Raw genomic sequence first — 57,671 nt, 5'->3', positions numbered from 1 at the left:
CAGGCGCATCTGCGACGGGCTCAGGAACAGGTCTTCGCTACCGTCGTCGGGAATGAGGAAGCCGAAGCCGTCGCGGTGGCCGGAGACGCGGCCGCAGATGAGGTCCAGCTTGTCCACCGGGGCATAGGTGCCGCGCCGGGTATAGATAAGCTGGCCGTCGCGCTCCATGGCCCTGAGGCGGCGGCGCAGTGCTTCGATCTGGTCTTCTTCGTGCAGACCGAACTCTGCCGCCAGCTCCTCGCGCGCGGCCGGTTCGCCACGGTCGGCAAGGCGCTGCAGGATCAGCTCACGGCTGGGAATGGGGTTGTCGTATTTTTCCGCTTCGCGAGCGGCCTCGGGATCGAGGGATTGCCAATCGGCCATCAGAAGGGGTTCACCTTGGGGTATATAGATAGGAATTCTGGCATAGGCGTATTGAAACCGGAAATGTCAGCCTTGGACAGCCCCCTGAGGAGCGCCCGGCGAGCGGCAATAGGCCCATGAAATCAACAAGTTGAATTTTTTGAGATTTTTTTTGATCGAGGGCTTTACAGCCCCCGAGGGCATCCGTATAGTGCGCACCACGACGACGGACAACCCCGAAGTTGTAGTAGAGATGAGCGGCGCTGTAAAGCATCTTTTATCTCGAATGTGTGCCCAGGTGGCGGAATTGGTAGACGCGCTGGTTTCAGGTATCAGTGGCTTAACGGCCGTGGAAGTTCGAGTCTTCTCCTGGGCACCAAAATTTTCAAGTAATAGATGACCAAGGATCTGTTACTACTGTGTGAAGCGAACAATAGTCGCCTTCATCAGATGATGTAAAGCTTTGCCCAGGTGGCGGAATTGGTAGACGCGCTGGTTTCAGGTATCAGTGACTTAACGGTCGTGGAAGTTCGAGTCTTCTCCTGGGCACCATACAAAAACCCACTAGCTTGCTAGTGGGTTTTTTCTTGCCTGAAATTTAGCATCATGGCCCCGCCCTTCCGTGTTTTCGGCGTTGTGCAAGATGGCGCACAAAACCCAACGCCTCGCCCTTTCCGACGCGTGCATAGCCCCAAGCACCCCGCTCAATGAATTTATCGTCACCTCGCCACATGAGAAACGATTTCGTTTACCATTGTTTCCAAATATGTAGCCGTAAGCGAGGAAGTACCCGCATGACGATCCGCCCGCAACCGCTGATGCGCACCCTGGCCGCCGCCGTGTTGAGCCTGGTCATCGGCGCTCCGGCCGCCATGGCAGATGCGCCGGTCACCTTGACCATGTACAACGGTCAGCACAAGGAAATCGGCGAGGCCATCGCCAAGGCTTATGAAGCCAAGACCGGCATCCATATCAATATCCGCAAGGGCAGCAGCAACCAGCTGGCCAGCCAGATCATCGAAGAAGGCGAGCGCTCGCCGGCCGACATCATCTATACCGAAGAGTCGCCACCCCTGAATAACCTGGGTGAGCTGGGCCTGCTGGCAAAGATCGATGATGCCACGCTCAACATGCTGCCCAAGGAATATGTCGCCGCCAACGGTACCTGGATGGGCGTGACCGCGCGGACCCGGGTGGTGGTGTACAACCCCAAGAAAATCGACGAGAAGGACCTGCCGACCACGGTCATGGACTTCGCCAACCCTGAATGGGACGGGCGCGTTGGCTTCGTACCCACCAGCGGGGCCTTCCAGGAGCAGGCGGTAGCCATCCTGAAGATGCATGGCCGCGAAGCAACGGAAGAATGGCTGACCGGCCTGAAGGCATTCGGCAAGACCTACACCAACAACATGGTCGCCCTCAAGGCCGTGGAGAAAGGTGAAGTGGGCGCGGTGCTGGTCAACAACTACTACTGGTACGCCCTGGAGCGCGAGCGCGGCAAGCTTGACTCCAAGCTGTACTACCTGGCCGATGGCGACGCCGGCAACCTGGTGACCATTTCGGGTGCCGCGGCCGTGAAGGCCAGCAAGCACCCCAAGGAAGCCCAGGCATTGCTCAACTGGATGGCCAGCGAAGAAGGCCAGCGCGTGATCACCCAGACCACGGCCGAATACCCACTGCACAAGGGCATGGTTTCCGATCGCGGCCTGAAGCCGTTCGACGAGTTGCGCCCGCCCAAGATCACGCCGGCCGACCTCGGCAATGCCGAAGAAGCCCTTGAGCTTGAGCGTGAGGTCGGTCTGCTCTGATGACTGCCGCCCTGACCCAGCCGGTGCCGGTACGTTTCGTACCGCGCCGCAAGCGCCCCTCGATCTGGGTGGTGCTGCCCGTGCTTTTCCTGGTGGCGATGAGCGTACTGCCATTGCTCTACGTGGCCATCAAAGCCTGGGAAGCCGGCTGGCGAGAGGCGCTGTACCTGTTGTGGCGCCCCTACGTATGGGGGCTGATGCGCAACACCCTGCTGCTGATGGTCGGGGTTACGCTGACCTGTATGGTCGTAGGCCTGGCGCTGGCATGGCTGCTGGAACGCAGCGACCTGCCCGGGCGTAGGTTGTGGGGGGTGGTGCTGTGCCTGCCCTTTGCCGTGCCGTCGTTCGTCAGCAGCTTTACCTGGGTTTCGCTAAGCTCGGACTTCGAAGGCTTGGGCGGCGCCATTCTGGTAATGGCCCTGTCCAAGTACCCGCTGATCTTCCTCCCGGTGGCGGCCACTTTACGCAACCTGGACACCTCCCTTGAGGAGTCGGCGCGCACATTGGGTTGCAGCCGCTGGAGCGTGTACCGGAAAGTCACCCTGCCCTTGCTGTGGCCGTCGATGCTGGGTGGCGCCCTGCTGATCGCCCTGCACATGCTCGTGGAGTTCGGCGCACTGTCGATTCTGGGCTTGCAGACATTCACCACCGCCATCTACCAGCAGTTCGAGCTGGAATTCAGCAACGCCAACGCGGCCATGTTGTCCGCCGTGCTGTTGGCCATGTGCTTGATCATGCTGTGGCTGGAACTGCGGGTACGTGGCAAGGCACGGCATGTACGCATTGGCCAGGGCGTGGCACGCCGCGCTCAACCTGTAAAGCTGCGTGGCTGGGCGATACCTGCTCAAGTGTTCTGCCTGGGCCTGGCCGTATTGGGCAGCGGTATTCCATTGGCCATGCTCGGTTACTGGCTCAGTGTGGGTTCATCCGCAGCGTTCCCCATTGCGGATATTTCCAGGGCACTGTTCACATCGCTGTCCGTGTCGCTAGGCGGCGCCGGTTTCTGCGTCGTGCTGGCTCTGCCGATCAGCTTCCTGGTGGTGCGCTACAAGGGGCGCCTGGCCATCTGGGCAGAACGCCTGCCCTACCTGTTGCATGCCCTGCCCGGGCTTGTCATTGCCCTGACGCTGGTGTTCTTTGCCCTGCACTACGTGCCGGCGCTGTACCAGACCACGGCGTTACTGCTTCTGGCCTATGCACTGCTGTTCCTGCCTTTGGCCCAGTCGCCCGTGCGCACGGCCTTGAACAAGGCATCCCCTACGCTGGAAGAGGCGGCACGCACCCTGGGTGCAAGCAGCTTTGCCGCGTTCTGCAAAGTGACCCTGCCGATCATCTTCCCGGCGATGGCAGCGGCCTTCGCCCTGGTGTTTCTGGACGCCATGAAGGAATTGACGGCAACGTTGCTGCTCAGTCCTACCGGCATGACGACCCTTGCCACCGAAGTCTGGGCACACACGGCCAATGTCGAGTTCGCAGCGGCGGCACCCTATGCGGCGCTGCTGATCGTGGTTTCAGGGTTGCCGGTGTATTTGCTGACAACGCGGATGTACCTGAACCGCGCGTGATGGCCCAAAGCGCATCACGCCCGGAACTGGCCCAGACTTGCCCGAAGCTGGGCCGCCAGATCGTCCAGCACCTTGCTGCTTGCCGTGGTCTGCATCACCACTTCGGCTGAACGTTCGGCCTGGGTATGAATGTTCTGCACCCGCCCCCGCACGGCCTGCGCCCCGCTCGCCTGCTGCTCAGCTGCGCGAGTGGCCAAGCCTATGGCCGCATGCACCTGCTCCACCGCAGCCTGTACCGACTGCTGGCGACGCTCGTTGTCACGCAGCACCAGCAGCCCTTCGCTGGCCTTTGTACCCGCCTGACTGATCGTGGCCACCGCCTCCTTCGCCCCTGCCTGCAGTGCGGCAATATGCGCCTGGATGTCACCGGTGGAGCGTTGCGTCTTGCTCGCCAACGCCCTGACTTCATCCGCCACTACGGCAAAGCCTCGCCCCGTCTCGCCGGCACGGGCGGCTTCGATGGCGGCGTTGAGGGCCAGCAGGTTGGTTTGCTCGGCAATGCCGTGGATGACCGTCAGCACCACCTCGATCTGCTCGCTTTGCTTGGCCAGGCGCTCGATGACCTGCGAGCCTGCATCCACCTGCCCGGCCAGGTTTTCGATGAGCCCGGCCAGCTGCGTCGAGGTGCGACTGTTTTCGTCAGTGGCCTGGCGAATGTCCACCACCTGCTGCAAGGCGGCCTGCATGGCATGGCTCTCGGCCTGGGCTTCTTCAGCCATGCTCGACAGGTCGCTCAGGCTGGCCGCCACCTCATCACGCTGCAACGCGGCGGCGGCATCGGCGCCTGCGTTGCGCTGGGTCATGGCGCCGATCTCCACACCGGTGCGCTCGGCCACGTCACCGGCTTCGCGCACGATAGGTTGCAGCTTGTCGACGAAGCGATTGACCGCTGAGGCCATGTCGCCAATCTCGTCGCGGCTGTCCAGGGGTACCCGCTTGGTCAGGTCGCCTTCGCCCGCTGCCAGGTCATCGAGCGCCGCGATCAACAGACGCAACTTGCTCACCACACGCCGGCCCAGCACTATGGCCACCACCAACAGCACGCCCAGCCCCACCAGCACCAGGCCCAGGCCGATGCGCCAACGCAATTCTGCCGCCGCATCGCGCACGGTTTGAGCTGTATTGTTCTGCATGGCCGCGGCGCTGCCTTGCGCAGCCTCCAGGCGTTCACGCAGTGTCTTGCCACTGTCGGCAGCCGCCCCCACCAGGCTGTCGCCAACCAACTGTTCGCTGCTGGTGATCAAGGCCGCGAAACGTTGGTCCAGAGCGGCCAGCTGCTGATCGATGCCGGCGGTTGAAACACCCATCAGCACCTTGCCGATTTCTGCCCCATTCGGGTTAATCGACGCTTCGACCATGTACACAGCAGGGTCGCGGCGTGCGGCCTCGATTACTTTGTCCAGCGCCCGCTCCCCTTGCCCCTTCTCGAGCAATGCCTGGTTGATTGGGTTCTGTCGGTTCAGGTAGCGGGTCAGGTGCTGGCCTTCTGCATCGTCATAAATCACGAACAGAACGTTGGGATTGCGCTGCGCCCGTCGGGCGAAATCCGATAACACCGGCACATCCTTGTCCCAGATGGCGCGCGGCGCCACCGAGGCCAGCAACTCTGCCATGTCGTTGGCGGACTCCTTCAAGGTGCCTTCGAGGGTCTCGCGCAGTTGCTGCTGCTCGGCCTGCAGGCGTGTCGAGAGCCCTGCACTCAAGCGTTGGCGAGTGCTGGCAGACAAGCCATCGAGGCCTGCGCGCACCTCCTGGCCGGCTTGTTCCAGATCAGTCGTGAGTTGTTGGCTGTCATGCCCAAGGCGTTGGGCCAGTTCGCGCTCAAGGGCCGAAACCGTGCTTCGTGTCAGGGCAACGGCCACCAGCACCTGCACCAAAAGGGCGATACCCAAGGCCACAAAAACAGGCCGCAATAGGCGGCTTCGTAACAGCGAAAGGATGGCAGACACGGTAAAACCCTCGTGTTTTCTGGCGCCATTACTTTGATGGCATCGACAGACAATTCTTACAGCAAGGGTTATGCCGGTAGCAGCGGGGATACACGCCAAGCTCAAGCAATACGAGCTTCGTACCCACAATGAAAAACGCCGCGACCCCTGTTCAGGGCCACGGCGTCAGATCAGCCTGGAGGGCAGATCAGGCGAACGGATGACGCAGCACGATGGTTTCGTTGCGGTCCGGGCCGGTGGAGATGATGTCGATCGGTGCGCCGATCAGTTCCTCGATGCGGGTGATGTAGGCACGCGCATTGGCAGGCAGCGCTTCCAGGGTCTTGGCACCCAGGGTCGACTCGCTCCAGCCCGGCAGTGTTTCGTACACCGGTTGCAGGCCGATGTAGCTGTCGGCATCGGTCGGGGCTTCGATCACTTCACCATTGGCATCCTTGTAACCTACGCAGATGTTGATGGTCTCCAGGCCGTCGAGCACGTCGAGCTTGGTCAGGCAGATACCCGAGATGCTGTTGACGTCGATGGCGCGGCGCAGGATGACGGCATCGAACCAGCCGCAACGACGGGCACGCCCGGTCGTGGAACCGAACTCATGGCCACGCTTGGCCAAGGTGGCGCCCGTGTCATCGAACAGTTCGGTTGGGAACGGACCCGAGCCTACGCGGGTGGTGTAGGCCTTGGTGATGCCCAGGATGTAGTCCAGGTACATCGGGCCCACGCCGGAACCGGTCGAGATACCGCCAGCGGTGGTGTTGGAGCTGGTGACGTACGGGTAGGTACCGTGGTCGATGTCCAGCAGCGAGCCCTGTGCGCCTTCGAACATGATGTCCTTGCCGGCACGACGCAGGTTGTGCAGCTCGGCAGTGACGTCGAGCATCATCGGCTTGAGCTGTTCGGCGTAGGCCATGCACTCGTCCAGCGTCTGCTGGAAGTCGATGGCAGGCTCTTTGTAGTAATTCACCAGCTGGAAGTTGTGGTAGTCCAGCAGCTCGCCCAGCTTGGCGGCAAAACGCTCGCGGTGGAACAGATCGCCCACGCGCAGGCCACGGCGGGCAACCTTGTCTTCGTACGCTGGGCCAATACCACGGCCGGTGGTGCCGATCTTGGCTTCGCCACGGGCTTTTTCACGGGCCTGGTCCAGCGCGACGTGGTACGACAGGATCAGCGGCGCAGCCGGGGAAATGCGCAGGCGCTCACGCACCGGTACGCCCTTCTCTTCCAACTTGGTGATCTCGCGCATCAGTGCATCGGGTGCAACGACCACACCGTTGCCGATCAGGCATTGCACGCCTTCACGCAGGATGCCGGATGGAATCAGGTGCAGAACGGTCTTTTCACCGTTGATCACCAGGGTGTGGCCCGCATTGTGGCCACCCTGGTAGCGCACGACGGCGGCAGCATGTTCGGTCAGCAGATCGACGATCTTGCCTTTGCCCTCATCACCCCACTGGGTGCCCAGGACGACGACATTCTTACCCATTACATTGGTCCTCATTCACGCAAACTTGGTTGCCGGCCTGTTGCCGACGCAGAAACTCACTGGGCCAGCGGCAGAACCTGCCAGCGCCCGTCTTGCTGAATCAATTGACGATCACAATCCGCTTCAAGGGCAGCACTCAGCGGCTGACCAGGCAGGGCCTGGACCACACGCTGGCCCTCGTTGCGCAACTGGCAGACATGCTGCCATAGGGCCGCATCGCCACTGTCCGGCATCCAGATGCCGCCCGTGGGCAGTACGACCTCCGCTCGCCCCAGTGTGACCAGGGTCTTCAAATCCGTGGAGAAACCGGTAGCCGGGCGCGCCCGGCCAAAGTCGGCGCCGATGTCGTCATAACGGCCGCCTTGGGCAATCGACTGCCCTTCACCTGGTACGAACACCGCAAACACCACGCCCGTGTGGTAGTTGTAACCGCGCAGCTCACCCAGGTCGAAGTACAACGGCAACTGCGGGTAACGGGCGGCCAGCCGATCGGCGATGGCCAGCAAATCGTCCAGGGCCGCCAGCACGCTGGCAGGTGCACGACCCAGGCGTACGCGGGCCTCGGCCAGGACTTCCCTGCCGCCGCATAGCTCGACCAGGGCTCGCAACATGTTGCCCACATCGTTTGGCACGTCGGCCGTCAGCGCCTGCACTTCGTCGACCGCCTTACGTTGCAGGGCGTCGAACAACTGCTGCTCGACCGCGCCCGACAGACCGGCGGCCCGAGCCAACCCACGGTAGATACCCACATGGCCCAGGTCCATGTGGACATCAGGCACATCGGCCAACTGCAACGTGGCGAGCATCAGGCTGATGACTTCCACATCGCTGGTGGGGCTGGCATCGCCATACAGTTCGGCACCCAGCTGGATAGGGCTGCGCGAGGTGGACAAGGCACGCGGCTGGGCATGCAGCACACTGCCGGCGTAGCACAACCGGCTTGGGCCTTCACGGCGCAGGGTATGGGCGTCGATGCGCGCAACCTGCGGCGTGAAGTCGGCACGAAAGCCCATCAGGCGGCCGGACTGCGGGTCTACTACCTTGAAGGTACGCTGATCCAGGTCCTGGCCGGCGCCGGTGAGCAGCGACTCCAGGTACTCGATATGCGGGGTGACGACCAGTTCGTAACCCCAACTCTGGAACAGGTCCAACACCTGGCGACGCGCGATCTCGATACGCGCAGCCTCAGGTGGCAGTACTTCCTCGATGCCATCTGGCAGCAGCCAGCGGTCTACCGTTGCCATTACGCCTTTTCCCCTCTGGTCCGGGCGGCCGCCAGCAGGCCGGCCGTCAGTAAAGCAGGTATCGCGCACAGCAACGGGCAGCACTGATCCCAGCGCAGCCACCGTACCCGATACCCTCGAATTGCCTTGCGAACGTGTCAAAAGCGGACCGACACCGGGCCGATCAACCTTGCAGACGCAAAAAAGCCGGGAAATTTCCCGGCTGACTCATCATACACCCCTTTTGATTCGGGATGCACCCTGCCTGGCGTTTTAGCTGCCAGGCGGGGCGCCTGCCCGAATTCGACTCAGGGCCTGCTCTTGTCCATGAAGCGGAAGAACTCGTTCTTCGGATCCAGGACCAGCACGTCGCTCTTGCTGGAGAAGCTCTCGCGGTAGGCTTGCAGGCTACGGTAGAACGCATAGAAATCAGCGTCCTGCGTGTAGGCCTTGGCGTAGATGGAAGCCGCCTGGGCATCACCGTCACCGCGGGTCTCTTCAGCTTCGCGATAGGCCTCGGCCAGCAGCACACGGCGCTGACGATCGGCGTCTGCACGAATACCTTCAGCCAGCTCGTTACCCTTGGCCCGGTGCTCGCGCGCCTCGCGCTCACGCTCGGTGCTCATGCGGTCGAACACGCTGCGGTTGACTTCCTTGGGCAGGTCGATGGCCTTGACGCGGACGTCGACGACCTCGATACCCAGCTCCTTGTTGGCCATGCGGTTCAGCGAAGCGGTGATGTCGGCCATCAACGCGTCACGCTCACCCGACACCACCTCGTGCAAGGTGCGCTTGCCGAACTGGTCACGCAGGCCGCTTTCCAGACGACGGGACAGACGCTCGTCAGCAATCTGCTTCATGCCGGAGGTGGCCGTGTAGAAGCGCTCGGCATCCTTGACGCGCCATTTGGCATAGGCGTCGACCATCACCGCTTTCTTCTCCAGGGTCAGGAACCGCTGGGTAGGCGCGTCGAGGGTCATCAGGCGGGCGTCGAACTTGCGTACCTGGTTCACGTACGGCACTTTCACGTGCAGCCCTGGCTGGACATCGGCCTGGACGACCTTACCGAAGCGCAGCAGAACTGCACGTTCGGTCTGGGACACGATGTAGAAGCTGTTCCAGGCCACGATGGCCAGAACCACGGCGGCGATCAGGGCGATCAGCGATCGGTTGCTCATCAGCGGCTCTCCCTAGTGCGCAGCGGCTGCTGTTGCTGTTGCGTGTCCTGCGCCGAGCGCGCGGCCGCAGCGTCGTTGGCCGACGATACGCCGCTTGCAGGCGCGGACGGGTTGCGGCTGCCTTCGACCATCTTGTCCAGCGGCAGGTAGAGCAGGTTGTTCTGCCCGTCCTTGGTCGCCACCATGACCTTGCTCGAATTGCTATACACCGCCTGCATGGTTTCCAGGTACAGGCGCTGACGGGTCACGTCAGGTGCCTTGCGGTACTCGGTGACCAGCTTGGTGAAGCGGTCGGCCTCACCTTTGGCTCGGGCAATGACTTCATCGCGGTAGCCGTTGGCGTCTTCGATGATGCGCTGAGCCTGACCACGGGCTTCGGGCACCACGCCATTGGCGTAGGACTCGGCCTGGTTGCGGGCACGCTGCTCGTCTTCGCGGGCCCGGATCACGTCATCGAAGGCTTCCTGCACTTCACGCGGGGCTGCCGCGCTCTGCACGTTGACCTGGGTAACGGTGATACCGGTGCGGTAGTTGTCGAGGAAACGCTGCAGACGTTCGCGGATGTCCACGGCCATCTGTTCACGACCTTCGGTCAACACCTGGTCCATGGACGTAGAGCCCACCACGTGACGCAGGGCGCTGTCGGTCGCATGCTGCAGGCTGACCTCGGGCTGGTCGACGTTGAGCACGAAGTCCTGCAGGTTGCTGATCTTGTACTGGACGGTCAGCGGCACCTCGACGATGTTCTCGTCTTCGGTCAGCATCTGGCCCTGCTTGGTGTAGGCCCGCTCGCGCGTGACGTTTTCCATGTACTTGCGATCGATCGGCGGGAAGTAGATGTTCAGGCCGGGACCGACCGTCTCATAATACTTGCCGAAGCGCAGCACAACGGCTTGCTCCTGCTCGTCGACGACATACACGGCGCTGTACAGCCAGATGGCCGCCAGCACTGCCAGGCCGATGGCCAGCAGCCCCAGGCCGCCGCCCTTGCCGACATTGCGGTCACCGCCACCCCGTTTCTTGCCACCACCGAACATGCCGTTGAGGCTGTCCTGCAGTTTGCGGAAGGCCTCGTCCAGATCCGGCGGACCTTTTTTGTCGCCGCCACCACCGCCACCGCGGCGGCCGCCCCAGGGATCCTGATTGTTCGAGTTGCCACCCGGCTCGTTCCAAGCCATAGCGCTCTCCATCTGATAAAGCAAAGACGCGCCCACGGCGCGCCGTCCAATGCTACAGAATGCCTGTCACTGCTGCCCGACGACCTCGTGGGGCATTTATTGCAAAGTGTGTTGCTCGACAAACACTTGCGGCTCCATGCCTTCACGGCTGACCAGGCGATTGAGTTCGACCCTGGGCAGACGCACGCTCAGCAGGCTGCGCCCTTCTTCATCATGCGCTTCACTCTGCACCGCGCCCAAGTCAAAGAATTGCGCGCGCAGGCGAGCAAAACGTTGTTCCAGGCACAAGGTGCCGACAAACAGATCATCACCCAGCAACTCGGCAATCGCCTGGCCAACCAGCTCCAGGCCACGCCCGTCACGTGCCGAAACCCAGACCCGCTCCGGCTTGCCGTCGGCGTTGCGCTGGATCTGCGGCTCGACCTCTTCGAGCAGGTCGAGTTTGTTATACACCTCGAGGATCGGCAAGCCTTCAGCGCCAATCTCGCCCAATACTGCCAGCACCTGCTCGATCTGCTCCATGCGCTCGGGCTCATGGGCATCGATCACGTGCAGCAGCAGGTCGGAGTTGCTCGACTCCTCGAGCGTAGCTCGAAACGCCTCGACCAGCTTGTGCGGCAGGTGCCGGATGAAGCCCACGGTATCGGCCAGCACGATAGGCCCCAGGTCGTTGAGCTCAAGCCGACGCAGCGTCGGGTCGAGGGTAGCGAACAACTGGTCGGCCGCGTACACCTGCGACTGGGTCAGGGCGTTGAACAACGTGGACTTGCCGGCGTTGGTGTAGCCCACCAGCGAGACCGACGGGATGTCCGCACGCTTACGCCCGCGACGCGCCTGTTCACGCTGGCTGCGCACTTTCTCGAGGCGGGACTTGATCTGCCGGATGCGCACGCGCAGCAGGCGACGGTCGGTTTCGAGCTGAGTTTCACCCGGCCCCCGCAGGCCAATACCCCCTTTTTGTCGCTCAAGGTGGGTCCAGCCGCGTACCAGCCGCGTACTCATGTGCTCAAGCTGGGCCAGTTCGACCTGCAGCTTGCCTTCGTGGGTACGTGCGCGCTGAGCGAAGATATCCAGAATCAGCCCGGTCCTGTCGAGCACACGGCACTCGAACACGCGTTCGAGGTTGCGCTCCTGGCTGGGCGTGAGGGTGTGATTGAAAATCACCAGGTCTACCTGCTCGGCATGGACACGGTCGTGCAACTCCTCGACCTTGCCACTGCCAATCAGGTACTTGGCCGAGGGCTGATGCCTCGTGACCGTTACCAGCGAGACGATGTCGGCACCGGCCGACAACGCGAGTTCCTGAAACTCCTGCGGGTCTTCGCGCGCCTCAGGGTTCTGACCTTCCAAGTGAACGAGCAGCGCGCGTTCACCACCACCGTGGCGCTCAAAGAACAATGCAGGCTCCTATCAGGCGTTGCCTGGCTCGCTGTCGCCGTGATCGGAATCGGACGGGCTTGGCAGACGAACCGGGCGGGCAGGTACAACAGTGGAAATGGCGTGCTTGTAGACCATCTGGCTGACGGTGTTCTTCAGCAGTACCACGAACTGGTCGAACGACTCGATCGAGCCTTGCAGCTTGATGCCGTTGACCAGGTAGATCGAAACCGGAACCTTTTCTTTTCTCAAGGTATTCAGGTAAGGGTCTTGTAGCGAATGCCCTTTTGACATATGCCGCACTCCTGTAAGGATAAATAATTGGAAAATCTGAAAAAACGATAAGTAAGGCCGGCTTTCACAAGGATAGACGGCAATCAGCAGGGACTCAGCTCAATATGGAGACGGCCCCAAGGTATTTCAAGGTGCGGGACAGATTGTCGCAGGCCAGGCTGTCGAGCCAATGCACGCCTGGCCAGCCACGCAGCCAGGTGAATTGCCGCTTGGCCAGCTGCCTGGTCGCGATGATACCCCGTTCACGCATCTCATTCTCAGTCAGCTGGCCGTCCAGGTAATCCCAGACCTGCCGATAGCCCACTGCCCGTATAGACGGCAGCCCGGCGTGCAAGTCACTTCTGGCTCGCAGCAATCGGACCTCGTCGACAAAGCCCTGTTCCAACATCTGTGAAAATCGTAACGCAATTCGCTGATGCAGAATGTGACGATCTGTAGGCGCAATCGCAAGACTGGCGACAGTATAGGGCAAATGACCGCAGGCGCTTGCGTCTACACCGCTACTTTCAGCCAATTGACGCTGGCGATGGGCCGTCATGCTATGCCCGCTGACCCGGTATACCTCCAGCGCCCGGATCAACCGCTGCGGATCGTTGGGATGAATGCGCGCGGCCGACTCCGGATCGACCTCAGCCAACTGCCGATGCAGCGCTGCCAGGCCCTCGGCCTCGGCCAGGGCCTCGAGCTCGGCCCTGACCTGGGCATCGGCCGCCGGCATGTCGGCCAGCCCCTCGGTCAACGCCTTGTAATAGAGCATGGTCCCGCCCACCAGCAAGGGGATGTTGCCGCGTGCGGTGATCTCGGCCATCACGCGCAAGGCGTCGGCACGAAACTGCGCTGCCGAGTAGGCTTCGGCCGGGTCGCGGATGTCGATCAGGTGGTGCGGGTGGGCAGCCAGGACGGCCTTCGAGGGCTTTGCCGAACCAATGTCCATGCCCCGATAGACCAGGGCAGAATCAACGCTCACCAGTTCGCAGGGCAAGACTTTGCTCAGCTCGATGGCCAGGTCGGTCTTGCCCGACGCGGTCGGGCCCATCAGGAATATTGCAGGGGGCTTGCCACTCATGTCATCGACCGCGCAGGAATAGTTTGTCCAGATCATCCAGGCCCATCTGGGTCCATGTGGGACGGCCATGGTTGCACTGGCCGCTGCGCTCGGTATTTTCCATGTCGCGCAGCAAGGCGTTCATTTCAGGAATCGCCAGGCGCCGATTGGCACGCACGGCACCGTGGCAGGCCATGGTGCCGAGCAGTTCGTTCAGGTGTGCCTGAATACGGTCGCTGGTGCCGTACTCCATGAGGTCCGCCAGCACATCCTGCACCAGGCGGTTGGCTTCGGCCTGCTTGAGCAGTGCTGGAATCTGGCGAATCGCCAGCGTTTCCGGGCCCAGGCGCTGCAGTTCGAAGCCCAGGCGCTGGAACCAGGCGGCGTGTTCTTCGGCGCAATCGGCCTCGCGCTGGCTCAGGGCGAGCGTTTCGGGCACCAGCAGCGGCTGACCGCTAAGACCCTCGCTGGCCATGGCCACCTTCAGCCGCTCGTACATGATCCGTTCATGGGCGGCATGCATGTCGACGAGGACCAGGCCCGCGGCGTTCTCGGCCAAAATGTAGATGCCCTTGAGCTGGGCCAATGCGAAGCCAAGCGGGGGGATGTCGCCCTGGCTTTCCGGCAGCGCGGCAGCGCCTTCGCTCAAGGGCTTGTAGAACTCGCGATAGACCGCCTGGGCCTCGGCAGCCGGCAATGGCTGCGACGGCCTGGGCGTGTATGAGTACTGGTAACCCGCGCCACTGCCACTGCCGGCAATGGGAGACGGCGCAGCACGTGGTTGCTCGAGCACGGCCGCAGCCAGGCGCATTTCGCCCTGAGGCCCGAACTCGCCTGCTTGCTGCCCCGTCGGCCGGGTCGCCTCAGGCAGGGCAGCCGGGGCAGCCAACTGGTCTTCGGGACGCACATCGGCCAGGGCACGGTGCAAGGTGCCGTACAGGAAATCGTGGACGCTGCGGCCTTCACGGAAGCGCACTTCGTGCTTGGTTGGGTGAACGTTGACGTCCACGCCGTTGGGCTCAAGCTCAAGGAACAGTACGAAGGTCGGGTGACGACCGTTGAACAGCACGTCCCGGTAAGCCTGGCGTACGGCATGGGCCACCAGCTTGTCACGCACCGCGCGCCCGTTCACGAAGAAGTACTGCAAGTCTGCCTGGCTGCGCGAGTATGTCGGCAACCCGACCCACCCCCACAGGCGCAGACCGTTGCGCTCCACGTCGATGGGCAGGGCCTGCTCCATGAAACCGGGACCACAGATGGCGCCCACCCGCCGGGCCCGGTCGGCTTCTTCGCGGGCCTCGTGCAAGCTCAGAATGCTCTTGCCGTTGTGCCGCAGATGGAAGGCCACGTCGAACCGGGCCAGTGCCAGGCGCCTGATCACTTCCTGCAGGTGGTCGAATTCGGTTTTCTCGGCCTTGAGAAACTTGCGCCGCGCCGGCGTGTTGAAAAACAGGTCCCGCACTTCCACGGACGTGCCGACAGGGTGCGCAGCAGGCTGCACCCGCGCGGTCATCTCGCGCCCTTCGGTTTCCACCTGCCAGGCTTCGCTGGCGTTGGCCGTGCGCGAGGTCAGGGTCAGCCGTGCGACCGAGCTGATCGACGCCAGGGCTTCACCGCGAAATCCCAAGCTCAGGACGCCTTCGAGGTCTTCCAGCTCGCGGATCTTGCTGGTGGCATGGCGCTCCAGCGCCAGCGGCAGGTCGTCGGCAGAGATGCCGCTGCCATCGTCGCGCACCTTCAGCAGCTTGATGCCACCTTGCTCGACGTCCACGTCGATCCGGCGAGCACCGGAGTCGAGACTGTTTTCCAACAGCTCCTTGGCAACCGATGCGGGCCGTTCCACCACCTCGCCAGCCGCAATCTGGTTGGCCAGCCGCGGGCTGAGCAGCTGGATGCGTGAGCCGCCGCTCATTGCGAGGCCAACGTGGTGGCAGGAATGTCCAGGCGCTGGCCGACCTTCAGTTCATCGGTCTTGAGGCTGTTGGTACTGCGCAGGCTGGTGACGCTGACTTGATAGCGAACCGCGAGCATGGCCAGGGTCTCACCAGGCCGCACCGTATGTTCACGCGGGCCCTGGGCGATCTTGCCGCTGTCGCGTAGCCACGCCACGTAGGTGCCTGGCGGTGGGTTCTGCTGGAAGTACTGGCGAACCCCGGTGTGAATGGAGCGGGCCAATGCCTGCTGGTGGCTGCGCGTAGCCAGCTTGGCGGCTTCTGCATTGTTCGAGATGAAACCGGTCTCGACCAGGATCGACGGAATGTCCGGGGACTTGAGCACCATGAAGCCGGCCTGCTCCACGCGCTGCTTGTGCAGCGAGGTGATACGCCCCATGTTGCCCAGCACCTTCTGACCGACGTTGAGGCTGGAACTGAGCGTGGCCGTCATCGACAGGTCGAGCAGCACCCCGGCCAGCATGCGGTCCTTGTCGTCGAGGCTGACATTGCCGGCACCGCCGATCAAGTCGGAGCGGTTTTCCGTATCGGCCAGCCAGCGTGCGGTCTCGGAGGTCGCACCGCGGTCGGACAAGGCGAACACCGAGGCGCCGAAGGCAGCGCGCGACGGGGCAGCATCGGCGTGGATGGAGATGAAGAGGTCGGCGCCTTTCTTGCGAGCGATCTCGGTGCGCTTGCGCAATGGGATGAAGTAGTCGCCCGTGCGCGTCAGCTCGGCGCGAAAGCCCTTCTCGCTGTTGATCTGGCGCTGCAGTTCGCGGGCGATCTGCAGGACGATGTCTTTTTCATGCTGCCCGCTGGAGCCCGAAGCGCCAGGATCCTCGCCACCGTGGCCAGCATCGATGGCCACCACGATGTCGCGCTTGCCACTGGGCACCGGTGGCAGCTTGATGGCTGGCTGGGTCGGCGTGACGGGCACCGCTGGCGTGGTGGCCGGCGCCTGCACCGGTGGCGGCGCAGGCGTTGGGGCACTGGCGGCAATGGCGTCCGCCTCCTGGTCGTACAGGTCGACCACCAGACGATTGCCGTATTGCGCGTTGGGCGCCAAGGTAAAGCTCTTGGGCGTGACCGACTTCTTCAGGTCCACGACCACCCGCAGGTCGGTCGGTGTGCGCTGGGCCGAGCGCACGCTGCTGATCGGCGTATTGGACGTTGCCACCTTCAAGGGTGCGCCCAGGGTTGCGCCGTTGATGTCGATGACCAGCCGATCGGGTGCGCTCAATGTGAAGACACTGTGCTGCACAGGCCCGGACAGGTCGAAGACCAACCGGGTGTTGTCCGGCGCACGCCACAGGCGCACGCTCTTGACTTGAGTGACGGCCAGAGCCTCAACGGTCACCGTTGTCAGCAAAAGCCCAACGATGGCGACCAGTGCGCGTATGCGCATACCTACCCCGCTTGCTGTTTATAGTATTCGGCCAGTGCCACGCACCAGGCGTCGCCGCGAGCCCCCTGCGGCGAAAGTACAAGCGAGCGTCCGCTCGCCTGGGGGCTTATGGTAATGGTCAGGTCAGGCTTTGGCAAAACGCCCGCACCCTTTTGTGGCCACTCGAACAGGCACAGTGGATCATCCTCGAAATAGTCACGAATGCCCATGAACTCAAGCTCCTCCGGATCGACCAGCCGATAGAGGTCGAAGTGAAAAGCTCGGACATCACCAATCTCGTAGGGTTCTACCACGGTAAATGTAGGGCTTTTCACCGCACCCGTATGGCCCAACCCACGAATAAGGCCGCGAGACAGGGTTGTCTTGCCAGCGCCAAGGTCGCCTTCCAGGAAGATGATCCCGCGCCCACCGGTTACCCGGGCGAGTTGGCCGCCGAAGGCGACCATGGCCGCTTCGTCGGCCAGAAACAGGTTTAAGCCAGACACGCTGAATGCTCCTCCAACAACTCACGAATCACAGGTATCAGGTCACTGGCGGCCAACCCACGGCCGCCGCTACCCAGGCGCTCGCCAGCACAGGCATGCAGCCAGACGCCCAGGCCTGCGGCGTCCCAGGCGCCAAGCCCCTGGGCCAGCAGCGCGCCGCACACGCCACTGAGCACATCCCCAAGGCCTGCGCCCGCCATGGCCGGATGGCCACGGTCGCAGCGCGCCAGCCGCCCTTCGGGGTCGGCGACCAGGGTACCTGCGCCCTTGAGCACACACACGCTGTTGTGGCGGCGTGCCAGCTTGCGCGCTGCACCCGGGCGATCCGCCTGCACCGCTTCGGTGGAAATACCCAGCAGCCGCGCAGCTTCGCCTGGATGCGGGGTCAGGATACTGCCACTGGGCAGCGCAAGGGGCGTGGCTGCCAGCAGGTTCAGGGCATCGGCATCCCAGACCTGCGCGCCATCGGCGTTGGCCACGGCGGACAGCAGGCTGCGCCCCCATGCCGCCTGCCCCAGGCCAGGCCCCACGACCGCCACCGAAGCGCGGGCCAGCACGGTCATCAACTGGTTGGCCGACTGCACGCCCAGGCACATGGTTTCGGGCATCCGGGTCAGCCCGGCGCCCACGTGCTCCGGCCGCGTGGCTACGCTCACCAGCCCAGCGCCGCAGCGCAAGGCGGCCTCGGCACTGAGCAGGACGGAGCCGCCGGTGCCAAGGTCGCCGCCGACCACCAGCACATGGCCGAAGTCACCTTTATGGGCCTGAGCAGGGCGTGGCGGCAGGTGGGCAACGGTCAGGCTGCTCAGCACTGTGGGGGTGTGTAGGGGGTTACTGGTCTGTTGCATGGGGTCAAAAGCTCCAATGTCTGGCAGAATTATACGCACCTCTGCCCGTGTTGCTTGCCCATCCATGTCCGCCTCCACACCTGACCTCGACGCATTGGCCCACAACATCAAGCTGTGGGGCCAGGAACTGGGCTTTGCCCACGTCGGCATCGCCGGTATCGACCTGGGCGAACACGAGCACCACCTGCAGCGCTGGCTGGACGCCGGTTATCAGGGGGAGATGGAATACCTGGGGGCGCACGGCAGCAAGCGCGCCCACCCCGAGCAACTGATCCCAGGCACCGTGCGCGTCGTCTCGCTGCGCATGGACTATCTGCCCGGCGACACGCAGATGGCGCAGCGCCTGGCCCAGCCGGAGAAGGCCTACGTGTCCCGCTATGCCTTGGGCAGGGACTACCACAAGCTGGTGCGCAAGCGTGTGCAGTCGCTGGCCGACCGCATCCAGCAGGGCATTGGCCCCTTTGGCTACCGAGCCTTCGTCGACAGCGCGCCAGTTCTGGAAAAGGCCCTGGCCGAACAAGCCGGGCTTGGCTGGATCGGCAAGAACACCCTGTTGCTCAACCGCAAGGCCGGCAGCTATTTCTTTCTGGCCGAACTGTTCGTCGACCTGCCTCTGCCAGTGGACCAGGCCACCACCAGCGAACACTGCGGCCGCTGCACGGCTTGCCTGGACATCTGCCCCACCCAGGCCTTCGTCGGCCCGTACGTGCTGGATGCCCGCCGCTGCATCTCCTACCTGACCATCGAACTCAAAGGGCCGATTCCCGTGGAGTTGCGCTCGATGATGGGCAACCGGGTATTCGGCTGCGACGACTGTCAGATCGTCTGCCCCTGGAACCGCTTCGCCAAGCCCAGCCGCGAGCAGGACTTCCAGCCCCGCCACGGCCTGGAGAACGCGGAGCTGGCGCAGATGTTTCTGTGGGATGAGCCTACTTTCCTGCGCAAGACCGAAGGCGGGCCTCTGCGACGTGCCGGTTACGAGCGCTGGCTGCGCAACCTGGCCGTCGGCCTGGGCAACGCCCCTTCCACGATCCCGGTCATCGAAGCCCTCAAGGCGAGGCGCGACGATGCCTCGCCGCTGGTGAGGGAGCACGTGGAGTGGGCGCTTGCCCGGCACGGGGTGGCATGAACCTGCTGGGAGGCTACGCCGCCTCTGCAGCCTTGCGGTGAAGCACAAAGCCTGAGCCTGCTAGCCGGGTGCGGGCGCCCACCTTCACTGTTGGTCATTGTAATGAAACTTGGGCATCTCCCAGTGAAAGCGAATAGCCAGCAACCGCACCAGAAACCCACCGAACAACGTCAGCAGCATGGCTTGCTCCGCGGGCACCTTGAAGTAGTCGCAGCCCAGGTAGAACCAGGCCGCGGCGAACGACACGCTTGCGTATAACTCCCGGCGGAACACAAGCGGAATGTCATTGCAGAAGATATCCCGCAGAATTCCGCCGAAGACCCCCGTGATCACACCGCTGATGGACGCCACCAGCATCCCCTGCCCCATCTCCAGCGCGGTCATGCAGCCAATGAGGGTAAAGGCCACCAGCCCCAAGGCGTCGAGCACCAGAAACAGGGAGCGCAGGCGGCGCATCATCGGCGCGATGAAAATGGTCAACAGCGCCGCGCAGCTGGTCAGCACCAAGTATTCCGGGTGCTTGACCCACGTCAGCGGGTAGTGCCCCAATAGCATGTCACGCACCGAACCACCGCCCAATGCGGTCACGCACGCGATCAGCACCACGCCGAACCAGTCCATGCCGCGACGGCCGGCAGACAGCGCACCGGTCATCGCTTCGGCGGTGATGGCGATCAGATAAAGCATCAGCAACATGAGCAAGACCCACACCGATCACACACGCGAGCGGCCGTCAGCGCATGGAACCGGGCATCAGTGCCCGGCCCGTCATTGGCCGGCCGCATGCAGCGTGTGAGCTACGTTTTTTTAGAATTTGATGAAGTGTTCGCGGTAGTGGCGCAGCTCGGCGATGGATTCGCGGATGTCGTCCAGCGCCAGGTGCGTGTTGCCCTTGCTGAAGCTGTCTCGCACCTCGGGGGCCCAGCGCGCTGCCAGCTCCTTGAGGGTGGAGACGTCGAGGTTGCGGTAATGGAAGTAATTTTCCAGCTGACGCATGTGCCGGTACAGGAACCGACGGTCCTGGCAGATGCTGTTCCCGCAGATCGGCGACTTGCCCTTGGGTACCCACTGCTCGAGGAAGGCGATGGTCTGGGCCTCGGCCTGGGCCATGCTCACCTGGCTCTCACGCACCCGCTGGGTCAGGCCGGAGGCGCCGTGGGTGCGGGTGTTCCAGTCGTCCATGCGCGCCAGCACTTCATCACTGTGGTGGATGGCGATGACCGGTCCCTCGGCCAGCGTATTGAGGTCGCTGTCGGTGACGATGGTGGCCATCTCGATGATGACATCGCTGTCCGGATCCAGCCCGGTCATCTCCAGGTCGATCCAGATCAGGTTCTGTGGGTTTTGCATGCAGGCACTCCTCCGATGGAGGCTTATATTAGCGCAGTGCACCCCCATGAACCAAAGTGAAGCGGACAGCGTTCAGGCCCGGCATGCTAGACTGCCAGTCGTTTTCTACGCCCCGCTCGGGGCCTTCTACGGAGCGTTCATGGCCAAACGCCAGCTCAACCGTCGCCAGAACTGGCGTATCGAAAAAATCCAGAACGAGCGCGCTGCACGTGCAGCAAAGCGCGAGCAGCATGCCTTGCAGGAACTGGAAGGCGGCGACCTTGGGCCCGAACAGCTGGGGCTGGTGATCGCACACTTCGGCGTGCAAGTCGAAGTCGAAGCCCAAGATGGCGACACCGCAGGCCAGGTATTTCGCTGCCACCTGCGCGCCAATCTCCCGGCATTGGTCACCGGCGACCGCGTGGTCTGGCGTGCCGGCAACCAGGGGATCGGCGTCATCGTTGCGCAGATGCCCCGTGCAACCGAACTGTGCCGCCCCAACAACCATGGCCAGCTCAAGCCAGTGGCCGCCAACGTCGACCTCATCGTCATCGTTTTCGCACCGGCGCCGGAACCGCACCCCAACCTCATCGACCGCTACCTGGTGGCCGCCGAACATGCCGGCCTGCGGCCCCTGTTGCTGCTGAACAAGGCCGACCTGGTCAATGACGAGAACGGGCCAGGCCTGCAGGCGCTCCTGGACGTCTACCGTGAACTGGGCTACCCGCTGCTGGAAGTGTCGGCGCACCAAGGGGATGGCATGCAGCGCCTGCAGCAGGCGCTGGATGGACACATCAGCGTCTTCGTCGGTCAGTCGGGGGTGGGCAAGTCGTCACTGGTCAACAGCCTGCTGCCACAGGCCGGCACCCGGGTCGGTGACCTGTCGGAATGGTCGGGCCAGGGCACCCATACCACCACCACCGCCCGCCTCTATCACTTCCCCAACGGGGGCGACCTGATCGACTCGCCGGGCATCCGTGAGTTCGGCCTGGGGCACGTCAGCCGCACCGATGTAGAAGAAGGCTTCATCGAGTTCCGCGACCTGTTCGGCACCTGTCGTTTCCGCGACTGCAAGCATGATCGCGAGCCCGGGTGCGCTCTGCTCAAGGCTCTGGAAGACGGGCGAATCAAGCCTCAGCGAATGAACAGCTACCGCTCGATCATCGCCAGCCTGCCGGAAGAAACCTACTGATCAACCCCTGCGAGCACGATGCAGGCATGGCGCCTCGTCCGATCCGGCAGTGACCGGCAGCCCCGCGGGGCTGCCAAGCCCTCACTGCTCCTTGGTCTCATCCATCTTCAACGTGCCGTCCTCGAAGATGTTGAGCTTCTGGCGCAACTCACGTGGCTGCATGGGCGTCTGGTCATCGACCGCCGAAGGTGCCGGTGCGGATGGTGACGGTGCCTGCGCCCCGGCAGGCGCTTCAGCCGGCGGGGGCGCGGCGCCCTGCTCGCCTTCGATATCACGCTGGGCCTTCTTGGTCAGCACGATGATGTCGATCCGGCGGTTTACCGGGTTGAGCGGGTCCTTGCGATCGAACAGCGACGAAGACGCATACCCCACCACCCGTGCCACCTGACCCTCTGGATAGCCCCCTGCTACCAGTGCCCGCCGTGCAGCATTGGCGCGGTTGGCTGACAGTTCCCAGTTGCCGAACTCGCCAGCACCTGCGTACGGCTTGGCATCGGTATGGCCACTGACGCTGATCTTGTTGGGCACGGTCTTGATGGTATCGGCCATGGCCAGCAGGATGTCCTCGAAATACGGCTGCAAGCGTGCGCTGCCGATGTCGAACATGGGCCGGTTCTCGGCGTCCATGATCTGGATGCGCAGGCCGTCCTGAGTGATCTCGAACAGGATCTGGTCCTTGAACTTCTGCAGCTGCGGGTTCTCTTCCACCTTGTTCTGCAACTCCTGCAGCAGCAGCTCGAGGCGCTCGCGCTCGACCTGCTCGGCCATGGTTTCCACCTGGTCCTTGTTCAGTTCGATGCTGGTGTCGGGGGTCGGCTCCGATTTCACCTCGGGGTTGATGGTCTTTTCCGGCGCCAGCTCGGGCGAGCCGCCCAGGTCGATGACGTAAGGTGTACCGCTTTCGGAGAAGCCGATCGGGTCCTTGAAGTACCCGGCGATGGCGATCTTCTGCTCAGGTGTTGCCGTCGACAGCAACCACAGCACCAGAAAGAACGCCATCATGGCCGTGGCGAAGTCGGCAAAGGCGATCTTCCAGGCGCCACCGTGGTGGCCGCCGCCAAAGCGCTTTACGCGCTTGACGATGATGGGCTGATTGTTCTCCATGACTCAGCGACCGCGTACCGCTTGCTCGAGCTCGGAGAAGCTGGGGCGATGCTTGGGGTACAGCACCTTGCGCCCGAACTCCACGGCCAGCGACGGCGGCATGCCCGAGGCCGAAGCGACCAGCGAGGCCTTGATCGACTCGTACAGGTTGAGTTCTTCCTTGGCATCGTGCTCAAGGCACTTGGCCAGCGGGCCGAAGAAGCCATAGGCGGCGAGAATACCGAAGAAGGTACCCACTAGGGCGGCGCCCACGTGCATACCGATGGCTGCCTGGTCACCATCGCCCAGCGACGCCATGGTGACGACGATGCCCAATACGGCTGCAACGATACCAAAGCCTGGCATGCCATCTGCGACCCCAGTGACCGCGTGGGATGGATGCTCCAGCTCCTCCTTCATGCTCAGCAGCTCCATGTCGAACAGGCCTTCGAGTTCGTGGGGGGCCATGTTGCCGGTGGACATGATGCGCAGGTAGTCGCAGACGAACGCAGTCATGCGCTCATCGGCCAGTACGGTCGGGTACTTGGCAAAGATCGGGCTGGCCGAGGCGTCTTCGATGTCGGCCTCGATGGCCATCATGCCTTCGCGGCGGCTCTTGTTGAGAATCTCATAGACCAGCCCCAGCACTTCCAGGTAATAGCCATGGGTGAAGCGCGAGCCGAACATCTTCATCGACTTCTTCAGAACGTGCATCGTCATGTAGCCAGGGTTGGCTTGCAGGAACGCACCAAAGGCCGCGCCGCCGATGATCAGCACTTCGAACGGCTGGATCAGCGCCGCAATCTTGCCGTGGGAGAGGACGTAGCCGCCGAGCACGCTCGCGAATACGACGATGATGCCGATAATTTTAGCCATAGATTCAAAGCACTTGCTGTCGTGGTCAGGGAAAGAGGCGGGAGCGTCAAAACTCTTCTTCTCCTTATCGGCAGAACTGCGCCAGACTATAGCCACTAAAAGCGAAAAGCCAGTTTGGACTGATGTCAAAATGCCAATCGAAACCGAGGTATCCGGCCAGGCCCCGCGTACGCTAGAGGCTTGGGTGAAGTTGCTGGAGAGTGTGCGCATTCCTGTGCCCAAGCACAGCTACGACCGGGTCATGGCGGCCATCAACGATAACCGGCGTTCATTGCGCGACATCGCCGAGCTGATGCAGGACAGCCCGGCCCTGGTGCTTTCGGTGATGCGCGAAGCCAACCACCCGACCAACGCCAGCCAGGCCGAACCGGCCGAAAGCCTGGAGATCGCCCTCAATCGCCTGGGGCTTGAGCGTAGCGCTCTCCTGCTCAGGCGCCTGCCAGCCCTGCCGATCGAAGACATCCCGCCGGTGCTGCGCCAGTTCCAGTTGATCAGCCAGCATGCCTCGCAGCAGGCCAGCGGCCTGTTCGCCAGCCGTCTGGCGCGGCTGTGGCAGGAAATTCACTGGGGTAGCCTGCTGTTCCTGTCCCCGTTATGGCCGCTGGCATTGGCCCACCCGAAGCTGCTCGACACCTGGGAGCTGCGGGTCATCCATAAAGGTGAAGACGCCGCCATTGTCGAGCAGGAGCTGTTCGGTGTTCGCATCATGGCGCTGTGCCAGGCCGTGGCCCAGCAGTGGCGCCTGCCGCAATGGGTGACCCAGGGCTATCGCCTGCTGCTCGAGGAGCGCGACCAGCTTGCCCAGGTGTTGAACATCGCTCGGGACGAAGACCTGCTCAATCAACAACACCGGCTCGATGCCGAGCCCGGCCTGCGGCGCTGGTTCAACCAACCGGCCAACACCGTGCTGCTGGCCAACAATCTGGCACTGGCAGCGCAGGTGGGCTGGGACAATCCCCACCTGCTGCGCTGGCAACTGCTGACCGCACTCTACCTGCAGACCTCGCTCGAAGATGTTCAACAGCAGGTTCACCAACAAGCTGCGGCCAGTGCCAGGCGTCATGCGCGCCTAGCACTGTTCCACCCTGCCGAGGCCTTGATCTGGCCCTGGCATCAACGCCGCCCCCACCCGGACATGCTGGCGCCCCCGCCCCCCACCGCCGAAGAACTGGCACGCTGGCGGTCGCTCTGCCAGGACTTGCTGGCCCAGCCCAGTCCTTTCACCAATACCGTGCACCTGGCGGCCCAGGCCCGTGAAGCGGTACTGGCGTGCGGCATGCAACGCCTGCTGCTGCTGGGCCTGGACCGTGCCAATGACTGCCTGCGCGTGCAGCAGGCAGCCGGGCTAGCGAAAGAGGCGAGCAGCCTGATATTGCCGGTGGCGGCGAATAAGCTGCTGCAAAAGCTGATGTCCAAGGCCGGGCAACTGCGCATTACACCCGAAAACCACACCCAGTTCGCCTCGTTGTTGCCGCCGCCCTTGCGTGCCCTGTTCCGAGGCGAGCATGTGCTGCTGCGCTCGCTGGCGGTCAATGACCAGGTGCTGATGCTCTTGGTGGCCGACCAAGGGTGCCGCCCCCTGGCCGACATCAGCGTGCAGGCTTTTGGCAAAACCTCGCAATGCATCGAACGGGCGCTATCGGTGTTTGCCAACCGCAAGGGCTGAGCCTTGCGCTACAATCGCCTCTTTGCACACTGGAGACCGTGGATGACCGACTTTTCCGGCCTGCCGCTGGTGATCGAAGCCGCCGACCTGTTGCCACGCCTGGGCTCGCCCGACTTGATCCTGGTCGACCTCAGCAGCGCCAATCGTTACGTCAGCGGGCATATCCCGGGCGCGCATTTCGTCGAGGGCAAGCGGACTCAGCTCGGTCAGCCGCCTGCACCGGGGCTGCTACCGCCGTTGAGCGACCTGGAAAAGCTGTTCGGCGAACTGGGCCACCGCAGCGATGCCGTCTATGTGGTGTATGACGATGATGGCGGTGGCTGGGCTGGCCGCTTCATCTGGCTGCTCGATGTGATCGGTCACACCCGGTACCACTACCTCAACGGTGGCATCCAGACCTGGCCTGCCGACCGGCTCAGTACCGATGTGCCTGCCAAGGGTACCCAGCCGGTGAGTTTGCATCTGCATCCGGAACCCACCGCCACCCGCGAATACCTGCAAAGCCGCCTGGGCGCCGATGACCTGGCAATCTGGGATGCTCGCGCCCCACAGGAATTCACCGGCGAAAAAATGCTCGCGGCCAAAGGCGGGCACATACCCGGTGCGGTCAATTTCGAATGGACCGCCGGCATGGACCTCAATGACCATCTGCGCATCCGCCCGGACATCGCCGAAGTGCTGCAGTCCCTTGGTATCACGCCTGACAAGGAAGTGATCACCCACTGCCAGACGCATCGCCGCTCCGGCTTCACTTATCTGGTGGCAAAGGCCCTCGGCTACCCGCGAGTCAAAGCGTACGCTGGCTCCTGGAGCGAATGGGGCAATCACCCGGACACGCCTGTCGAAGTTTAAGGAACCTGAATGAAATCCCGTCTGTTCATCATCAGCCAGTACCTGCTGCCGCATCACCTGCTGTCGCGCCTGGCCGGCTGCGTTGCCGAGTGCCGCGCCCGCTGGTTCAAGAACGCCTTCACCGCCTGGTTTGCCAAGCGCTACCAGGTCGACATGCGTGAGGCGCTGGTCGAAGACTTGACCGCCTACGAGCACTTCAACGCGTTCTTCACCCGTGCCCTGAAACCCGGCGCACGCCCCCTTGACCAGACCCCCGGCGCCATCCTGTGCCCGGCCGACGGTGCAGTGAGCCAGGTGGGACCGATCGAGCACGGCCGCATCTTCCAGGCCAAGGGCCACAGCTACAGCGCACAGGAACTGCTGGGCGGCGACCCGGCCATGGCGGCCCCCTTCATGGGCGGCGAGTTTGCCACTGTCTACCTGTCACCCAAGGACTACCACCGCGTGCACATGCCGCTGGCAGGCACGTTACGCGAGATGGTCTACGTGCCGGGGCGGCTGTTCTCGGTCAACCAGACCACCGCAGAAAACGTGCCCGAACTGTTCGCTCGCAATGAGCGGGTGGTCTGCCTGTTCGACACCGAGCGCGGCCCGATGGCGGTCGTGTTGGTCGGTGCCATGATCGTGGCATCCATCGAGACCGTCTGGGCAGGGCTGATCACGCCGCCCAAGCGCGAGCTCAAGACCTTCCGCTACGACGACGCCAGCCGTGCGCCGATTCACCTGGAAAAAGGCGCCGAGCTGGGTCGGTTCAAGTTGGGCTCGACGGCGATCGTGCTGTTCGGCCCCGATCAGGTCAAATGGGCCGAACACGTGGGCGCCGCCTCGGCCGTGCGCATGGGCCAGCTGTTGGCCACGCCGTTGCAGGCGTAATGGCCTGAGACGTGGCCCCAGGGTTCGGGCGTTAGCGCCAGAGCCTTGGGGCCGCTTTGCGCAAGCGCAGGCTATATCAGCCGCGTGTGTCGCGATCGCGCAGGCCCAGCAGGTACAGCACGCCATCAAGGCCCAGCGTGGAAATTGCCTGCTTGGCCGACTGCCGCACCAGCGGCTTGGCGCGGAAGGCTACGCCCAGCCCCGCCAACGCCAGCATCGGCAAGTCGTTCGCGCCATCGCCCACGGCGATGGTCTGTTCCAGTTGCAGGCCTTCTTCGCTGGCCAATTGCTGAAGCAGCTCGGCCTTGCGCTGGGCATCGACGATAGGCTCCACCGCCACGCCAGTCACCTTGCCATCGACCACTTCCAGCTCATTGGCAAAGACGTAGTCGATGCCCAGGCGCGCCTGTACCTGGCGGGCGAAGTAGGTGAAGCCACCCGACAAAATGGCGGTCTTGTAACCCAGGCGCTTGAGCTCGGCAAAGAGGTTTTCCGCACCTTCGGTCAAACGCAGCGATGCGCCGATTTCATCCAGCACGCCGACATCCAGGCCCTTGAGCAGCGCCATGCGCTCCTTGAAGCTGGCCCGGAAGTCCAACTCGCCACGCATGGCCCGCTCGGTGATCGCCGCGACCTGCTCGCCCACGCCAGCGGCCTTGGCCAGCTCGTCGATCACTTCAGCCTCGATCAGGGTCGAATCCATGTCGAACACGGCCAGGCGGCGGTTGCGGCGGAACAGGTCGTCCCGCTGGAAGGCGATGTCGATGCTCAGGGCCTCGGACAAGGCAAAGAACTCGGCGCGCAACGCCTGGCCATCGTCAGGCTCGCCGCGAACCGAAATCTCCACCGCAGCCTTGCCCTTGCTGGTGTCCGCGTCCAGCGCCACCCGGGCCGACAGGCGCTCGATGCGCTCGATGGTCAGCCCGTGCTGGCTGATGATGGCGCTGACACGCTGCAACTGGTCTGGTGAGATCTTGCGGCTGAGCAGGGTGACCACGTGCCGTGCTTCACCATGGCCATCGGCCCAGTGCTGGTAGTCCGCTTCGGAAATCGGTGTGTAGCGCGCCTGCAGGTTCAGCTCGTGCGCCTTGGCCTGGACGCTCTGCAGTAGCTTGGTCGCCACTTCGTTATCCGGAATATCCACCAGGATGCCGAACGACAATGTGCCGTGCATCACCGCCAGGCCGATGTCGAGAATGCTCACACCGTCCTGCAGCAGGACGCCAGTGATGGCAGCAGTAAGACCGGGGCGGTCCTCACCGGTGATGTTGATCAGGACGATTTCGCGCACAACCAGGCTCCGACTTCGATGAAAAATGCGCATTCTACCGATTTTCCGTGACCATCGGGCGCTAACGCTACTTTGCCGACAAAACCCGGGTCGCTATACTCCCCCCCACTTCATGCCATTAAGAGCCGAGCTCAGTGAACCGGCCCACCTCAGTCAAAACAGACAATTTCTTCCTGATGATCTATCGCGCCCTGAGTCAACGTCGCGTGCCATTGGCATTGCGCATCGCCTGCACCAACATCTTCCTGGTGGCCCTGGCGCTGGTGATCTATGCCTGCGTCATGGGGTTGCAGTTCAAACAGGCCATGCACGATCAGGCCGATGCCGTGGGCCAGAGCCTGACGACCCAGACGGCGACGTCGGCGACCGAGTTGCTGGTGGCCAACGATATCCTCAGCCTCAACGTGCTGCTGGGCAACCTGGTGAAGAACCCGCTGGTGGCACACGCCGCCATCTACAGCGTCGACAACCGCATCCTCGCCGAGGCAGGCCAGCGGCCGCGCAACAGCCTGCTGGGTGAGGCCGAGGGCGTCTATCAGACCAAAATCACCTTCCAGGACGTGGCTGCCGGGCAACTGCGCATGAGCCTGGACATGAGCCAGTTCCAGCAGCCCATGTTGATCAGCATGCAGAGCATGGCCATCCTGGCGGCCATTCTGCTGGTGCTTGCTCTGACCCTGAGCCTGCGCCAAGGCCGATTCATCACCTTGCCGCTGCTGCAACTGCGGGTCTGGTTGCGCGATCCGCAGTATTACACGCCCGCCACCGACCGCCAGGACGAGATCGGCGACATCGCCCGGCAACTGCATGCCCGCTTGGCCCCACCGCCTCCGCCAGAGCCGGAGCCGGAGCCCGAGGACGACGAGCATTTCGATGACGCGCCCGCCCCCGTTTCCAAGCCTGCTCAGCGCACTACCGTCACGAGCGCGGACGATGACGACGAGGCGTTCGCCGGCCTGCTGGACGACGACGCACCGGCACACGCGGTCGAAGTGGAGTCCGATGAGCCTCAGTTCAGCGCGGTGCTTGCCGTGCAACTGGGTTCCCAGGAGCAGCTGCGGCGCTTGCCGCGCACCCGCCTGACCGAGCTGACCGAGCGCTATCAGGAGTGCCTGGAGCATGCTGCCTCGCTGTACGAGGGCGAAACCCACACCCTCAACGACGGCAGTACGTTGGTCCTGTTCCACAGCCGCCAGTGCGGCGAGGACTATCTCACCAATGCCATCTGTTGCGGCGAGTTGCTACGCGCCTTGGGCCATGCCTTGCAGATCGACGTCGCTGACAGCGGCATCACCTTGCAACTGCAACTGGGCCTTGCCATGAGCAATGACCTCGATGGCCTGGAACTGGTCGACCTGCTGATGGCTGAAAAGGTGCAGGACGCGCTGGCACTGTCTCAACACAGCCGCAACCTGCTGCTGGTCGAGCGTAAGGTCAATGACGACGGTTTGATCCGCCAGCGAGCTCGCATTCGCCCAATCGCAAGCCCGGAAGGGGCATGCTGCGTGGAGCGCTTGATGGAGCCGTACCCCTCGATGCTGGAACGCCAACTGGCCCGCATGCACGAACGCCGCGCCTGAGCCATTACAGGGTCGCTGCGCGGCCCTGTACAGCGCCCACGAAAAAGCCCGCCTTGATGCTAATGCTGTTCACTTAAGCGTGTTGGGGCCGTTTCACGGCCCATCGCGGCACAAAGGCCGCTCCCACGATGCCCAGTGAGCCCGCTAACTCAAGCGTCACGCAGTCACTGTGGGAGCGGCCTTGTGCCGCGATGGGTCGCGGAGCGGCCCTAAATGAACAGCATTACGCCTTGATGCGGGCTTCTTCATGCCTGGCCTTCGGTTAGAACCGATACACTTCCATGTCGGTACGAATCGGCGAGGCCATCGGGATTTTGGATTTCTCGGGCTGCTTCTTGACCTGCACAGGCGCTGCAGGCTTCTTGGGTGCGGCTTCGGCAATGGCCGGCTGGTTTGCCAACGGCTTCACCGCAGTGCTCAGTTGCTCGGCCAGCTTCTGCAGCAATTGACCTTGCGCCTGTACCTGCGAGGCCTCGCTACCTTCATGCTTCTGCTCCAAATGCACGATGCGGTTGTCACGGACCTGGCCACGGCGGTCGAGCACACGCCATTGTGCATCCAGAACCGCGGGTTGGTTCTTGCCAGAGTCCAGCCGCGTGATCGACAGCAGCACTTGCACGTCCGGGCTGAAACCTGCCGTCGCCGGCGCCAGCACCACGCGCTGGCTATCCAGACGCCAGGCCAGCTGCCGCACCAGCAATTGATCGATGTCCGAGGACAGGCTGCCCGCCCAGCGCCCGTCGGTGGCGGCGCTGAGGCTGCCGTCGGCCTGGCGTTGCAGGAACGTCTCACGTTGCAGGTAGTCGGCCACCGAAACCGGGCCGAGCACGACGGCCATGCCCGCGTGTTGCGACGGCTGGCCAGGATCACCGCTGTCGAGCTGGTACAAGGCAACCGGCTGGTGCATTGTGCACCCGCCAAGGCCCAATAGACCCGTCATCAACAGCGCAAAGGGAAGGCGCAGAAATTTCATCATCCCATCCAGGCGGCTGCCTTCAGGCATGCCGCAGTGATACGTATGGATTCAAACGGGCACACGGCTACGCCGGCACCGCAGGGGGCATATCATCCGCGAAATGAGTGCTCGACTCCAGCATTTCTGCCCGCAACGGCGGTGAAATCGCCATTGCGGGCCTGTCTGACGGTCAGGCGGGCAATTCGACCTGCAGCCCATCGACCCGCTGGAAGCCACGTGGCAGCTTGCTGCCGCGCCTGCCGCGTTCGCCCTTGTAGTGCTCCAGGTCATCGCCCTTGAGTGACAGGGTCCGCTTGCCGGCTTGCAGCACCAGCGTAGCCCCTTCGGCTACCACGGCCAGGTCGGTGACATACTCTTCCCGGCTGGCGACCCGGTCACCGGGCACGCCGATGATCTTGTTGCCCTTGCCCTTGCCCAACTGCGGCAAATCACTGACCTTGAACACCAACAGACGGCCTTCGGTGGTCACGGCTGCCAGCCAGTCCTGCTCCCGGTTGAGCACCGGTCGCGGCGTCATCACCTTGGCGCCGTTGGGCAAGCTGAGCAGCCCTTTGCCAGCCTTGTTCTTGGCCTGCAGGTCTTCACCTTTGACCACGAACCCGTAGCCGGCATCGGAGGCCACCACGTACAGCGCATCGTCTTCGGGCAGCAGCACGCACTCGAAGGTGGCGCCCGGTGGTGGCGTCAGGCGCCCGGTCAGGGGCTCGCCCTGGCCACGGGCTGACGGCAGGCTGTGGGCAGCCACCGAGTAGCTTCGGCCGGTGGAATCGATGAGCACGGCAAATTGGTTCGAGCGCCCCGCGGCTGCGGCCTTGAACCCATCCCCGGCCTTGTACGACAGGCCCGTGGCATCGATGTCATGGCCCTTGGCACACCGCACCCAGCCTTTTTCCGACAGCACCACCGTGACGGGCTCGGTCGGCATCAGCTCGTTTTCGGAGAGCGCCTTGGCTTCTGCCCGCGCGACGATCGGCGAGCGTCGGTCGTCGCCATAGGTTTGAGCATCCTTGAGCAATTCGCTGCGCACCAACTTGCGCAGCTTCGCCTCGCTGCCCAGCAGCGCCTGCAGCTTGGCCTGCTCTTTGAGCAGCTCGTCCTGCTCGCCACGGATCTTCATTTCTTCCAGCCGGGCGAGCTGGCGCAGGCGGGTTTCCAGGATGTAATCGGCCTGGATCTCGGTGAGGTCGAAGCGGGCGATCAGCGCCTGCTTAGGGTGTTCCTCGGTGCGGATGATATGAATCACTTCGTCCAGATTGAGGAAGGCAGTGAGCAAACCATCCAGCAAGTGCAGGCGTTTTTCCACCTTGTCCAGACGATGCTGCAAGCGGCGCCGGACGGTGCCGGTACGGAACTCCAGCCATTCCAGCAGCAGCGCCCGCAGGTTCTTCAGCTGCGGACGACCGTCCAGGCCGATGATGTTGACGTTGACCCGGTAGCTGCTTTCAAGGTCGGTGGTGGCGAACAGGTGCTGCATCAGCTCGTCGGCATCCACGCGATTGGAGCGCGGGATGATGACGATGCGGCACGGGTTTTCGTGATCGGACTCATCGCGCAGGTCAGCGACCATCGGCAGCTTCTTGGCCTGCATCTGTGCGGCAATCTGCTCCAGTACCTTGGCGCCGGACACCTGGTGCGGCAACGCCGTGACGACGATATCGCCATCCTCGACCCGGTACACTGCACGCATGCGAATCGAACCGCGCCCGCTTTCATACATCTTGAGGATGTCGGCCCGAGGCGTGACGATCTCTGCCTCGGTCGGGTAATCGGGCCCTTGAATGTGCTCGCACAACTGCTCGATGGTGGCCTTTGGCTCGTCGAGCAAACGCACGCAGGCACTGGCCACCTCACGCAGGTTGTGCGGTGGCACATCGGTGGCCATGCCCACGGCGATACCGGTGGTGCCGTTGAGCAGAATGTTGGGCAGGCGCGCAGGCAACACCGCCGGTTCCTGCAAGGTGCCGTCGAAGTTGGGCACCCAATCCACGGTACCTTGGCCGACTTCGTCAAGCAGCACCTCGGCATAACGCGACAGCCGTGCTTCGGTATAGCGCATGGCGGCAAACGACTTGGGATCGTCCGGCGCGCCCCAGTTGCCCTGGCCGTCCACCAATGTGTAGCGGTAGCTGAAGGGCTGCGCCATCAGCACCATGGCTTCGTAGCAGGCCGAGTCCCCGTGAGGGTGGAACTTGCCGAGCACATCGCCCACGGTACGCGCCGACTTCTTGTGCTTGGCATCGGCGTCCAGGCCCAACTCGCTCATGGCGTAGACAATGCGCCGCTGCACTGGCTTGAGGCCATCGCCGATATGCGGCAGGGCCCGGTCCATGATCACGTACATGGAGTAGTTGAGGTAGGCGTGTTCGGTGAAGTCAGCCAACGAGCGGCGTTCGACGCCGTCCAGACTGTCTTGTAGTTCGCTCATGCGAGCCTCGTCATTTCAGGTTCTGGCGCAGCAGCATGGTGCCGCCGCGCTGGGTAAATTCAAGTTGTTTCAAGGCGCTCATGCCCAACAGCACGGTGGTGCCATCCAGGCCCGGCACCACGATCGCGCGGATGTCGCGCAGGTGGATATCGCCCAATTGCAGGCTGTCCAGCCGGGTGCGATAGCCTTGCGTGCGACCGTTGGCCGTGCTGACGGTTACCGGGCTGCCACGTCTGAGCGCAAGGCCGTCGGCCAGGGATTCGGGTATGGCGACATCGGTGGCACCGGTGTCGAGCATGAAATGCACCACCTGGCCATTGATGGCGCCATCGGCCACGAAGTGGCCCTGGCCATTGCCCAGCAGGCGCACCTCGACGAACCCTTGCCCGTGGGAGGACTGGACCTGCGCATTGGGATTGCGCTGGCGGTCTTCCCACTGCCCGAAGAAGCGCGTAGCCAGAAACAGCGCCGCCGCCCAGGCCAGGATCATCAGCACCCTGCCCGCCCGTCTGCCCGGTGCCTGACTCACGGCTTGGCGCTCCAGCCGCCGGCAGGGGCCGCAAAGCGCCAGACGATCGGTCGGCGCTCGCCATCGGCACGCGCGCCTTCATTGTTGTCCAGGCCGATCCACGCCCCCTCGGCGTCGACCACCAGCGCCTCGGCCACACCGAACAGCTGGTCATAGCGGCGCGGCTCGGTCAACGCGTCGGCCGCAAATGACCAGCAGCGCTCGACCTGGCCGCTGTCGGCATCGCGGCGACAGATGCGATAGGCATTGCGCTCGAGCGTGAACAGTTTGCCGTCGAACCAGGCCAGGTCGGCGAAGTCCCGTGAAACCGGCCGCGCATCGGGTATCTGCGGCGGTTGCATCTCTACACCGGCTTCGCTGAACAGGACGCAGCGGGGCCCGCAGGCCCACACCGACTGTTGGCGCTCGATGGCCACCAGCCCGCGGCGCTCACGCTCGCCGGCCAGCCACAGGCGATCGCCAGCAGGGTTGACGGCCACACCCTCGAACAGCGCATTGAAGTTCAGCAGCATGCCGCTGGCGCGCGCCTGGCGCACCATGGCCGAATCGATCTTCAGCCAGTCTGGCGTGCCCGAAACAGGCAGTTGCAGCACGGCGGCATGCGCCTCGCTGACCAGGTACAGGTTGCCGGCCTGGTCACAGGTGATGCCCTCGAAGTCAAGGTCGCCACCGCGCAGCCACGACGCCAGCCAGGTCCGCATCTTCAGCCCCCATGGCAAGCCGCTTTCCGGCACCGGTGGGGGGTCAAAGGCCACTGCCTGCGCCTGCCATGCACCGTCCTTGAGCTCGAAACGGTAAATACGGTCGTCGTCGCGGTCCGAGACACCCCACAAGCTGCCGCGGCATTGCGCAAGGCCCGACAGGTTACCGGCACGCATGCCATCGACGGGGTGCTCGCCCATCAGTTCGAGTTCAGGCCAGGTGTCTGCCAAGGTCGGCAAGGCCACCAGCGGCAGGCAAGCCGCCAGGAGCCAACGAATCAAACCATGACCTCGGCCAGGTTGCCCTTGGTTTCCAGCCAGGCCTTGCGATCACCTGCACGCTTCTTGGCCAGCAGCTTGTCCATCAGCTCGCACGTGGTCTGCACGTCGTCCAGGGTGAGCTGGACCAGGCGCCGGGTGTTGGGGTCCATGGTGGTTTCGCGCAACTGGGGCGGGTTCATCTCGCCCAGGCCCTTGAAGCGGGTGACCTGCGGCTTGCCGCGTTTTTTCTCTGCCACCAGGCGGTCGAGAATGCCGTCTCGTTCGGCTTCATCCAGGGCATAGTAGATTTCCTTGCCCAGGTCGATGCGGTACAGCGGCGGCATGGCCACATACACGTGACCGGCTTCGACCAGTGCCCGGAAATGCTGCACGAACAGCGCGCACAGCAAGGTGGCGATGTGCAGGCCGTCGGAGTCGGCGTCGGCCAGGATGCACACCTTGCCATAGCGAAGCTGGGCCAGGTCGGTGGCACCTGGGTCTACGCCGATGGCGACGGCGATGTTGTGCACTTCCTGGCTGGCGAGTACTTCACCGCCGTCCACTTCCCAGGTGTTGAGGATCTTGCCGCGCAGCGGCAGGATCGCCTGGAACTCCTTGTCACGCGCCTGCTTGGCCGAACCGCCGGCCGAGTCGCCCTCGACCAGGAACAGCTCGGCGCGCATTGGGTCCTGGCCTGCGCAGTCGGCCAGCTTGCCCGGCAGTGCCGGGCCCTGGGTGATGCGCTTGCGCTCGACCTTCTTGCTGGCTTTCAGGCGGCGCCCGGCGTTACTGATGGCCAACTCGGCCAACTGCATGCCCAGCTCCGGGTGGGCGTTGAGCCACAGGCTGAAGGCATCCTTGACCACGCCTGAAACGAAGGCGGCGGCTTCACGCGAGGAAAGGCGCTCCTTGGTCTGCCCGGAAAACTGTGGGTCCTGCATCTTCATCGACAGCACGAAGGTGATGCGCTCCCAGACGTCTTCGGGGGCCAGCTTCACACCACGCGGCAGCAGGTTGCGGAATTCGCAGAACTCACGCATCGCATCCAACAGGCCCTGGCGAAGGCCGTTGACATGGGTGCCGCCCTGGGCCGTGGGGATCAGGTTGACGTAGCTTTCCTGGATGCTGTCGCCCCCTTCGGGCAGCCACAGCAGGGCCCAATCGACCGCTTCCTTGTTGCCGGCCAGGTTGCCGCAGAACGGCTCGTCGGGCAGGCGCTGGAAGTCACTGACCGAATCCACGAGGTAGGAGCGCAGGCCGTCTTCGTAATGCCACTCCACCTTCTCGCCGCTGGCCTTGTCCTCGAAACTGACGAGCAGGCCTGGGCAGAGCACGGCCTTGGCCTTGAGCACGTGCTTGAGCCGGCTGATGGAAAACCGCGGGGAGTCGAAGTACTTGGGGTCGGGGCTGAAATAGACGCTGGTGCCGGTGTTGCGCTTACCGACCGTGCCGACCACTTCCAGCTCGCTTGCCTTGAAGCCATCGGCAAAGGTCATCTGGTACTCGTTGCCATCACGCTTTACGCGCACGCGCACCTGCGTGGACAAGGCGTTGACCACCGAAATGCCGACGCCGTGAAGGCCGCCGGAGAACTGGTAGTTCTTGTTGGAGAACTTGCCGCCGGCATGCAGCTTGGTGAGGATCAGTTCGACGCCCGACACGCCCTCTTCTGGGTGGATGTCCACCGGCATGCCGCGTCCGTCGTCGCTGACTTCCAGCGAATGGTCGGCGTGCAGGATGACCTGCACCGAACGGGCGTGGCCGGCGAGGGCTTCGTCGACGCTGTTGTCGATGACTTCCTGGGCCAGGTGGTTGGGGCGGCTGGTGTCGGTGTACATGCCCGGCCGCTTGCGAACCGGGTCAAGGCCCGAGAGGACTTCGATGGCGTCTGCGTTATAGGCGCTAGCGCTGGGATTGGCCATGGGGTCTCGTCGTCAGTCTGGTGAATGCAAAAAAATCAAAATACAGAAAAATCGAGTGCAGCGTACTGCGTCGGGGCAACACCGGCGAAGGCCAGCAGGGCCGGCAGGCGCTCGGCGAAGCCTTGAAAACTGTGGTCCCCACCGGCCTGGATACGCAGCGCGCAGTGGCGGTAGTACCGCTCGGCATGGCGATAGTCCAGGGTTTCGTCACCGGTCTGCAACCATACCTGGTAGCGGCTTGGGTCCGCAGGAGGCGGGACCTCCAGCTCGGCCAGCGCCTGGACGTGGTCGAGGGTCAACTCCCACGCCTGGCCTGTGTGATGGTTGTGCTGGGTACCCAGATAGCCGTCGAACGAGCGGTGCGGCCCTACGGCGGGATTGATCAGCAAGGCCTTGAGGCCATGGCGTTCGGCCAGGTAGGTGGCATAGTAGCCGCCCAGTGAGCTGCCCACCAGCAACGGCGCGTCCAGTTCGGCGATGCAGCCTTCAAGCTGCTCGATGGCCTGGCGGGGGTGGTGATGCAGCGCTGGCAGGCGCAGCCGGTCGATCAGCCCGAGGTGCTGCATGACGGCCTGAAGCTGCCTGGCCTTGGCTGACAACGGCGAACTGTTGAAGCCGTGTATATAAAGGATGGAACCCGACATGCTGCTCCCCGAAAGCTGTAGCGTTGCGCCTGTAGGCAGGCGCAGGGACGCGCAGTGTATCGCGTTCGCAAGGTTTTGGCGCCGCGCCGGTTTTTCTGAAACACATTCCCCGACGGGCAGGGTGAAGAGTCACTGAGAGGATTCGCAGCTTTGGTGTAAGCGGCGGGATGGGCGTCTGACCGGCATCTACACGGCAATGTGCTGGCTTGCTGATACGGCACCAGACAGTTGGGCCCACAAGCCCAAGAGCCCGTCAGCTCAGGCACCACACGGCCAATGGAGCGGCCTCGCGGTTCAATACCCGGGGCTATCGAAATCGAGCCTGACCTCGAAATCCAGCGCCCGCTCCACCCCCGTGTCCACCGTCCCATCAGCATGCAGGCGGATCCAGCGGTAGCCAGGATGCTGCTGACTCACCTCGAAATCCTCACTGCCTGGCGCGAACTGAATGCAGGTCGAAGGCGTGGCCAGCAGCCGCAGGTCGCCGCGCCATTGATCCCATTCCTGATGCACGTGCCCCCACAACAGCGCGCGCACCTGGGGATGACGATCGAGCACGGCGAACAGCGCATCGGCGTTGCGCAGGCCGATGGGGGCGATCCATGCGCAGCCGATGTCGACCGGTTGATGGTGCAGGCACACCAGGCAATGGCGCTCCCCTGCCGTGCGTAAGGCCGCCTCCAGCACACTGAGCTGGGCGTCCTGCAGCCAACCATGGGCCGCCCCTGGCACTGCCGTGTCGAGCATGACGATGCGCCAGACCCCGATGTCGGTAACCGGCTGCACCAACTCGGGCGCCACCTGCGCCATCACCTGCGCTTCGTCATGGTTGCCCGGTAGCCAGCGCGCCGGCGCGGCAAAGCCTGCGGTCAATTGCTCAAAGGCTGCGTAGGACGCAACGCTGGCGTCCTGGGACAGGTCCCCCGTGCACACCAGCAGGTGCGTGTCGTGCTGCTCGCGCAACGCCTGCTGCACCACATGGCGCAGGCTGTCGCGGGTATTGAGGCCCAGCATGCTGCCCTCGGGGCTGGCGAACAGATGGGCGTCGGTCAGGTGCACCACGTTAACGGTGCCGGCAGGGTTCGAGTGCGGCAAGGCCGTCTCCTTTCAGCGAGCGCTTACCAGTTCGTGGCCGCAGGCCAGGCAGTGGGAAAGCCATTCACCCAGGAACAGGTTCAGCTGGGCTTTCTCGTCCGGCTGATGCATGGCGGCGTTGGGGTAAGGATAGATGCTACGCAAGCGCCGGGCGTGCTCAGCACTCACCACTTCGGCCATGCGGGCATCGTGGTACACCTGCACCTCCATGACCGGGACCGGCAGCCAGGGCAGACTGTGCTCCTGGCGTATGCGCAGCGTGGTGGTATAGGGGCAGGCCAGGACCACGTCGAGCACCAGCACGCCCAGCATCTGGTCGCCCTGGGTCATGCCGATGCTGCGCGAACTCTGGGTGGTGCGCATGTCCGGGAGCAGGCGCATCAGCCGGGCATAGTTGGCCTCGCAGGCGGCCTGCAACCCGGCCAGGTCGACCCGGTAGCGCTCGCGCAACAGGTTCACTTCCACATACCTCGAACTTCGTCGCGGTTCAGGGCAAGCCATTGCAAGCCGATGATGGTCGCGGCATTACAGATGCGCCCGTCGCGTACCGCCTGCAAGGCATCCTCGAACGACCACACGCGCACCCGGATGTCCTCGCCTTCGGACTCCAGCCCGTGCAGGCCGCCGGCACCCTCGGCGCTGCAGCGGCCCAGGAACAGGTGGACGTATTCGTCACTGCCGCCTGGCGAAGGAAAATAGCGCGTCATCGGCCACAGCGCGCTGAAGGTCAGGCCGGCCTCTTCCTCGGCCTCGCGGTGCGCCACCTCTTCAGGTTGCTCATCCTTGTCGATCAGCCCGGCGACCATCTCGATCAACCAGGGGTTGGCGACCTTGTCCAGGGCACCCACACGAAACTGCTCGATCAGGACCACTTCATCGCGCTGCGGGTCGTACGGCAGAACGCACACCGCGTCATGGCGCACGAACAGCTCACGGCTGATTTCCCGACCCATTCCACCGGCGAACAGCTCATGGCGAAGGTGGAGCTTGTCGAGCCTATAAAAGCCCTGGAAGCACTTGTCCCGCTTGACGATCTCGACCGCCTGGGGCACTGAATTCAACGTATCCGACATGAAAATCCTCGTTGCATCGCTGCTGCATCGCGCCATCCTACTCTGCACGCTGGCACGTTTCACCCCCCGGCGACAACCGTTGGCGTACATGGCACAGCAGGCCCGGTCTCTGTTAGCTTAGTGGCGAACTGAAGGCCATGCCGACGGTCAAAGGCCGACTTTTCCCTGTTCTTGCAAGGATCATCATGACACTTGTCAAACTGACATCCATCGCTGTGCTGGCCTTGGCGCTGGGCGCATGCCAGAGCCTGTTCGCCCCCAACTACCGAGCGCCGCTCGAGGTCAAGCGCGAAGCCTGGGAACACGTCAAGCCAGGCTGCAGCGAGCGTGATTGCCCGTTGGTGAATATTGACACCGTGCATTTCCCGGCGTTGCCCAAGCTCGACGGCATTGTCGAAAAGCGTCTGCTGCAACTGACCGAGGACAACCAGCACGGGGCGGCACCGACAACGCTGCAAGCCTACGAACAGCACTACCTGTCCAACGCCGAGAAGCGCAACAGCAGCTACCTGCAGGCCAAAGTACGCGAACAGCATGACGGGCTGGTGATCATCGAGCTGTCCAGCTACCTGGATACCGGTGGCGCCCATGGCATGCCAGGTCGTGCGTTCATCAACTATTCACGCAAGCTGGACAAGGTCCTGACCCTGCAGGACATGCTGGTCCCCGGCCAGGAAGAAACGTTCTGGAAGACGGTGGAGGAATCACACCGGGCCTGGCTGATGAGTGTCGGCATGGACAAGGATGCCGAGTTCATCAAAACCTGGCCATTCAAGCGCTCGCCGCATATCGCTCTGACCTACGGCGCGGTGGTGGTGAAGTACGAGGTGTACGCCATCGCGCCGTATTCCATGGGCCATGTGGAGCTGAAAATTCCCTACCCACGCCTCAATGGCGTGATCAAGCCCGAACTGTTCCCCGGCCGCGGCTGAAGTTCAATACGCCATACAACACACCTGCCAGCACCAACGCCGGCAGGGTCGCGCCCAGGTCCGGCGCCTGGGCGGCGATGATGTGATACGCCGCCACGCCTGCCGCCCATGCCAGCAATGCCGGCCAGTGCAGCGCCCCCACATGGGCTGGAATGCTGCGACGGCGAACCCAGTAATGGTCCGTCAGCACCACACCGAACAGTGGGGCGAACACCGAGCCGATCAGTAGCAGGAAGTTTTCGTACTGGGCAAGCGGTGCCAACAGGGCGATCAGGGTGCACAGCACGCCGATGGCCAGGGCCAGGTGTTCAACCTTCACGCGTGCCAGCACGCCGGCGGAGACCGCCGCCGAATGAATGTCGGCGAAGGCTTTTTCCGATTCGTCGAGCAGAATCAGTAGCAACGGAATACCCATGCCCGCCCCAGCGAGCGCCAGCAGCAGGGCATTGACTTCGCCTTGCGCCGCGAAGGCCAGGGTATAGGCCACCCCCAGGCTCATCAACCAGGTGTTGCCGATGAAATACCCCACCACCGTGCTGCCGAACACCTGCCTGCCGTCGCGGGCAAAACGCGAATAGTCGGCAATCAGCGGCAGCCAGGACAGGGGCATGGCGATGACGATGTCAAAGCCCACGGCCAGCGACATCGACCCATCCCCGCCGCGCTGCCACAACATCGCCAGGTCGGCCTTGGCGAACAGGTTCCAGGTCAGCCAGACACAGGCGCCCAGCAGCAGCCAGATGCCCCAGGCCCGCAGGATCTTGCGCACGAAAGCCAACGGTCCACTGACCGCCAGCACGGTGGCCAGCGCGCCAAAACACAGCGTCCATAGCACCGGGCTGTTCCAGATGCTGCCCTCACCGAAGGCTCGCGCACCCAACAGGCTGGCGGCATCGCGCATCACGATGATCTCGAAGGCGCCCCAGCCTATCAGCTGCAATACGTTGAGCAGCGCTGGCAAGCGCGCACCCTGCGCCCCCAGGCTGAGCTTGAGCGTACCCATGGCGGACAAACCGGTGTCGCTGCCGATCACACCGGCAGCACCCAGCAACAGCACACCGACCCCGGTGCCCAGGACGATGGCCAGGATGGCCCCGGACAGGCCAAGGCCCGGCGCCAGCATGGCACCGACTTGCAGCACCATCAGGCCGATGCCTAGGGAAAACCACAGTGAAAACAGGTCGCGGCCACCGAATACGCGCTGGCCGTTGGGAATGGGATGATCAGGGGAAAATTGACTGGACGTGGTCATGCTTGCTCGCACTCGGCAATGTGATTGTTGGGGTGGGCGCAAGGCAGGCCGCTAATCAGGTCCCTGCTTCGCGGCCTGAGTGGCGCCCACCTTGGCCCAAAGGCTGGGCCTCAGACCTTGTGGTACAGCTGGCTGCCGGCCTGGCGGAAGCGCTCGGCCTGCTCGCGCATGCCCTGCTCCACCGAGACGTCCACGGTTTCGATCCGGGCAGCGTATTCACGCACCTCCTGGGTGATCTTCATGGAGCAGAACTTCGGCCCGCACATGGAGCAGAAATGCGCCACCTTGGCCGACTCCTTGGGCAGGGTCTCATCATGGAAGGCACGCGCCGTGTCGGGGTCCAGCCCCAGGTTGAACTGGTCTTCCCAGCGAAACTCGAAGCGCGCCTTCGACAGCGCGTTGTCGCGAATCTGGGCCCCTGGGTGACCTTTGGCCAGGTCGGCTGCATGGGCCGCAATCTTGTAGGTGATGATGCCGGTCTTGACGTCGTCCTTGTCGGGCAGCCCCAGGTGTTCCTTGGGCGTGACATAGCAGAGCATGGCGCAGCCGAACCAGCCGATCATGGCCGCTCCGATGCCGGAAGTGATGTGGTCGTAGCCAGGGGCGATGTCGGTGGTCAGCGGGCCCAAGGTGTAGAACGGCGCTTCGTCACAGCATTCGAGCTGCTTGTCCATGTTCTCCTTGATCAACTGCATCGGCACATGGCCGGGGCCTTCGATCATGCACTGCACATCGTGCTTCCAGGCAATCTTGGTCAGCTCGCCCAGGGTTTCCAGCTCGCCAAACTGCGCCGCATCGTTGGCATCGGCGATCGAGCCCGGTCGCAGGCCATCGCCCAGCGAGAAGCTGACGTCGTAGGCCTTCATGATTTCGCAGATTTCATCGAAGTGGGTGTACAGGAAGTTCTCCTGGTGATGCGCCAGGCACCACTTGGCCATGATCGAACCACCCCGGCTGACGATGCCGGTGACGCGCTTGGCGGTCAGCGGTACATAGCGCAGCAGCACCCCGGCATGGATGGTGAAATAATCCACGCCCTGCTCGGCTTGTTCGATCAGCGTGTCGCGAAACAGCTCCCAGGTCAGGTCCTCGGCCACGCCACCGACCTTTTCCAATGCCTGGTAGATGGGCACGGTGCCGATGGGCACGGGGGAGTTGCGAATGATCCATTCGCGGGTTTCATGGATGTGCTTGCCGGTGGACAAGTCCATGACGGTGTCCGAACCCCAGCGAATGCCCCAAGTGAGCTTGGCCACCTCTTCTTCGATGGACGAACCCAGCGCACTGTTGCCGATGTTGCCGTTGATCTTCACCAGGAAGTTGCGGCCGATGATCATCGGCTCCAGCTCGGTGTGGTTGATGTTGGCCGGAATGATGGCGCGGCCACGGGCCACTTCCTCGCGCACGAACTCGGGGGTGATTTCCTTGGGAATGCTGGCGCCGAAGCTGTGACCGGCATGCTGCGTATCGAGCAGGCCTGCCGCCCGGGCCTCCTGCAGCTTCATGTTCTCGCGGATGGCCACGTATTCCATCTCGGCGGTGATGATGCCCTGGCGGGCGTAGTGCATCTGCGACACATTGGCGCCTGGCTTGGCACGACGCGGGTTGCGGACATGGGCGAAGCGCAGCTTGGCCAGCTCGGCGTCGTTCAGGCGCTGCTGGCCGAAGTGGGAGCTCAGGCCGTTCAGGCGCTCGGTGTCACCGCGTGCATCGATCCAGGCCGAACGCACGTCGGCCAGGCCCTTGCGCACGTCGATCAACACCTCTGGGTCGGTGTAGGGGCCGGAAGTGTCGTAGACCAGCACGGGCGCATTACGCTCGCCCCCGAAATCGGTGGGCGTGTCGGCCAGGCTGATCGCGCGCATCGGTACGCGAATATCCGGGCGCGAGCCCTGGACATAGACCTTGCGCGAGCGCGGAAACGGCTGCACGGACTGCTGATCGACTTGCGCCGATTCGCTGAGGTTCATCGCTTTTTCTTGTTGGGTCATCACAGGCTCTCCAGACGGCTTCCTAGCAGTGGAATGTCGGGGTGAACCTGAAGGACGCGGACGCACTCCTAGACGGGTGCGGTGCCAAAGACGGGGTGTCATGGGCTGCAAACAGCCGATGCTTTCCCGGACCTGGCACAAGAGGCTCCCCGGGAAGGCGAGCAATCTTGTTCCCTACGCAGGCGCTAACCTGATCAGGTTCAACGGGATCCGCACCTATGCGATCTCAGCCTTTGCTTCAAGGCACCCCGACAAGAACATGCGCAGTCTAGACTGGAGTTGCCGGCAAAGCCAAGCGAGCAATCCCGGGAATGATCAACGGCATCAGGGTGATTGTTGCCCGCAGCGCGTGGCACTACACTGCGTCATCAAGCAAAACTCAACAGTTCAGTAATTACATTTCGTACAAGGATTGCCCCTATGCTGCGCAAACTCTCACTGGCCCTGGCCGTGTCTTGTGCGTCCCATACGATGGCCTGGGCGGCGGACGTACCGGCAACGGTGAAAACCGATCTGGTGAGCGTTTACCAGGAAGCGGTAGAGAACAACGCCGACCTGGCAGCCGCCCGCGCCGACTACGGCGCGCGCCGCGAAATCGTGCCCCAGGCCCGTGCCGGCTTGCTGCCCAACCTGTCGGCCGGTGCCGAGATGCAAAGCACCCGCACCAAGCTCGACGAGCCGTCGATCACATCCAACCGCAGCGGCAATGCCTGGAGCGCGACCCTGGCCCAGCCCATCTTCCGCGCCGACCGCTGGTTCCAGTTGCAAGCGGCCGAGGCCGTCAACGAACAGGCCGCGCTGGAGCTGTCTGCCACCGAGCAGAACCTGATCCTGCAGACTGCGCAAAGCTACTTTGCGGTGCTGCGTGCGCAGGACAACCTGGCGGCCAGCAAGGCCGAGGAAGCGGCCCTCAAGCGTCAGCTCGACCAGTCCAACGAACGTTTCGACGTGGGGCTTTCGGACAAGACCGACGTGTTGCAGTCCCAGGCCAGCTATGACACGGCCCGCGCCAACCGCATCATCGCCGACCGTCAGGTGCAGGATGCTTTCCAGGCGTTGGTCACCCTGACCAATCGGGAGTACACCGCTATCCAGGGTGTGGTCCACAGCCTGCCGGTGCAGGTGCCCGTGCCCAACGACGCCAAGGCCTGGGTCGAAACCGCCGGCCGGCAGAACCTCAACCTGTTGGCGACCAACTACGCGGTGTCCGCGGCGGAAGAAACGTTGCGTCAGCGCAAGGCCGGTCACGCCCCGACCGTAGATGCCGTGGCCAAATACCAGAAGGGTGACAACGACAACCTGGGCTTCAGCAACCCATCGCCGCTGGGTGTTCGCTATGGTGGCGACGTGGAGCAGACCACCGTTGGCCTGCAGTTGAACATTCCCATCTACAGCGGCGGGCTGACCAGTTCACAGGTACGCGAAGCCTACCAGCGCCTCAGCCAGAGCGAACAGCAGCGCGAAAGCCTGCGCCGTCAGGTGGTGGAGAACACCCGCAACCTGCACCGTGCGGTGAACACCGACGTCGAACAGGTACAGGCGCGCAAGCAGTCGATCATCTCCAACCAGAGCGCGCTCGAGGCTACCGAAATCGGCTACCAGGTGGGCACCCGCAACATCGTCGATGTGCTCGACGCCCAGCGCCAGCTGTACACCTCGGTGCGCGACTACAACAACAGCCGGTACGCCTACATCCTCGACAACCTGAGCCTGAAACAGGCGGCCGGCACGCTGAGCCCGCAAGACTTGCAGGACCTCAAGCGCTACCTGAAACCCGACTACAACCCGGACAAGGATTTCCTGCCACCGGACCTGGCGGCAGCGGCGGCGAAGAATTTCGAGCGTAAGCCCTGAGGACGGGCAGCCTCATCTGGGGGAGCCGGCTTGCCGGCGATGGGCCGCAAAGCGGCCCTGATCACGCCAACCGCAACCATCGCCCCGACAGTGAGCGCTCAGGGCATCAGCCTTCCCAACCCCTTCAGCAAGCGCTGCAGCGCCCCTTGGTTGGCCCTCATCACCGCCCTACCCGCCTCACCCATGCGCCGGGCATCTTGCGGTAATTCGACCAGCCGTTGCACGGCACCGGCCAACCCCTGAGCGTCATCGACCTGCTGCAACGCACCCGCCTCGCGCAGCATGGCGCTGATTTCGAGGAAGTTGAACACGTGCGGCCCCATGAGCACCGGTAGCGCCAGGGCTGCCGGTTCCAACGGGTTGTGCCCGCCGGTCGGCACCAGGCTGCCACCGACGAACGCCATGTCGGCCAGGGCATACAAGAACAGCAATTCACCCATGGTGTCGCCCAGCAGCACCTGGGTCTGGGCAAGCACCGGTAGCCCGGTAGAGCGACGCACCGTGGCAAACTGCTGACTGCAGATGGCATGAACCGCGTCAAAGCGCTCCGGATGCCGGGGCACCAGGATCAGCAACGCATCCCCATGCACCTGCAGCAACTGCTGGTGTGCCTGGAGGATCAGGGCATCTTCGCCGTCGTGTGTGCTGGCGGCAATCCACACCGGGCGCGAAGTGGCGGCCCATTGCTGGCGCAAAGCCTGGGCGCGCGGCACCAGCTGCTCATCGATCTTCAGGTCGAACTTGATCGAGCCGGTGACCTGCACGCAGGCAGCACGCGCGCCGAGTGCCAGAAAGCGCTGCGCCTCCACCTCGGTCTGCGCGGCAATCAGGCTCATTTCGGCCAGCATGGGCCGGGTCAGCCTGGCAAACCGCCCGTAGCCACGGGCCGAGCGTTCGGACAGGCGCGCATTGGCCAGCGCCACGGGAATACCGCGCCTGGCGCATTGATGGATGTGATTGGGCCAGAGTTCGGTTTCCATGATCACGCCCAGCCTTGGCTGCACATGGTCGAGAAAGCGCCCCGCCGCCCACGGCAGGTCGTATGGCAAGTAGCAATGCTGGACCCGCGGCTCATCGGCGAACAGGGCGCCAATGCGCTCCGAACCGGTGGGCGTCATGCACGTCAGTGTGATCGGCAGCTCAGGGTAGGCCTTTAGCAGTGCGCGCACCATGGGGGCAGCTGCGATGCTTTCGCCTACGGAAACCGCATGGACCCATATGCCGCCCTTGCGCATCGTCGGCAGCTTGATGGCAAAGCGCTCGCCGATACGGCGCCCGTAGGCCGGCGCCTTGCGCGCGCGTAGGTACAGGCGAAGTGCAAGCAGTGGCAGGGCAAGGTGAAACAGCAAGGTGTAGAGAGTTCTGTTCATGGCGACGCAGTTTACCCGATCGCACGCAAATGCACCGCAAAGCGCTCGGCCAGCCACTGCGCCGCAGGCCCCAGCGGCTCGTCCCGACGCCAGGCCAGCTCCACCACCAGCGCCGGTGGCCGCCAGTCGCTGGCCAGCTCCACCATATGCGCCTGATAGGTGGGGTACTGCACCACATGCCGCGGCAGCCAGGCCCAGCCCAGCCCGCGCATCAGCAGTTCGGCCATGGCATAGAAGCTGTCGGCCCGCCACACCTGTGGGCTGATCGCCTCACCCCCCGGGTAACCGCTCTGCTGGGGGGTGATCAGCAGCTGGCGATGGCGTGCCAGTTGCTGTCGGTCCGCCCGGCCGGCCTGCGCCAAGGGGTGGCCGACGGCGCAGACCGTGACCATTTCCACGCTACCCAAGGCCCGCCGTTCCAGCGACGCCGGTACGCGCTCATGGTGAAAGAACAACCCCAGGTCGGCACGCCGCTCCACCAGCTTGCGTGCGACGTCGCCCTGCGCGCCGCTGGCCAGTTGAACTTCCAGAAAGGGGTAACGGGTTGCCAACTCATCCAGGCTGTCGATGACAGGCTGATACGGCATCGCCTCATCCTGCGCCACCCGCAGCAGTGCTTCCTGGCCACGCATCAACGCCAAGGCCCGCCCATCCAGACGCTCGCACTGGCGCAGCAGCTCGCGGGCATCGGCAAGCAGCGCTTCGCCGTTTGCGGTGAGCTTCGGCTGGCGCCCACTGCTGCGTTCGAACAGGGTGACCCCAAGGTCCGTTTCGAGCAGGGCGATGGCGTTGCTGACCGCTGATTGAGCCTTGTGCTGTTCGCGCGCAACGGCAGAAAACGAACGCAGCTCAGCCACGCGCATGAACGTGCGCAACTGATCCAGACTCCATTGCTCGGCCATTCACCTATCTCCTTACCAGATAGGTAATGACTTTACCGCATTCGAGTACGGCCTAGAATGCGCCCATCCACTGGAGAACCGCCATGAATGCCTACACCTACCTCGCGATTGCCATCTGCGCCGAAGTCGTCGCCACCGCCTCCATGAAGGCTGTCAAAGGCCTTAGCACCCCATTGCCTCTGCTGCTGATGGTGGCGGGCTACGCCATCGCGTTCTGGATGCTGACGCTGGTGGTGCGCAGCATCCCGGTGGGCATCGCCTACGCGATCTGGTCGGGGCTGGGTATCGTGCTGATCAGCGTGGCGGCACTGGTGCTCTATGGGCAGAAACTGGACATCCCGGCGATGCTCGGCATGGCGATGATCGTCGGCGGCGTGGTGGTGATTCAGCTGTTCTCCAAGACCACGGGGCACTGAGCCGGGCCGTGGCAGCAGCGTCAGGATGCGTGGCGCACGCCAGCCCGTGCATCCGACCCTGAGCCTGTATACTTGCCAGCTGTCCCAGTTTTCGAGGTATCGCCATGCCATCTGCCATTTCCACTGACGTGCTGATCGTCGGCGCCGGGGTCGCAGGCCTCTGGCTCAATGCCCGCTTGCGCCGCCTGGGTTATTCGACAGTGCTGGTGGAGCGCGCCACGGTAGGCGGCGCACAGACGCTCAAGTCCCAGGGCATCATCCATGGCGGCACCAAGTACGCGCTGCATGGGGCGCTGACCGGCGCCTCGGAGGCGATTGCCGACATGCCGCGCCGCTGGCGCGAAGCCTTGGCGGGCAACGGCGAACTGGACCTGCGCCATACGCGCCTGCTGTCCGATGCGCACTACCTGTGGTCTCCAGGCACCCTGGCCGGCAATCTCACCAGCTTCTTCGCCAGCAAGGCGGTGCGCGGCCGGGTGGATCAGGTCAAAGGCGACCAATTGCCTGCGGCGTTGCAGGACCGTGCCTTCAAGGGCAAGGTCTATCGGTTGGCCGAACTGGTGATCGACGTGCCCAGCCTGCTGACCAACCTGGCCGAACTGGCCGGTGACAGCCTCCTGGCGGGCGAACGCATCGAGCCGCTGCGCGACGAGGGCGAGCTGGTGGGCCTGCGTGTGGACGGGCGTGACATCCGCGCCCAGCGCATCGTGCTCAGCGCGGGCGCCGGCATCGCGGACCTGTTGCAGGCACTGGGGCTCGAGCAGCCCGCCATGCAAACCCGCCCCCTGCACATGGTGATGGTCAAGGGAGCCAACCTCAAGCCACTTTATGCCCATTGCCTGGGCGCAGGCCCCAAGCCGCGGATGACGGTCACCACCCACCCGGCCGCCGACGGACAGTGGGTGTGGTACCTGGGCGGCGAACTGGCCGAAGCCGATGGCGTGGCCCGCGAGCCGGCCGCGCAGATCGCCGCCGCGCAGAAAGAAGTGGCCAGCCTGCTGCCCTGGGTGGATCAAAGCCAGTTGCACTGGGCCACGTTGCGAGTGGACCGTGCCGAGCCTGCCCAGTCCGGCCTGGTGCGCCCGGACAATGCGTTTCTTGCCGAACAGCAACGGCTGCTGGTGGGCTGGCCTACCAAGCTGGCCCTGGCACCTGACTTCAGCGACCGGGTTATCCGCCAGTTGCAACGCGACGCCGTGCAACCTCAGGCCCAGGCCGACCTGACCGACTTGCCGCGCCCGCCGCTGGGCCAGCCTGCATGGGAGACCCTCCTGCCATGAGCTTGCCAACTCTCCACGGTTTGCACCGCCCCCTGGGCAGCACGGGCTTGCAGGTTTCGCCCCTGGGGCTGGGCACGGTCAAGCTTGGCCGGGACCAGGGCGTGAAATACCCTTCAGGCTTCACCATCCCCGGCGACGATGAAGCCAGGCTGCTGCTTGGCCAGGCCCGCGACCTGGGCATCAACCTGCTAGATACCGCTCCGGCCTATGGCCGCAGTGAAGAGCGCCTTGGCCCGCTGCTGCGGGGTCAGCGCGATGCCTGGGTGCTGGTGAGCAAGGTGGGCGAGGAATACGACGCCGGTCAATCGCGTTTCGATTTCAGCGCGGCCCACACGCGCCGATCGGTGGAGCGCAGCCTGCGCCGGCTGGAAACCGACCGCATCGACCTGGTGCTGGTGCACTCCGACGGTAATGACCTGGCCATCCTCGAGCAGCAGGCGGTGTATGAGACCTTGGCCACGCTCAAGCGTGAAGGCAAGATCCTGGGCTTCGGGTTTTCAGGCAAGACTGTAGCCGGAGGCTTGAAGGCCTTGGAGCAAGGCGACTGCGCCATGGTCACCTTCAACCTGAACGAACAGGCAGAGCGCCCGGTACTCGACTACGCTGCGCAGCACGGCAAGGCCATCCTGGTCAAAAAGGCCCTGGCCAGCGGCCATGCCTGCCTGGCACCCGGCGTCGACCCGGTCCGTGCCAGCTTCGAGCTGCTCTTCGCCCACCCTGGCGTCAGCAGTGCTATCGTGGGCACCATCAACCCGTTGCACCTGGCCCATAACGTGGCCACCGTCGCCCGAATCCTGGGCCAGCATTGAGTCTGCCTGGCCACGCGCCGGGCGAGCCGTCGCAAGGAGGAGCAACGTGGCGCGAACGCTGATACGCAAGAACCCGAGCAACTTCAAGACGCTGCCGCTGCATGTCGAGGCCACGGCCGAAAGCCTTCTCTACCAGGGCACTGGCATGCCCCTCAATTTCGCCCAGACCCAACAACGTCGCAAACCGGTGGCGGTGGCAGATCCCCAGCGGTTCGTGGTCGAGCTTGCCAACTTGGGTGTGTCGGTGCGCCTGACGCTGAGCTGGCAGAACCGCGACTACTGGGTGCTGGTGCGTCAACGGCGCCAAGACCGCGGCGACGTGGTGCTAAAGCTGATCTCAGGTTACGTGCCCGCTCAGGAACTGAACCTGCCATTGCACACCGCCGTGCAGGAAGTAGCCGAGGAATGCCTGCTGGAAACCACAGAGGGCTGGCTGGGCGGCCGCTTCAACGACACCTGGCTACCTGTGCCCTATGCGGCAGCCTTGCACTACCGAGAAACGCCGCATTTTCAACTGACCCCGCAGTCCGGTGCCGCCCGCCCGGTCCACTGCGGCAACCTGGTCCTGCTGGAGCGGCCCCGTGCCTACGTGCACCTGCCGACCGCTTCGCTGCAACTGATCTACGACATGCGCCTGCAAGTGCCCAGGGAGGCCAAGAAGCTCAGCCTGTTCCATGTGGATGAACGTCTTGAGGGCGACCAGTTGGTGGCGCGGCTGAACCGCAAGCGCCCGGACCTGTACCTGATGCCGCTACAGGACGGCCAACCCCTGGCCGAGCTGTATACCCTGAAGAAAGACGAACTGGTGCCGGCCAGCACACGGGGGTTGTACCTGGCCGAAAGCTTCGCCCGGCAGGAGGGCTGGGTGGTCAACGAGGAACGGATACGCTGGAAGGATTGGGTGCGTCAACAAGGCCTGGTTGAACCCAAGCCTGCCCGAGCCTCCCACCTGCAACGGTTCGGTGCCAAGGCCCGAGCGCTGCTCAAGCGGGCGCGTACCTCGCTGCACAAGCCCTGAGCGAAGCGGGCATGCAGCGCGCCGCCGCTGGCGCCGCCGCAACAAGGGCTGCCACGCAGCCCTGCCCTGTCAGTGCTTGCGGATCTTCTCGACGATGGCAGTGGTGGAGCTGTTTTCGACCAGCCCCAGCACTTTCACGGTGCCGCCATAGGCGTTGACGATGTCGGCGCCAACCACTTGGTCGATGCCGTAGTCGCCGCCTTTGACCAGCACATCCGGCTTGACCTGGCTCAGCAGGTTTTCTGGGGTGCCTTCGGAGAAACTGATCACCCAGTCCACTGCGCCCAAGCCTGCCAACACGGCCATGCGGCGATCGACGCTGTTGATCGGCCGGCCCGGGCCCTTCAGCCGGCTGACCGATGCATCGTCGTTGACCGCCACGATCAGGCGATCGCCTTGAGCGCGCGCCTGCTCCAGGTAGGTCACGTGGCCCGCATGCAGAATGTCGAAGCAGCCATTGGTGAACACGATACGCTCGTTGTGTGCCCTGGCATCGTCGATCGCTACCAGCAATTGCTCAAGGCCCAGCACCCCGCGCTCGGACCCTTCTTCGCGCTGGATGGCGCGGCGCAGTTCCGGCGCGCTGATCGCCGCAGTACCAAGCTTGCCGACGACAATACCCGCCGCCAGGTTGGCCAGGGCCACTGCCTGGGGCAGCTCTTCACCGGCGGCAATGGCGGCGGCAAGGGTGGAGATCACCGTATCGCCTGCGCCGGTCACATCGAACACTTCACGTGCACGGGCTGGCAGGTGCAGGGGCGGATGACCATTGCGCAGCAAGGTCATACCGTGCTCGCCACGGGTCACCAGCAAGGCGCCCATGTCCAGCTCCTGGAGCAGCTGCAAACCTTTGGCAACCAGCTCCGCCTCGTCGGTACAACGCCCAACGATGTTCTCGAACTCGCTGAGGTTGGGGGTAATCAGGCTGGCCCCGCGATAGACGGAGAAATCCTTGCCCTTGGGGTCGGCCAGCACCGGGATGCCCTTGGCCCGTGCGGCCTGGATCAGCGCCTGGTGGTTTTTCAGCGCGCCCTTGCCGTAGTCCGACAGCACCAGGACCTTGACGCCTTCGAGCAAACCGTCGACTTCTGCGCTGAGCGACACCGGGTCGGTGGCGAAGGATTCTTCGAAATCGATGCGCAGCAACTGCTGGTGCCGGCTCATGACCCGCAGCTTGACGATGGTCGGCTGATGCGCAATGCGCTGGAAAACCGAACGCACGCCTGCCGCCTGCAGGCTGTTGGAAAGGCTGTCGGCAGCTTCGTCCTGCCCGGTGACGCCCACCAGGGACGCCGGCGCGCCCAGTGCGGCGATGTTCAAGGCCACGTTGGCCGCACCGCCTGGGCGATCCTCGATCTGATCGACCTTGACCACCGGCACTGGCGCTTCCGGCGAAATACGCGACGTACCGCCATGCCAGTAGCGGTCGAGCATGACATCGCCGACCACCAGTACCGGGGCTTGATCGAAACGCGGCATGGACAACTTCATGGGCAACCCATATGACAATAGTGAACAGGGACGGGATATTAGCACAGCGCGGCTGGCGGCTTTAGGGCCAGTTCGCGCTGAGGAATACCCCGAAACAGAAGGGGCACCGAGGCCCCTTGGCAGGTAGGATCAGGTGATGTCGGCCTTGGCCGGCTCATCCAGGCCCATGGCATGCAGGCGCGCATAGTAACCGTTGGCGGCCAGCAGCTCGGCATGGGTGCCCCGCTCCACCAGACGGCCCTGATCCATGACCAGGATCTGGTCGGCCTTCTCGATGGTCGACAGGCGATGCGCGATCACCAGCGTGGTGCGCCCCTGCATCACGCGGTCCAGCGCAGCCTGGATGTGCCGCTCGGACTCGGTATCCAGGGCCGAGGTCGCTTCGTCCAGGATCAGCAGTGGCGAGTTCTTCAACAGCGCGCGGGCGATGGCCAGGCGTTGGCGCTGGCCACCGGAGAGCAACACCCCGTTTTCGCCGATCTGGGTATCGAAACCTTTGGGCAGCTGATCGACGAAATCCTTGGCGAAGGCTGCCTCAGCCGCCGCTTCGATGTCGGCACGCGGCGCCCCGGCCAGGTCACCGTAGGCAATGTTGTTGGCGATGGTGTCGCTGAACAAGGTCACATGCTGGTTGACCTGGGCGATGTGTCGACGCAGGTTGAGCAACTTGAAGTCTTCGATTTCCACGCCATCGAGCAGTATCTCGCCGCTGCTGTGGTGGTAGAAGCGTGGAATCAGGCCGGCCAGGGTGGACTTGCCGCTGCCGGAGCGGCCCACCAGCGCGACCATCTGCCCAGGCTCGACGGTGAAGTTGATGTCGCTCAGCACCTGGCGATCGGTACCGGGGTAGGTGAAGCTGAGGTTGCGCACTTCCAGGCGCCCGCTGACCGCATCGCGCTCGACGGTACCGGTGTCCACTTCTCGCTGCTCGTCGAGCTGCTCGAAGATGCTCTCGGCACCGGCCACGCCCTTCTGGATGGTCGAGCTCACTTCCGAAAGCTGGCGAATCGGCTTGGGCAGCAGGCCGGCCAGGGTGATGTAGGCCACCATGTCGCCTGCCGAGGCATCGCCACGAAGGTACAGCACCAGGAACATCAGCACGGCCATGGCAACGTAGATCACCAGTTGCAGCAGGGGCGTGTAGATGGCGCTGGTACGGGTCATGCGCAGCTGCTTGTCGGTGTTGCTCTGGCTGGCCTTGAGGAAGCGCTGGCGCTCGTAGGCCTCGCCGCCGAAGCTGCGCACCACGCGGTAGCCCTGAATGGTCTCGGACGCCACGTGGGTGACGTCGCCCATGGCAACCTGGATCTTCTTGCTCTGTTTGCGGAATTTCTTGCTGGCACGGCCCACCATGAAGGCGATCAGCGGCAGGATGGCCAGCATCACCAGCGTCAGGCGCCAGTTCATCAACAGCAGCGAGCCGAACAGGAACACCACCGTCATGCCTTCGCGAATGACCACCTTGATGGCGTCGGTAGCCGCCCCAGTGACCATGGTCACGTTGAAGGTGATGCGCGAAATCAGGTGCCCGGAGTTGTTCTGGTCGAAGTAGCGGTTGGGCAGGCTCAGCAGGTTGTTGAACAGCTGCACCCGCAGGTCATGGACCAGGCCCAGCGAGACCTTGGCCAGGAAGTAGTTGCCCAGGAACGAACCCAGGCCTTGCCAGGCGGCGATGATGATGATCAGCGCCGGCACCGTGTGCAGCAGGTTCAGGTCGCGCAGGTGCGGGACGTTAGGAAACAGCGAGGCATCCGGGTTGGACAGGCCGTCGACGAAATACTTGAGGATGTAACCCAGCATTGGCTGGGTCGAAGCAAAGATCAGAAAGCCCAGGATACTCAGCAGGAACACGCCGATGTAGGGTCGGACATAGCCAAGTAGACGGAAATAGATCTTCATGCTCGATGGGCTCTGGGAGCCGTTGGCGTCTGTCATATCACGGAACATGCTGAAAATGGGGTGCTGACTTTACCACACGTTGGCAGCGACGTCGGACCACTCGGCCCCCGCCGCTTACCAGCAGCAATGCGCGCAAAGCTGGGGTAACATTGCCCGTTCTTTCGACCTGGGCCCTCTTTCTCCATGTTCCCAAGCAGCCTACACAACGCCGGCAACCGCTTTTTCGATTTCGTGTGCCTGTGGCTGCTGCCGGCCGGCATGCTGGCGCTGCTCGGTGCCCTGTTCTTCCTGCCCGAACGCAGCCTGCACCACAAGCTGTACTACGGCCTTTTCAGCATCCCGACCCTGCTGGCGCTATGTGTCCGGCCTCGTGAACTGAAAACCCTGTTTCGTGAACCGTTGCTGTGGCTGTTCGTGGCCTTCGCCGGCTACGCCATCCTCAGCCTGAGCTGGTCACCCTCGGCGGCGCAGGCGGACAACCTGATCAAGCGGCCCCTGCACACCCTGATGCTGTTCCTGGGCACCGGGCTGATGCTGCGTTACCGGCCCGAGGCGCTCAAGGGCCTTTTCCTGGGGGCTGCGCTACTGGCGCTGCTGGCCACGCTGCGGGACCTGACCACGTTCATGCTCACCTACACGCCAGGCAGCCGGCTGATCGGCGCAGGCGCTCTGGATAACCCGCTGCTCAGCTCGCACTTGTACGGTTTCTTCGGGACCTACTGGCTGTGGATGGCGGTCAACGGCAAGCGGGCGCTGACCGTGTCGCTGTGCATGGCGGCCTTTGCGGTCATGTTCGCCGCGGTGGTGGCCACCGGTTCCCGCACGCCCCTGGTGGCCATGACCCTGGCGGTGAACTGGATCGCCCTGCTGTGCCTGGACCGTCGTTCGATCCCCCTGTTCCTGGCCGCTCCGCTGTTCATCGCCGCAGTACTGGTGGTGGACCCGCAGTTGATCATGGCGCGCGGCGACTCGTACCGTTTCGATATCTGGCGCATTACCTGGGACCTGTTCCTCCAGCACCCGCTGATTGGCCACGGCTACGACGCGCCCTTGTCCATCGATGTCGGCGTGGGTTACCTGCTGAGCGAGCCCCACAGTTTCGTCATGGGCGTGCTGTATTACGTGGGCATCCTGGGCTTGCTGCCGTGGCTGGGCATGATCCTCTACGCGCTTTACAGCGGCTGGAAGTACCGCACCCACCCTGCCCTGCAGATGGCCTCGGCACTGCTGGTGTTCGGCATTGGTGCGGGCCTGACCGAGGGCGGCGGTATCCTGTCGCGGCCCAAGGAGCATTGGTTCCTGCTGTGGATTCCGCTGGCACTGGTCGCCGGGCTGAACATCGCCCGCCGGGGCGGCAGGCTGGTGGCGGCCAACCGCGCTCGCTTGAGCGAGGCGCAGGCCAGGCAGCTGCATGAGGGTGCCCGCATCATCGAAGAGGACGGGCTTGGGCCCAAGGTCCTGCTCCTGCAAGATGGCAGCTTCCTGAAGTTGTTCCGCCCGCGCGCCTGGTACACCGCCGGCGCCTTCTACCCCTACGCGCGCCGCTTTGCCAGAAACAGCCAGCAACTGGCACTCGAAGGCATTCCCACGCCCCCCGTCGTGGAACTGCTGAACTACGCCGATGGCACTCAGGGGGTGCGCTACATCCCCCTGGCAGGCCAGACCGTGCGCCAGGCGCTGCAGGCCTGCTCCTCGCTGGCAGCACGCAAGGCCCTGGTGCAGCGGCTTGGGCGGTTCATGGGTCAGTTGCACCAGCAAGGCGTCTACTTCCGGTCCTTGCACCTGGGCAACGTACTGCTGATGGACAACGGCGAATTTGGCCTGATCGACCTTGCCGACATGCGCCTGCTGCCTTCGCCACTGTCGGCAGACCTGCGCCAGCGCAACCTGCGCCACATGCAGCGCTACGCCGAAGACAAGCAGTGGCTGTTCGAGGAAAACGTCCAGGCCCTGCTGGAGGGCTACAGTGCAGCGGCTAGCCAGACCATGAGCCACGCCCTGCGCCAGAAGCTCGAACTGGCCCCTGGAGCGGATCGCTGACATGGGCTACCTCGCGCCGCTGCTCAGTTTCCTGGTGTTCGGCCTGGCCCTGTTGCTGGCAGGGCTGCTGCTGCGCAGCCCTTGGGTGGCGCGCCATCTGGAGCCGGTGGCGGGGCGCTGGGCCACCCTCGATGGCTTGAGGGGCTATCTGGCACTGGGGGTCTTCATCCACCATGCCGCCATTGCCTGGCATTACCAGCACACTGGCCAGATCAACATGCCACCAGAGCGCTTCTTTGCCCAGATCGGGCAAGCGAGCGTCGCCCTGTTCTTCATGATCACCGGGTTTCTGTTCTGGAGCAGGCTGGTTCGCCAGGGCCGCGCCTTCGATTGGCGGGCCTTTGCCATTTCCCGGGTCATGCGCCTGTACCCCCTGTATTTCGGCCTGCTGGCTGCGGTGCTTGTGACGGTGTTCTATCTGCAAGGCTGGGAGCTGCTGGATACGCCGACCGCGCTGGCACAACAGCTTTCAGCCTGGCTGCTGTTCCACCGTCCCGACATCAACCAGTTGGCCGGCACCGGCAACCTGATCTCGAACGTGACCTGGACCCTGAACTACGAAATCTACTTCTACCTGGCCTTGCCGTTGCTGGGCCTGATGTTCGTCTACCGCGGTACGCTCTTGAGGGCCATTGCCTGCGTGGTCGCCCTGTACCTGCTGGCAAAGCTCGTGGGCTGGGAACATGCGCTGAAGAAGAAATACCTGATGAGCTTTGCAGGCGGCATTGCGGCGGTGTACTGGGTACGCAGCCCGAGGCTGGTGCAATGGGCCAAGGGCAGGTACGGCACCTGGATGGCCATCGGCTTGC

Annotated in this window: 49 protein-coding genes, 2 tRNA genes and 1 riboswitch (2 of these 52 cut by a window edge); of the genes, 18 read left to right on the top strand and 33 right to left on the bottom strand. The window is 63.7% G+C overall.

Annotated features, from left to right (window positions below):
- Positions 1 to 363 carry the 5' portion of a ribonuclease R gene (rnr, locus tag CRP40_RS13500; RefSeq protein WP_027913945.1) on the bottom strand. 2,220 nt of this gene lie to the left of the window's left edge, so the window shows 363 of its 2,583 coding nt (coding positions 1-363); its start codon is at positions 361 to 363; its stop codon lies beyond the left edge, outside the window.
- Between the two features lie 271 nt (positions 364 to 634).
- On the opposite strand from rnr, the gene CRP40_RS13495 reads away from it, so the two are divergent.
- The 4 genes from CRP40_RS13495 (at position 635) to CRP40_RS13480 (ending at position 3,715) form a co-directional block, all read left to right on the top strand.
- A tRNA-Leu gene (locus CRP40_RS13495) sits at positions 635 to 721 on the top strand.
- A gap of 86 nt (positions 722 to 807) precedes the next feature.
- Positions 808 to 894, top strand: a tRNA-Leu gene (locus tag CRP40_RS13490).
- 242 nt (positions 895 to 1,136) lie between these two features.
- Entirely contained in the window at positions 1,137 to 2,150 is a 1,014-nt protein-coding gene (locus tag CRP40_RS13485) for an extracellular solute-binding protein (protein ID WP_027913946.1), read from the top strand.
- Positions 2,150 to 3,715, top strand: coding sequence for an iron ABC transporter permease (locus tag CRP40_RS13480; RefSeq protein ID WP_027913947.1), 1,566 nt, complete (start codon positions 2,150 to 2,152; stop codon positions 3,713 to 3,715). The genes CRP40_RS13485 and CRP40_RS13480 overlap by 1 nt, the downstream gene beginning before the upstream one ends.
- 14 nt (positions 3,716 to 3,729) lie before the next feature.
- Here CRP40_RS13480 and CRP40_RS13475 read toward each other — a convergent pair whose 3' ends face one another.
- The 12 genes from CRP40_RS13475 to CRP40_RS13420 form a co-directional block, all read right to left on the bottom strand.
- Entirely contained in the window at positions 3,730 to 5,664 is a 1,935-nt protein-coding gene (locus CRP40_RS13475; RefSeq protein ID WP_027913948.1) for a methyl-accepting chemotaxis protein, read from the bottom strand.
- 187 nt (positions 5,665 to 5,851) lie between these two features.
- A complete protein-coding gene (locus CRP40_RS13470; protein ID WP_023533002.1) occupies positions 5,852 to 7,144 on the bottom strand; it encodes an adenylosuccinate synthase in 1,293 nt (430 codons plus the stop codon).
- A 56-nt stretch (positions 7,145 to 7,200) separates the two neighbouring features.
- Entirely contained in the window at positions 7,201 to 8,388 is a 1,188-nt protein-coding gene (locus CRP40_RS13465; protein WP_027913949.1) for an ATP phosphoribosyltransferase regulatory subunit, read from the bottom strand.
- A gap of 287 nt (positions 8,389 to 8,675) precedes the next feature.
- Positions 8,676 to 9,545, bottom strand: a complete 870-nt coding sequence (gene hflC, locus CRP40_RS13460) for a protease modulator HflC (RefSeq protein ID WP_027913950.1) — start codon at positions 9,543 to 9,545, stop codon at positions 8,676 to 8,678.
- Entirely contained in the window at positions 9,545 to 10,723 is a 1,179-nt protein-coding gene (gene hflK / locus CRP40_RS13455) for an FtsH protease activity modulator HflK (RefSeq protein ID WP_027913951.1), read from the bottom strand. The genes hflC and hflK overlap by 1 nt, the downstream gene beginning before the upstream one ends.
- Positions 10,724 to 10,819: 96 nt before the next feature.
- On the bottom strand, positions 10,820 to 12,121 hold the full coding sequence (gene hflX, locus CRP40_RS13450) for a ribosome rescue GTPase HflX (RefSeq protein WP_027913952.1): 1,302 nt from the start codon (positions 12,119 to 12,121) through the stop codon (positions 10,820 to 10,822).
- Positions 12,122 to 12,133: 12 nt separating this feature from the next.
- Entirely contained in the window at positions 12,134 to 12,394 is a 261-nt protein-coding gene (gene hfq / locus CRP40_RS13445; RefSeq protein ID WP_015272006.1) for an RNA chaperone Hfq, read from the bottom strand.
- Between the two features lie 94 nt (positions 12,395 to 12,488).
- Positions 12,489 to 13,460: a tRNA (adenosine(37)-N6)-dimethylallyltransferase MiaA gene (gene miaA, locus CRP40_RS13440; RefSeq protein ID WP_027913953.1), complete on the bottom strand. Its 972-nt coding sequence runs from the start codon at positions 13,458 to 13,460 to the stop codon at positions 12,489 to 12,491.
- A gap of 1 nt (position 13,461) precedes the next feature.
- Positions 13,462 to 15,351 carry a DNA mismatch repair endonuclease MutL gene (mutL, locus tag CRP40_RS13435; RefSeq protein WP_027913954.1) on the bottom strand — a complete coding sequence of 630 codons (1,890 nt, stop codon included), beginning with the start codon at positions 15,349 to 15,351 and terminating at the stop codon, positions 13,462 to 13,464.
- Entirely contained in the window at positions 15,348 to 16,778 is a 1,431-nt protein-coding gene (locus tag CRP40_RS13430) for an N-acetylmuramoyl-L-alanine amidase (protein WP_027913955.1), read from the bottom strand. The genes mutL and CRP40_RS13430 overlap by 4 nt, the downstream gene beginning before the upstream one ends.
- 2 nt (positions 16,779 to 16,780) lie before the next feature.
- Entirely contained in the window at positions 16,781 to 17,263 is a 483-nt protein-coding gene (gene tsaE, locus CRP40_RS13425; protein WP_027913956.1) for a tRNA (adenosine(37)-N6)-threonylcarbamoyltransferase complex ATPase subunit type 1 TsaE, read from the bottom strand.
- Entirely contained in the window at positions 17,251 to 18,111 is an 861-nt protein-coding gene (locus tag CRP40_RS13420; protein WP_027913957.1) for an NAD(P)H-hydrate dehydratase, read from the bottom strand. The genes tsaE and CRP40_RS13420 overlap by 13 nt, the downstream gene beginning before the upstream one ends.
- A 64-nt stretch (positions 18,112 to 18,175) precedes the next feature.
- Between CRP40_RS13420 and queG the strand changes: the two genes are divergently transcribed.
- On the top strand, positions 18,176 to 19,240 hold the full coding sequence (gene queG, locus CRP40_RS13415; RefSeq protein ID WP_027913958.1) for a tRNA epoxyqueuosine(34) reductase QueG: 1,065 nt from the start codon (positions 18,176 to 18,178) through the stop codon (positions 19,238 to 19,240).
- An 84-nt stretch (positions 19,241 to 19,324) separates the two neighbouring features.
- On the opposite strand, the gene CRP40_RS13410 is transcribed toward queG, so the two are convergent.
- Positions 19,325 to 19,936: a trimeric intracellular cation channel family protein gene (locus tag CRP40_RS13410; RefSeq protein ID WP_027913959.1), complete on the bottom strand. Its 612-nt coding sequence runs from the start codon at positions 19,934 to 19,936 to the stop codon at positions 19,325 to 19,327.
- A 111-nt stretch (positions 19,937 to 20,047) separates the two neighbouring features.
- Complete coding sequence (orn, locus tag CRP40_RS13405) at positions 20,048 to 20,590, bottom strand: oligoribonuclease (protein ID WP_027913960.1); 543 nt, start codon at positions 20,588 to 20,590, stop codon at positions 20,048 to 20,050.
- 139 nt (positions 20,591 to 20,729) lie between these two features.
- On the opposite strand from orn, the gene rsgA reads away from it, so the two are divergent.
- Entirely contained in the window at positions 20,730 to 21,761 is a 1,032-nt protein-coding gene (gene rsgA, locus CRP40_RS13400) for a small ribosomal subunit biogenesis GTPase RsgA (protein ID WP_023532943.1), read from the top strand.
- 81 nt (positions 21,762 to 21,842) lie between these two features.
- On the opposite strand, the gene motB is transcribed toward rsgA, so the two are convergent.
- Positions 21,843 to 22,865 (bottom strand): flagellar motor protein MotB, encoded by a 1,023-nt coding sequence (gene motB / locus CRP40_RS13395; RefSeq protein ID WP_027913961.1) that lies wholly within the window; start codon positions 22,863 to 22,865, stop codon positions 21,843 to 21,845.
- 3 nt (positions 22,866 to 22,868) lie between these two features.
- Positions 22,869 to 23,720, bottom strand: a complete 852-nt coding sequence (gene motA, locus CRP40_RS13390) for a flagellar motor stator protein MotA (protein ID WP_023532967.1) — start codon at positions 23,718 to 23,720, stop codon at positions 22,869 to 22,871.
- 130 nt (positions 23,721 to 23,850) lie between these two features.
- Here motA and CRP40_RS13385 point away from each other — a divergent pair, with 130 nt between their 5' ends.
- The 3 genes from CRP40_RS13385 to asd are packed head-to-tail and all read left to right on the top strand — an operon-like array spanning position 23,851 to position 27,111.
- Entirely contained in the window at positions 23,851 to 25,386 is a 1,536-nt protein-coding gene (locus tag CRP40_RS13385; RefSeq protein ID WP_027913962.1) for an HDOD domain-containing protein, read from the top strand.
- A 42-nt stretch (positions 25,387 to 25,428) separates the two neighbouring features.
- Entirely contained in the window at positions 25,429 to 26,238 is an 810-nt protein-coding gene (locus CRP40_RS22215) for a rhodanese-like domain-containing protein (protein WP_027913963.1), read from the top strand.
- A 9-nt stretch (positions 26,239 to 26,247) separates the two neighbouring features.
- Positions 26,248 to 27,111, top strand: coding sequence for an archaetidylserine decarboxylase (asd, locus tag CRP40_RS22210; RefSeq protein ID WP_027913964.1), 864 nt, complete (start codon positions 26,248 to 26,250; stop codon positions 27,109 to 27,111).
- A 76-nt stretch (positions 27,112 to 27,187) separates the two neighbouring features.
- Here asd and serB read toward each other — a convergent pair whose 3' ends face one another.
- Entirely contained in the window at positions 27,188 to 28,402 is a 1,215-nt protein-coding gene (serB, locus tag CRP40_RS13375; protein WP_027913965.1) for a phosphoserine phosphatase SerB, read from the bottom strand.
- Positions 28,403 to 28,536: 134 nt separating this feature from the next.
- Between serB and CRP40_RS13370 the strand changes: the two genes are divergently transcribed.
- A complete protein-coding gene (locus CRP40_RS13370) occupies positions 28,537 to 29,982 on the top strand; it encodes a histidine kinase (protein WP_027913966.1) in 1,446 nt (481 codons plus the stop codon).
- 262 nt (positions 29,983 to 30,244) lie between these two features.
- Here the strand turns inward: CRP40_RS13370 and CRP40_RS13365 are convergent, their stop codons facing one another.
- The 9 genes from CRP40_RS13365 to CRP40_RS13325 form a co-directional block, all read right to left on the bottom strand.
- Positions 30,245 to 30,955 carry an ABC-type transport auxiliary lipoprotein family protein gene (locus CRP40_RS13365; RefSeq protein WP_023532908.1) on the bottom strand — a complete coding sequence of 237 codons (711 nt, stop codon included), beginning with the start codon at positions 30,953 to 30,955 and terminating at the stop codon, positions 30,245 to 30,247.
- A gap of 172 nt (positions 30,956 to 31,127) precedes the next feature.
- Positions 31,128 to 33,383: a DNA topoisomerase IV subunit A gene (gene parC, locus CRP40_RS13360; RefSeq protein WP_027913967.1), complete on the bottom strand. Its 2,256-nt coding sequence runs from the start codon at positions 33,381 to 33,383 to the stop codon at positions 31,128 to 31,130.
- Positions 33,384 to 33,393: 10 nt separating this feature from the next.
- Positions 33,394 to 33,912 (bottom strand): TIGR02281 family clan AA aspartic protease, encoded by a 519-nt coding sequence (locus CRP40_RS13355; protein ID WP_027913968.1) that lies wholly within the window; start codon positions 33,910 to 33,912, stop codon positions 33,394 to 33,396.
- On the bottom strand, positions 33,909 to 34,895 hold the full coding sequence (locus CRP40_RS13350) for an esterase-like activity of phytase family protein (protein WP_027913969.1): 987 nt from the start codon (positions 34,893 to 34,895) through the stop codon (positions 33,909 to 33,911). Before CRP40_RS13350 ends, CRP40_RS13355 begins: the two co-directional genes overlap by 4 nt.
- Positions 34,892 to 36,796, bottom strand: coding sequence for a DNA topoisomerase IV subunit B (parE, locus tag CRP40_RS13345; protein ID WP_027913970.1), 1,905 nt, complete (start codon positions 36,794 to 36,796; stop codon positions 34,892 to 34,894). Before parE ends, CRP40_RS13350 begins: the two co-directional genes overlap by 4 nt.
- A 35-nt stretch (positions 36,797 to 36,831) precedes the next feature.
- Positions 36,832 to 37,440, bottom strand: coding sequence for a YqiA/YcfP family alpha/beta fold hydrolase (locus CRP40_RS13340; RefSeq protein ID WP_027913971.1), 609 nt, complete (start codon positions 37,438 to 37,440; stop codon positions 36,832 to 36,834).
- Positions 37,441 to 37,734: 294 nt separating this feature from the next.
- Positions 37,735 to 38,535 (bottom strand): 3',5'-cyclic-AMP phosphodiesterase, encoded by an 801-nt coding sequence (gene cpdA, locus CRP40_RS13335; protein ID WP_027913972.1) that lies wholly within the window; start codon positions 38,533 to 38,535, stop codon positions 37,735 to 37,737.
- Between the two features lie 12 nt (positions 38,536 to 38,547).
- Positions 38,548 to 39,000, bottom strand: coding sequence for a DUF1249 domain-containing protein (locus CRP40_RS13330; protein ID WP_027913973.1), 453 nt, complete (start codon positions 38,998 to 39,000; stop codon positions 38,548 to 38,550).
- Positions 38,991 to 39,608 (bottom strand): NUDIX domain-containing protein, encoded by a 618-nt coding sequence (locus CRP40_RS13325; protein WP_023532940.1) that lies wholly within the window; start codon positions 39,606 to 39,608, stop codon positions 38,991 to 38,993. Before CRP40_RS13325 ends, CRP40_RS13330 begins: the two co-directional genes overlap by 10 nt.
- Positions 39,609 to 39,793: 185 nt before the next feature.
- Here CRP40_RS13325 and CRP40_RS13320 point away from each other — a divergent pair, with 185 nt between their 5' ends.
- Positions 39,794 to 40,540, top strand: coding sequence for an RsiV family protein (locus tag CRP40_RS13320; protein WP_027913974.1), 747 nt, complete (start codon positions 39,794 to 39,796; stop codon positions 40,538 to 40,540).
- Here the strand turns inward: CRP40_RS13320 and cytX are convergent.
- The gene (cytX, locus tag CRP40_RS13315; RefSeq protein ID WP_027913975.1) at positions 40,509 to 41,792 is read right to left on the bottom strand and encodes a putative hydroxymethylpyrimidine transporter CytX; all 1,284 of its coding nucleotides are present in this window, start codon (positions 41,790 to 41,792) and stop codon (positions 40,509 to 40,511) included. The genes CRP40_RS13320 and cytX overlap by 32 nt on opposite strands.
- Positions 41,793 to 41,902: 110 nt before the next feature.
- On the bottom strand, positions 41,903 to 43,783 hold the full coding sequence (thiC, locus tag CRP40_RS13310; protein ID WP_027913976.1) for a phosphomethylpyrimidine synthase ThiC: 1,881 nt from the start codon (positions 43,781 to 43,783) through the stop codon (positions 41,903 to 41,905).
- A gap of 154 nt (positions 43,784 to 43,937) precedes the next feature.
- Positions 43,938 to 44,044: riboswitch (TPP riboswitch) on the bottom strand.
- A 159-nt stretch (positions 44,045 to 44,203) separates the two neighbouring features.
- On the opposite strand from thiC, the gene CRP40_RS13305 reads away from it, so the two are divergent.
- Positions 44,204 to 45,637: a TolC family outer membrane protein gene (locus CRP40_RS13305; RefSeq protein WP_023532888.1), complete on the top strand. Its 1,434-nt coding sequence runs from the start codon at positions 44,204 to 44,206 to the stop codon at positions 45,635 to 45,637.
- Positions 45,638 to 45,735: 98 nt separating this feature from the next.
- On the opposite strand, the gene waaA is transcribed toward CRP40_RS13305, so the two are convergent.
- Positions 45,736 to 47,007 carry a lipid IV(A) 3-deoxy-D-manno-octulosonic acid transferase gene (gene waaA, locus CRP40_RS13300; RefSeq protein WP_027913977.1) on the bottom strand — a complete coding sequence of 424 codons (1,272 nt, stop codon included), beginning with the start codon at positions 47,005 to 47,007 and terminating at the stop codon, positions 45,736 to 45,738.
- A gap of 11 nt (positions 47,008 to 47,018) precedes the next feature.
- A complete protein-coding gene (locus CRP40_RS13295) occupies positions 47,019 to 47,909 on the bottom strand; it encodes a LysR family transcriptional regulator (protein ID WP_027913978.1) in 891 nt (296 codons plus the stop codon).
- 83 nt (positions 47,910 to 47,992) lie between these two features.
- On the opposite strand from CRP40_RS13295, the gene CRP40_RS13290 reads away from it, so the two are divergent.
- From CRP40_RS13290 to CRP40_RS13275, 4 genes are all read left to right on the top strand, one after another.
- The gene (locus CRP40_RS13290) at positions 47,993 to 48,325 is read left to right on the top strand and encodes a multidrug efflux SMR transporter (RefSeq protein ID WP_027913979.1); all 333 of its coding nucleotides are present in this window, start codon (positions 47,993 to 47,995) and stop codon (positions 48,323 to 48,325) included.
- 104 nt (positions 48,326 to 48,429) lie between these two features.
- Positions 48,430 to 49,605 (top strand): FAD-dependent oxidoreductase, encoded by a 1,176-nt coding sequence (locus CRP40_RS13285; protein ID WP_027913980.1) that lies wholly within the window; start codon positions 48,430 to 48,432, stop codon positions 49,603 to 49,605.
- The gene (locus tag CRP40_RS13280) at positions 49,602 to 50,414 is read left to right on the top strand and encodes an aldo/keto reductase (RefSeq protein WP_027913981.1); all 813 of its coding nucleotides are present in this window, start codon (positions 49,602 to 49,604) and stop codon (positions 50,412 to 50,414) included. The genes CRP40_RS13285 and CRP40_RS13280 overlap by 4 nt, the downstream gene beginning before the upstream one ends.
- A 46-nt stretch (positions 50,415 to 50,460) precedes the next feature.
- A complete protein-coding gene (locus tag CRP40_RS13275; RefSeq protein WP_027913982.1) occupies positions 50,461 to 51,432 on the top strand; it encodes a hypothetical protein in 972 nt (323 codons plus the stop codon).
- A 69-nt stretch (positions 51,433 to 51,501) separates the two neighbouring features.
- On the opposite strand, the gene hldE is transcribed toward CRP40_RS13275, so the two are convergent.
- Both hldE and msbA read right to left on the bottom strand, forming a co-directional pair.
- The gene (gene hldE, locus CRP40_RS13270; RefSeq protein WP_027913983.1) at positions 51,502 to 52,923 is read right to left on the bottom strand and encodes a bifunctional D-glycero-beta-D-manno-heptose-7-phosphate kinase/D-glycero-beta-D-manno-heptose 1-phosphate adenylyltransferase HldE; all 1,422 of its coding nucleotides are present in this window, start codon (positions 52,921 to 52,923) and stop codon (positions 51,502 to 51,504) included.
- 129 nt (positions 52,924 to 53,052) lie between these two features.
- Entirely contained in the window at positions 53,053 to 54,858 is a 1,806-nt protein-coding gene (msbA, locus tag CRP40_RS13265; RefSeq protein ID WP_027913984.1) for a lipid A export permease/ATP-binding protein MsbA, read from the bottom strand.
- A gap of 147 nt (positions 54,859 to 55,005) precedes the next feature.
- Here msbA and CRP40_RS13260 point away from each other — a divergent pair, with 147 nt between their 5' ends.
- Complete coding sequence (locus tag CRP40_RS13260; RefSeq protein WP_027913985.1) at positions 55,006 to 56,862, top strand: bifunctional O-antigen ligase/aminoglycoside phosphotransferase family protein; 1,857 nt, start codon at positions 55,006 to 55,008, stop codon at positions 56,860 to 56,862.
- A gap of 1 nt (position 56,863) precedes the next feature.
- Positions 56,864 to 57,671 carry the 5' portion of an acyltransferase gene (locus CRP40_RS13255; protein WP_027913986.1) on the top strand. The gene runs 401 nt beyond the window's last position, so only the first 808 of its 1,209 coding nucleotides appear in the window; it begins with the start codon at positions 56,864 to 56,866; its stop codon lies beyond the right edge, outside the window.

The organism is Pseudomonas sp. URMO17WK12:I9 (assembly GCF_900230165.1).
GTDB lineage: Bacteria > Pseudomonadota > Gammaproteobacteria > Pseudomonadales > Pseudomonadaceae > Aquipseudomonas > Aquipseudomonas fulva.
Note: the sequence above shows the minus strand (reverse complement) of the source record. Positions and strands in the feature narration are given on the sequence as shown.

Excerpts from the sequence above, each read along its gene's own strand:
- CRP40_RS13485 (WP_027913946.1), top strand. The coding sequence starts at position 1,137 with ATGACGATCCGCCCGCAACCGCTGATGCGCACCCTGGCCGCCGCCGTG.
- CRP40_RS13480 (WP_027913947.1), top strand. The coding sequence starts at position 2,150 with ATGACTGCCGCCCTGACCCAGCCGGTGCCGGTACGTTTCGTACCGCGC.
- CRP40_RS13470 (WP_023533002.1), bottom strand. The coding sequence starts at position 7,144 with ATGGGTAAGAATGTCGTCGTCCTGGGCACCCAGTGGGGTGATGAGGGC.
- CRP40_RS13465 (WP_027913949.1), bottom strand. The coding sequence starts at position 8,388 with ATGGCAACGGTAGACCGCTGGCTGCTGCCAGATGGCATCGAGGAAGTA.
- hflC (WP_027913950.1), bottom strand. The coding sequence starts at position 9,545 with ATGAGCAACCGATCGCTGATCGCCCTGATCGCCGCCGTGGTTCTGGCC.
- hflK (WP_027913951.1), bottom strand. The coding sequence starts at position 10,723 with ATGGCTTGGAACGAGCCGGGTGGCAACTCGAACAATCAGGATCCCTGG.
- hfq (WP_015272006.1), bottom strand. The coding sequence starts at position 12,394 with ATGTCAAAAGGGCATTCGCTACAAGACCCTTACCTGAATACCTTGAGA.
- miaA (WP_027913953.1), bottom strand. The coding sequence starts at position 13,460 with ATGAGTGGCAAGCCCCCTGCAATATTCCTGATGGGCCCGACCGCGTCG.
- mutL (WP_027913954.1), bottom strand. The coding sequence starts at position 15,351 with ATGAGCGGCGGCTCACGCATCCAGCTGCTCAGCCCGCGGCTGGCCAAC.
- CRP40_RS13430 (WP_027913955.1), bottom strand. The coding sequence starts at position 16,778 with ATGCGCATACGCGCACTGGTCGCCATCGTTGGGCTTTTGCTGACAACG.
- CRP40_RS13420 (WP_027913957.1), bottom strand. The coding sequence starts at position 18,111 with ATGCAACAGACCAGTAACCCCCTACACACCCCCACAGTGCTGAGCAGC.
- queG (WP_027913958.1), top strand. The coding sequence starts at position 18,176 with ATGTCCGCCTCCACACCTGACCTCGACGCATTGGCCCACAACATCAAG.
- CRP40_RS13410 (WP_027913959.1), bottom strand. The coding sequence starts at position 19,936 with ATGTTGCTGATGCTTTATCTGATCGCCATCACCGCCGAAGCGATGACC.
- orn (WP_027913960.1), bottom strand. The coding sequence starts at position 20,590 with ATGCAAAACCCACAGAACCTGATCTGGATCGACCTGGAGATGACCGGG.
- rsgA (WP_023532943.1), top strand. The coding sequence starts at position 20,730 with ATGGCCAAACGCCAGCTCAACCGTCGCCAGAACTGGCGTATCGAAAAA.
- motB (WP_027913961.1), bottom strand. The coding sequence starts at position 22,865 with ATGGAGAACAATCAGCCCATCATCGTCAAGCGCGTAAAGCGCTTTGGC.
- motA (WP_023532967.1), bottom strand. The coding sequence starts at position 23,720 with ATGGCTAAAATTATCGGCATCATCGTCGTATTCGCGAGCGTGCTCGGC.
- CRP40_RS13385 (WP_027913962.1), top strand. The coding sequence starts at position 23,851 with ATGCCAATCGAAACCGAGGTATCCGGCCAGGCCCCGCGTACGCTAGAG.
- CRP40_RS22215 (WP_027913963.1), top strand. The coding sequence starts at position 25,429 with ATGACCGACTTTTCCGGCCTGCCGCTGGTGATCGAAGCCGCCGACCTG.
- asd (WP_027913964.1), top strand. The coding sequence starts at position 26,248 with ATGAAATCCCGTCTGTTCATCATCAGCCAGTACCTGCTGCCGCATCAC.
- CRP40_RS13365 (WP_023532908.1), bottom strand. The coding sequence starts at position 30,955 with ATGAAATTTCTGCGCCTTCCCTTTGCGCTGTTGATGACGGGTCTATTG.
- parC (WP_027913967.1), bottom strand. The coding sequence starts at position 33,383 with ATGAGCGAACTACAAGACAGTCTGGACGGCGTCGAACGCCGCTCGTTG.
- parE (WP_027913970.1), bottom strand. The coding sequence starts at position 36,796 with ATGGCCAATCCCAGCGCTAGCGCCTATAACGCAGACGCCATCGAAGTC.
- CRP40_RS13340 (WP_027913971.1), bottom strand. The coding sequence starts at position 37,440 with ATGTCGGGTTCCATCCTTTATATACACGGCTTCAACAGTTCGCCGTTG.
- CRP40_RS13325 (WP_023532940.1), bottom strand. The coding sequence starts at position 39,608 with ATGTCGGATACGTTGAATTCAGTGCCCCAGGCGGTCGAGATCGTCAAG.
- CRP40_RS13320 (WP_027913974.1), top strand. The coding sequence starts at position 39,794 with ATGACACTTGTCAAACTGACATCCATCGCTGTGCTGGCCTTGGCGCTG.
- cytX (WP_027913975.1), bottom strand. The coding sequence starts at position 41,792 with ATGACCACGTCCAGTCAATTTTCCCCTGATCATCCCATTCCCAACGGC.
- thiC (WP_027913976.1), bottom strand. The coding sequence starts at position 43,783 with ATGACCCAACAAGAAAAAGCGATGAACCTCAGCGAATCGGCGCAAGTC.
- CRP40_RS13305 (WP_023532888.1), top strand. The coding sequence starts at position 44,204 with ATGCTGCGCAAACTCTCACTGGCCCTGGCCGTGTCTTGTGCGTCCCAT.
- waaA (WP_027913977.1), bottom strand. The coding sequence starts at position 47,007 with ATGAACAGAACTCTCTACACCTTGCTGTTTCACCTTGCCCTGCCACTG.
- CRP40_RS13295 (WP_027913978.1), bottom strand. The coding sequence starts at position 47,909 with ATGGCCGAGCAATGGAGTCTGGATCAGTTGCGCACGTTCATGCGCGTG.
- CRP40_RS13290 (WP_027913979.1), top strand. The coding sequence starts at position 47,993 with ATGAATGCCTACACCTACCTCGCGATTGCCATCTGCGCCGAAGTCGTC.
- CRP40_RS13285 (WP_027913980.1), top strand. The coding sequence starts at position 48,430 with ATGCCATCTGCCATTTCCACTGACGTGCTGATCGTCGGCGCCGGGGTC.
- CRP40_RS13280 (WP_027913981.1), top strand. The coding sequence starts at position 49,602 with ATGAGCTTGCCAACTCTCCACGGTTTGCACCGCCCCCTGGGCAGCACG.
- hldE (WP_027913983.1), bottom strand. The coding sequence starts at position 52,923 with ATGAAGTTGTCCATGCCGCGTTTCGATCAAGCCCCGGTACTGGTGGTC.
- msbA (WP_027913984.1), bottom strand. The coding sequence starts at position 54,858 with ATGACAGACGCCAACGGCTCCCAGAGCCCATCGAGCATGAAGATCTAT.
- CRP40_RS13260 (WP_027913985.1), top strand. The coding sequence starts at position 55,006 with ATGTTCCCAAGCAGCCTACACAACGCCGGCAACCGCTTTTTCGATTTC.